At 68.4% G+C, this 57,671-nt stretch carries 44 protein-coding genes and 1 tRNA gene (1 of these 45 running past the window's edge); 22 read left to right on the plus strand and 23 right to left on the minus strand.

The genetic code is table 11. The annotated features are described in order from the left end of the window. Positions 1-575 precede the first annotated feature (575 nt). The 4 genes from erpA to ACIQCS_RS17660 all read left to right on the plus strand — a co-directional run bounded on the left by erpA (position 576) and on the right by ACIQCS_RS17660 (position 2,649). Positions 576-917: an iron-sulfur cluster insertion protein ErpA gene (erpA, locus tag ACIQCS_RS17645; RefSeq protein ID WP_280279640.1), complete on the plus strand. Its 342-nt coding sequence runs from the start codon at positions 576-578 to the stop codon at positions 915-917. Between the two features lie 13 nt (positions 918-930). Continuing rightward, a complete protein-coding gene (gene xth, locus ACIQCS_RS17650; protein ID WP_345847423.1) occupies positions 931-1,704 on the plus strand; it encodes an exodeoxyribonuclease III in 774 nt (257 codons plus the stop codon). A gap of 300 nt (positions 1,705-2,004) precedes the next feature. Further along, a complete protein-coding gene (locus ACIQCS_RS17655) occupies positions 2,005-2,277 on the plus strand; it encodes a hypothetical protein (protein WP_345847422.1) in 273 nt (90 codons plus the stop codon). A gap of 93 nt (positions 2,278-2,370) precedes the next feature. Next, positions 2,371-2,649, plus strand: a complete 279-nt coding sequence (locus tag ACIQCS_RS17660) for a hypothetical protein (RefSeq protein ID WP_345847421.1) — start codon at positions 2,371-2,373, stop codon at positions 2,647-2,649. A 135-nt stretch (positions 2,650-2,784) separates the two neighbouring features. Here ACIQCS_RS17660 and ACIQCS_RS17665 read toward each other — a convergent pair whose 3' ends face one another. Beyond that, positions 2,785-3,942 (minus strand): GNAT family N-acetyltransferase, encoded by a 1,158-nt coding sequence (locus tag ACIQCS_RS17665; RefSeq protein WP_345847420.1) that lies wholly within the window; start codon positions 3,940-3,942, stop codon positions 2,785-2,787. 149 nt (positions 3,943-4,091) lie between these two features. On the opposite strand from ACIQCS_RS17665, the gene ACIQCS_RS17670 reads away from it, so the two are divergent. After that, positions 4,092-5,195 (plus strand): fatty acid desaturase, encoded by a 1,104-nt coding sequence (locus ACIQCS_RS17670; protein WP_345847418.1) that lies wholly within the window; start codon positions 4,092-4,094, stop codon positions 5,193-5,195. Between the two features lie 129 nt (positions 5,196-5,324). On the opposite strand, the gene obgE is transcribed toward ACIQCS_RS17670, so the two are convergent. Beyond that, on the minus strand, positions 5,325-6,374 hold the full coding sequence (obgE, locus tag ACIQCS_RS17675) for a GTPase ObgE (protein ID WP_345847416.1): 1,050 nt from the start codon (positions 6,372-6,374) through the stop codon (positions 5,325-5,327). A 101-nt stretch (positions 6,375-6,475) separates the two neighbouring features. On the opposite strand from obgE, the gene ACIQCS_RS17680 reads away from it, so the two are divergent. The 5 genes from ACIQCS_RS17680 (at position 6,476) to ACIQCS_RS17700 (ending at position 11,635) form a co-directional block, all read left to right on the plus strand. Then, on the plus strand, positions 6,476-7,123 hold the full coding sequence (locus tag ACIQCS_RS17680) for a hypothetical protein (RefSeq protein ID WP_345847414.1): 648 nt from the start codon (positions 6,476-6,478) through the stop codon (positions 7,121-7,123). A 127-nt stretch (positions 7,124-7,250) separates the two neighbouring features. Then, on the plus strand, positions 7,251-8,465 hold the full coding sequence (gene lptF / locus ACIQCS_RS17685) for an LPS export ABC transporter permease LptF (protein WP_345847413.1): 1,215 nt from the start codon (positions 7,251-7,253) through the stop codon (positions 8,463-8,465). Then, complete coding sequence (gene lptG, locus ACIQCS_RS17690; protein ID WP_345847412.1) at positions 8,462-9,559, plus strand: LPS export ABC transporter permease LptG; 1,098 nt, start codon at positions 8,462-8,464, stop codon at positions 9,557-9,559. The genes lptF and lptG overlap by 4 nt, the downstream gene beginning before the upstream one ends. 67 nt (positions 9,560-9,626) lie before the next feature. Continuing rightward, positions 9,627-10,733, plus strand: a complete 1,107-nt coding sequence (proB, locus tag ACIQCS_RS17695; RefSeq protein ID WP_345847410.1) for a glutamate 5-kinase — start codon at positions 9,627-9,629, stop codon at positions 10,731-10,733. Next, positions 10,730-11,635: an NAD(P)H-binding protein gene (locus ACIQCS_RS17700; RefSeq protein WP_345847408.1), complete on the plus strand. Its 906-nt coding sequence runs from the start codon at positions 10,730-10,732 to the stop codon at positions 11,633-11,635. Before proB ends, ACIQCS_RS17700 begins: the two co-directional genes overlap by 4 nt. Before the next feature lie 120 nt (positions 11,636-11,755). Here ACIQCS_RS17700 and ACIQCS_RS17705 read toward each other — a convergent pair whose 3' ends face one another. Further along, entirely contained in the window at positions 11,756-12,244 is a 489-nt protein-coding gene (locus ACIQCS_RS17705) for an Lrp/AsnC family transcriptional regulator (protein ID WP_345847405.1), read from the minus strand. Positions 12,245-12,333: 89 nt separating this feature from the next. Here ACIQCS_RS17705 and ACIQCS_RS17710 point away from each other — a divergent pair, with 89 nt between their 5' ends. Continuing rightward, positions 12,334-13,284: a DMT family transporter gene (locus ACIQCS_RS17710; RefSeq protein WP_345847403.1), complete on the plus strand. Its 951-nt coding sequence runs from the start codon at positions 12,334-12,336 to the stop codon at positions 13,282-13,284. Between the two features lie 164 nt (positions 13,285-13,448). Here ACIQCS_RS17710 and ACIQCS_RS17715 read toward each other — a convergent pair whose 3' ends face one another. Then, complete coding sequence (locus ACIQCS_RS17715; RefSeq protein ID WP_345847401.1) at positions 13,449-15,077, minus strand: NAD(P)/FAD-dependent oxidoreductase; 1,629 nt, start codon at positions 15,075-15,077, stop codon at positions 13,449-13,451. 68 nt (positions 15,078-15,145) lie between these two features. Further along, positions 15,146-16,240, minus strand: a complete 1,095-nt coding sequence (locus tag ACIQCS_RS17720; RefSeq protein WP_345847399.1) for a prolyl oligopeptidase family serine peptidase — start codon at positions 16,238-16,240, stop codon at positions 15,146-15,148. 319 nt (positions 16,241-16,559) lie between these two features. On the opposite strand from ACIQCS_RS17720, the gene ACIQCS_RS17725 reads away from it, so the two are divergent. The 3 genes from ACIQCS_RS17725 (at position 16,560) to ACIQCS_RS17735 (ending at position 20,079) form a co-directional block, all read left to right on the plus strand. Continuing rightward, positions 16,560-16,802, plus strand: coding sequence for an acyl carrier protein (locus ACIQCS_RS17725; RefSeq protein WP_086130408.1), 243 nt, complete (start codon positions 16,560-16,562; stop codon positions 16,800-16,802). A gap of 79 nt (positions 16,803-16,881) precedes the next feature. Next, complete coding sequence (spt, locus tag ACIQCS_RS17730; RefSeq protein WP_401531441.1) at positions 16,882-18,072, plus strand: serine palmitoyltransferase; 1,191 nt, start codon at positions 16,882-16,884, stop codon at positions 18,070-18,072. Between the two features lie 45 nt (positions 18,073-18,117). Next, positions 18,118-20,079 carry an ATP-binding protein gene (locus ACIQCS_RS17735; RefSeq protein WP_345847395.1) on the plus strand — a complete coding sequence of 654 codons (1,962 nt, stop codon included), beginning with the start codon at positions 18,118-18,120 and terminating at the stop codon, positions 20,077-20,079. A 129-nt stretch (positions 20,080-20,208) separates the two neighbouring features. Here the strand turns inward: ACIQCS_RS17735 and ACIQCS_RS17740 are convergent, their stop codons facing one another. From ACIQCS_RS17740 to hspQ, 6 genes are all read right to left on the minus strand, one after another. Next, positions 20,209-20,580, minus strand: a complete 372-nt coding sequence (locus ACIQCS_RS17740) for a hypothetical protein (protein ID WP_345847393.1) — start codon at positions 20,578-20,580, stop codon at positions 20,209-20,211. Next, positions 20,577-21,185 (minus strand): TetR family transcriptional regulator, encoded by a 609-nt coding sequence (locus ACIQCS_RS17745; RefSeq protein ID WP_345847392.1) that lies wholly within the window; start codon positions 21,183-21,185, stop codon positions 20,577-20,579. The genes ACIQCS_RS17740 and ACIQCS_RS17745 overlap by 4 nt, the downstream gene beginning before the upstream one ends. Positions 21,186-21,291: 106 nt before the next feature. Further along, positions 21,292-21,846: a GNAT family N-acetyltransferase gene (locus tag ACIQCS_RS17750; protein WP_345847391.1), complete on the minus strand. Its 555-nt coding sequence runs from the start codon at positions 21,844-21,846 to the stop codon at positions 21,292-21,294. Between the two features lie 174 nt (positions 21,847-22,020). Further along, positions 22,021-22,290 carry a 50S ribosomal protein L27 gene (rpmA, locus tag ACIQCS_RS17755; protein WP_086130412.1) on the minus strand — a complete coding sequence of 90 codons (270 nt, stop codon included), beginning with the start codon at positions 22,288-22,290 and terminating at the stop codon, positions 22,021-22,023. A gap of 23 nt (positions 22,291-22,313) precedes the next feature. Next, on the minus strand, positions 22,314-22,691 hold the full coding sequence (rplU, locus tag ACIQCS_RS17760; protein ID WP_125621985.1) for a 50S ribosomal protein L21: 378 nt from the start codon (positions 22,689-22,691) through the stop codon (positions 22,314-22,316). A gap of 117 nt (positions 22,692-22,808) precedes the next feature. Continuing rightward, positions 22,809-23,189, minus strand: a complete 381-nt coding sequence (gene hspQ / locus ACIQCS_RS17765) for a heat shock protein HspQ (RefSeq protein ID WP_280279619.1) — start codon at positions 23,187-23,189, stop codon at positions 22,809-22,811. A gap of 122 nt (positions 23,190-23,311) precedes the next feature. Between hspQ and ACIQCS_RS17770 the strand changes: the two genes are divergently transcribed. After that, a tRNA-Ser gene (locus ACIQCS_RS17770) sits at positions 23,312-23,401 on the plus strand. A gap of 160 nt (positions 23,402-23,561) precedes the next feature. Here the strand turns inward: ACIQCS_RS17770 and ACIQCS_RS17775 are convergent. Then, positions 23,562-25,148, minus strand: a complete 1,587-nt coding sequence (locus ACIQCS_RS17775; protein ID WP_345847380.1) for an EAL domain-containing protein — start codon at positions 25,146-25,148, stop codon at positions 23,562-23,564. Positions 25,149-25,262: 114 nt separating this feature from the next. On the opposite strand from ACIQCS_RS17775, the gene ACIQCS_RS17780 reads away from it, so the two are divergent. The 5 genes from ACIQCS_RS17780 (at position 25,263) to ACIQCS_RS17800 (ending at position 30,309) form a co-directional block, all read left to right on the plus strand. Next, entirely contained in the window at positions 25,263-25,820 is a 558-nt protein-coding gene (locus ACIQCS_RS17780; protein WP_345847378.1) for a hypothetical protein, read from the plus strand. Continuing rightward, positions 25,733-26,326 (plus strand): sensor histidine kinase, encoded by a 594-nt coding sequence (locus ACIQCS_RS17785; RefSeq protein ID WP_401531415.1) that lies wholly within the window; start codon positions 25,733-25,735, stop codon positions 26,324-26,326. Before ACIQCS_RS17780 ends, ACIQCS_RS17785 begins: the two co-directional genes overlap by 88 nt. Next, positions 26,323-26,970, plus strand: a complete 648-nt coding sequence (locus ACIQCS_RS17790) for a response regulator transcription factor (protein WP_345847374.1) — start codon at positions 26,323-26,325, stop codon at positions 26,968-26,970. The genes ACIQCS_RS17785 and ACIQCS_RS17790 overlap by 4 nt, the downstream gene beginning before the upstream one ends. Before the next feature lie 271 nt (positions 26,971-27,241). Further along, positions 27,242-28,996, plus strand: coding sequence for an ABC transporter permease subunit (locus ACIQCS_RS17795; RefSeq protein ID WP_345847372.1), 1,755 nt, complete (start codon positions 27,242-27,244; stop codon positions 28,994-28,996). Positions 28,997-29,013: 17 nt separating this feature from the next. Beyond that, positions 29,014-30,309 (plus strand): nitrate/sulfonate/bicarbonate ABC transporter ATP-binding protein, encoded by a 1,296-nt coding sequence (locus ACIQCS_RS17800; RefSeq protein ID WP_345847370.1) that lies wholly within the window; start codon positions 29,014-29,016, stop codon positions 30,307-30,309. A gap of 36 nt (positions 30,310-30,345) precedes the next feature. Here ACIQCS_RS17800 and ACIQCS_RS17805 read toward each other — a convergent pair whose 3' ends face one another. The 8 genes from ACIQCS_RS17805 to ACIQCS_RS17840 form a co-directional block, all read right to left on the minus strand. Continuing rightward, positions 30,346-30,732: a winged helix DNA-binding protein gene (locus ACIQCS_RS17805; RefSeq protein ID WP_345847368.1), complete on the minus strand. Its 387-nt coding sequence runs from the start codon at positions 30,730-30,732 to the stop codon at positions 30,346-30,348. A gap of 200 nt (positions 30,733-30,932) precedes the next feature. Beyond that, complete coding sequence (locus tag ACIQCS_RS17810) at positions 30,933-32,120, minus strand: HlyD family efflux transporter periplasmic adaptor subunit (protein WP_345847367.1); 1,188 nt, start codon at positions 32,118-32,120, stop codon at positions 30,933-30,935. Next, positions 32,117-34,240: a type I secretion system permease/ATPase gene (locus ACIQCS_RS17815; RefSeq protein WP_345851988.1), complete on the minus strand. Its 2,124-nt coding sequence runs from the start codon at positions 34,238-34,240 to the stop codon at positions 32,117-32,119. The genes ACIQCS_RS17810 and ACIQCS_RS17815 overlap by 4 nt, the downstream gene beginning before the upstream one ends. Before the next feature lie 2 nt (positions 34,241-34,242). After that, the gene (locus ACIQCS_RS17820; RefSeq protein ID WP_345847366.1) at positions 34,243-35,517 is read right to left on the minus strand and encodes a TolC family protein; all 1,275 of its coding nucleotides are present in this window, start codon (positions 35,515-35,517) and stop codon (positions 34,243-34,245) included. A gap of 156 nt (positions 35,518-35,673) precedes the next feature. Further along, complete coding sequence (locus ACIQCS_RS17825; RefSeq protein ID WP_345847364.1) at positions 35,674-44,589, minus strand: BapA/Bap/LapF family large adhesin; 8,916 nt, start codon at positions 44,587-44,589, stop codon at positions 35,674-35,676. A gap of 374 nt (positions 44,590-44,963) precedes the next feature. After that, a complete protein-coding gene (locus ACIQCS_RS17830; protein WP_345847363.1) occupies positions 44,964-46,595 on the minus strand; it encodes a Na+/H+ antiporter in 1,632 nt (543 codons plus the stop codon). 81 nt (positions 46,596-46,676) lie between these two features. After that, complete coding sequence (locus tag ACIQCS_RS17835) at positions 46,677-47,357, minus strand: response regulator transcription factor (protein WP_345847361.1); 681 nt, start codon at positions 47,355-47,357, stop codon at positions 46,677-46,679. Then, the gene (locus ACIQCS_RS17840) at positions 47,354-48,856 is read right to left on the minus strand and encodes an ATP-binding protein (RefSeq protein ID WP_345847360.1); all 1,503 of its coding nucleotides are present in this window, start codon (positions 48,854-48,856) and stop codon (positions 47,354-47,356) included. The genes ACIQCS_RS17835 and ACIQCS_RS17840 overlap by 4 nt, the downstream gene beginning before the upstream one ends. A 247-nt stretch (positions 48,857-49,103) precedes the next feature. Between ACIQCS_RS17840 and pal the strand changes: the two genes are divergently transcribed. Beyond that, positions 49,104-49,622, plus strand: coding sequence for a peptidoglycan-associated lipoprotein Pal (gene pal, locus ACIQCS_RS17845; protein ID WP_345847358.1), 519 nt, complete (start codon positions 49,104-49,106; stop codon positions 49,620-49,622). Positions 49,623-49,827: 205 nt separating this feature from the next. Beyond that, on the plus strand, positions 49,828-50,991 hold the full coding sequence (locus ACIQCS_RS17850; RefSeq protein ID WP_401531443.1) for a glycosyltransferase family 4 protein: 1,164 nt from the start codon (positions 49,828-49,830) through the stop codon (positions 50,989-50,991). A 252-nt stretch (positions 50,992-51,243) separates the two neighbouring features. Here ACIQCS_RS17850 and ACIQCS_RS17855 read toward each other — a convergent pair whose 3' ends face one another. The 3 genes in view from ACIQCS_RS17855 to ACIQCS_RS17865 are tightly spaced (at most 20 nt apart) and all read right to left on the minus strand, a layout consistent with a single transcriptional unit that may run on beyond the window. Further along, positions 51,244-52,722: an amidohydrolase gene (locus ACIQCS_RS17855; RefSeq protein ID WP_345847354.1), complete on the minus strand. Its 1,479-nt coding sequence runs from the start codon at positions 52,720-52,722 to the stop codon at positions 51,244-51,246. A 20-nt stretch (positions 52,723-52,742) separates the two neighbouring features. After that, entirely contained in the window at positions 52,743-54,476 is a 1,734-nt protein-coding gene (gene ggt, locus ACIQCS_RS17860; RefSeq protein WP_345847351.1) for a gamma-glutamyltransferase, read from the minus strand. Then, on the minus strand, positions 54,476-57,671 hold the 3' portion of the coding sequence (locus tag ACIQCS_RS17865) for a TonB-dependent receptor (RefSeq protein WP_345847349.1). The gene runs 218 nt beyond the window's last position; the window shows 3,196 of its 3,414 coding nt (coding positions 219-3,414); its start codon lies beyond the right edge, outside the window; the stop codon is at positions 54,476-54,478. The genes ggt and ACIQCS_RS17865 overlap by 1 nt, the downstream gene beginning before the upstream one ends.

Genomic DNA, 57,671 nt, shown 5'->3' on the forward strand with positions numbered 1-57,671 from the left:
CGACAGCCAAAACAGATGACGTGACATCCATCCCCTCCGCCAAACTCATCTACCACACATATTACGACAATAACTCAAACAGATATATAGGTTCTAAACCTAGGGTGAGGACTCATATTCCTGCACCCGCCATCCCCGCGCAGGCGGGGATCCAGGGCCAAGGGCAAGGACGGCGAGGCTCGCCTTGCCGTTTCCGGCAAGCCTGCGCGTGATCGCTTCGATCGTCCCTTACTACCCTGGATCCCCGCCTGCGCGGGGATGACGGGTGGAGTTTCAACGGCTTGTTTGGGTTCTCAACCTAGGGGCCAAACCCGATCAAGGCTTTGATTTATTTCGTCATCCCGCGCAGGCGGGGATCCAGGGCCACGGGCGGGGCGCGGGCAGTCGAGCCCTGCGCGCTCCGGAAGGGAGCTCGCCTGCTAGCATCGTTGTCCTGCGCTACCCTGGGTCCCCGCCTGCGCGAGGATGACGGGAGAGGGAATGCATATTCATCCGGGCCCGGCAGTGACGCCCGCCTGTCCGCCGGCGGGGCCTGGCGCATTGCCTCGGGGCGTCCGGGCCACTATCTCCACGCCATGGCTACGCTGACCCAGCCCGAAATCGGCCTGACTCCCGCCGCTGCCGCGCGTGTCGCGGCGATCGCGGCCAAGCAGGGCAAGCCCGCGATCCTGCGCCTCTCGGTGGAGGGCGGGGGTTGCTCGGGCTTCCAGTATAAATTCGGTTTCGCGGATGCCGTGGCGGGCGACGACGAGGTCGCCGAACTGGACGGGGTCCGGCTGGTCGTCGATTCGATCAGCCTGGATCTCGTGCGGGGCGCGCATGTCGATTTCGTCGACAATCTCGGCGGCGCGCACTTCACCGTGCAGAATCCCAACGCGGCGTCGGGCTGCGGCTGCGGCACCAGCTTCTCGGTCTGAGCGGAAGGCCCCCTTGCCCAAGATCGTCACCTATAATGTCAATGGCATCAAGGCGCGCATGGAGCGCCTGCTGGAGTATCTCGCCGAGCAGCAGCCGGACGTGGTCTGCCTCCAGGAGCTGAAGGGCGCCGACGAGACGTTGCCGGTCAGGGAGATCGAAGCGGCGGGCTATGGCGCCGTGTGGCATGGGCAGAAGGGGTTCAACGGCGTTGCGGTGCTGGCCAGGGGCCAGCAGCCCGTGGAGCGCCAGCGCGGGCTGGCCGGCGATCCCGAGGATGCGCATAGCCGCTATATCGAAGCCGAGATCGGCGATCTGATCGTCGCGTCCATCTATCTGCCCAATGGCAATCCGCAGCCCGGCCCCAAGTTCGACTACAAGCTGAAATGGATGGAGCGCCTTGCCGATCGCGCGCGGGCGTTGCTTGCCGAGGAGCGGCCGGTGGTGCTGGCCGGCGACTATAACGTCATCCCCAATGATGACGACACCTTCTCGGTTCGCGCCATGGCGAGCGATGCGCTGATGCAGCCCGAGAGCCGCGAACGCTATCGTGCGCTGCTGGCCCAGGGCTGGACCGATTCATTGCGCACCCGCTTTCCCGGCGGCGGCATCTGGACCTTCTGGGACTATCAGGCAGGCGCCTGGCAGCGCGATGCGGGCTTTCGCATCGATCATCTGCTGTTGAGCCCGATCGCGGCCGATCGATTCCTGGGTGCCGGCGTCGACAAGGAATATCGCGGCCGCGAAAAGGCCAGCGATCACGCGCCCTGCTGGGTCAGCCTCCGTTAGGGCCAGAACCCGATCAAGGCTTTGATTTCCTTCGTCAGCTGGATTTTCTTCGTTCGCTGATTGAGGCGTGACTCCGGACTGGCCGTTTCCGAACAAGGCCGGTGTCCGCTTCCGGACGGGCATCTCCGGTAAATCCCAAAATCTGGTGTGTATTGCTGTGTTATGGCACGTCATCACGCTGTCATAATATGCTAAGTCATTGAACTTGCGTAACTCTCAAACTTGGCACGCGGATTGCGAAGCATGGGGCACAGGCGGGAAGGAGCGCCTGTCATGTCTGCGAGTAGAGGAGTTGAGGATATGAACAGCAAGCCCATCCAGTCCGCCTTCCTGGCGATTGCCGCCACCGTTACTCTGGTCGCCGGTGCCGTATCGCCGGCGCTCGCCCGCGCCAATGATCCGGCCAAGGAGGCCAAGAAGGCCGACGACCAGTCGGACCAGGCGATGCAGAAGCGTTACTGCGTCCAGGGGCCGTCGACCGGCACGCTGATGCCCAAGCGCGAATGCCACACCCGTGCCGAGTGGATCGCCCGCACCGGCATCGATCCGATCAAGGAAGTCCAGAAGAACTGAGCAGACCGCTCCACCGCTTTCCGGCGGACGGGCGGCGCTCCGACTGCGCAGCGCCGTTTGCCGGCAAGCTCCCAAGCATCGAGGAATTCAGCAATGACTCGCAAGTCCATCTTCTCCGCCGCTGCCGTCATGCTGGCGGGCGCCGCCTTTGCGGCCGGCGCCGTCTCCCCCGCTGCCGCCGCCGGCAATGATCCGGCAAAGGCGAAGCAGGAACAGGAGCAGTCGCCGACCCGGGCGGCGAAGGCCGACACCCGCAAATATTGCATCGACACCGAGACGACCGGCTCGCGCATTCTCAAGCGCGATTGCCGCACCCGCAGCGAGTGGCTCGATTTCGGCGTCGATCCCCTTGAGGTGATGAAGCAACGTTGAGGCCCCGGGAGGGCGCCTGCGACGGATTAGTGCAACCGTGCCGTCGCGGCGCGACCTCCTCTGGCCGGTTACGACCGGCACCGGCCCGCTCCCCCGTACCCTCGGGAGCGGGCCGGCTTGCCGCCCGGGCCGTCCTCAGAGCGGCTTCTGGTAGATCGCGTATTCGCGGTTCACCCAGGAATCGATCGCATCGGCGATCGCGTTCATCCCCTGGTTGTCGTCCAGGATCCAGCCGATCTCGCCGCGGCTCGCCCCGTAATTGGCCACGGCCGCGCGGCGGATATATTCGATCATCATGAAGGCGAGCTGGCTCGCCATGCGGGAAGCCTGCAGCCGCTTCACCACGCCCATCAGCGGCACGCGCATCGTGCGCGCCTTGGGGCGCCGGAGCCATAGCAGCAGCTTGGCCCAGCCAAAGGGCAGGAGCGAGCCCTTGAGCGGCTTCAGCGCCTCGTTGAAGTCGGGCAGGGTGACCATGAACGCCACCGGCTCGCCGTCCAGTTCGGCGATCATGATGAGGTCCTCGAACACCAGCGGCTTCAGCTTCTTGCCGACATCGTCGATCTCGGGCTGGGTCAGCGGGATGAAGCCCCAATTGTCCGACCATGCATCGTTCAGGATCGCAAGGATGATCGCGGCTTCCTCGGCGAACTTCGCCTTGTTGACCTTGCGGATGCGGATCCGCGGGTTCTTCTCGCCATTCTCGACGATGCGGTTGACCAGCGGCGGGAAGCGCTTGCTCACGTCGAGCTCATAGGTGAGCAGCTTCTTGGCTTCGGTGTAGCCGGCCGCCTCGATCCAGCCCTGATATTTCGCCGGATGATGGCCCATCAGTACGGTGGGGGAGTGGTCGTGCCCCTTCACCAGCAGGCCGGGCTCCTCCCAGATCGACAGGCTGACCGGGCCGAGCGCCCGCGTCATGCCCTTGCCGCGCAGCCAGTCCTCGGCTGCGTTGATCAGCGCCTTGGCGGCATTCTGGTCCGCGGCCTCGAACATGCCCCAGAAGCCGGTGCCGGGGCCGAAGCCCTGCTCGGGCGGCATTTCGAGCGCCAGGAAATCGATATGGGCGGAGATGCGGCCGACCGGCTCGCCGTCGCGCTCGGCGAGGAAGAGCTGCGCCTCGGCATGGCTGAACCAGCCATTCTTCTTCGGGCTGATCGTCCCGGCCACCTCGTCGCGCAGCGGGGCGACCCAGTTCGGATCGTCGCCGTTCAGGCGATAGGCGATCTCGATGAACTGCTTGATGTCGCGCTTGGACGAGACGGGACGGATGCTGAGGGGGCCGCTGGGCAAGGGAAAAGCCCTTCTGTTGGTTTGATTCAGCGCAATGCAGTCCTTCGCCACGGGGCCAGTGTCAAGCGCGGCAATTGCGGCGGGCGGGGCGCGCCCTAACCGCTGGAATGCCACCATAAAGCCACTATCTGAGGCCAATGGCGGACATGATGACGAAATCGCTTGCCCTCAAGGTTCACGACGACGCGCCGGCGGCGGCGCCGGCCAGTGCGCGTATCAAGCTTTCCGGCGTGCCCGACGATCGCGCGATGCTGCGCGCCGCGGCCGAGCTCACGCGCGACCTCCATGCGCCCAATCCGCGCGTCTACTGGACCGACATGCTGCTCTCCGCGGGCATCGGCTATGCCGCGCTTGCCGCGACCATCCTTGCCCCCTCGGTGCTGCTGGCGGTGTTCGCCGGCGCGGTGGCGGTGCTCGCCCTTTATCGCGCCAGCCTGTTCATCCATGAGCTGACGCATGTGAAGCACGCGCTGCTCCCCAATTTCCGGCTCGGCTGGAACCTGCTGGTCGGCATCCCGATCCTGGTGCCGAGCTTCACCTATGAAGGCGTGCACAACCTTCACCACGCGCGCACCCGCTACGGCACGGTCGAGGATCCCGAATATCTGCCGCTTGCGCTGATGAAGCCCTGGACGCTGCCGGTGTTCCTGCTCGCCGCGGTGCTGATGCCGATCGCGATGCTGATCCGCTTCGCCGTGCTCGCGCCGCTTTCGGCGGTGTTCCCGAAGCTGCGCCGCGTCGTCGTCGCCAAATATTCGGGCCTCAAGATCAACCCGGCCTTCGAGCGCCGCGAGCCCGAGGGCGAGCTCAGGACCCAGTGGTTCTGGCAGGAGCTGGGCGCCAGCGTCTTCTCGATCGCGCTGCTGTCCCTGGTCGCGACGGGCGTGATCCCGCTGCGCGACTTCGGCATCTATCTCGCGGTGATCGCGGGCGTGGCGGTGATCAACCAGGTCCGCACGCTGGTGGCGCACCTCTGGGAGAATGACGGCGAGCCGCTCACCGTGACTGCCCAGTATCTGGACAGCGTCAACGTGCCGACGCCGGGCTTCTTCGCCTATCTCTGGGCGCCGATCGGCCTGCGCTATCACGCGCTGCACCATCTGCTGCCGAGCCTGCCCTATCACGCACTGAACGAGGCGCACCGCCGCCTGTCGGACGCGCTCGAGGAAGCCTCGGCCTATCACAAGGCCAATTACCCCACGCTGCGCGGACTGATGCACCGCCTTGCCGCCAGCACCATGGGCGCCCGCTGAACCGGCGGACGCGCTGAAACAAAAAGGCCGGGCAGCGATGCCCGGCCTTTTTGTTTGGATCGGTTGCCTCCAAGCCAATCCGTCATCCCGGCTCTAGCCGGGATGACGAGGGGTTGCCCGGTTAGCCCCTCAGATCGGCGACCATTCGATCGCTTCCTCGCCTTCGTCGTCGTCGCCCACCTTGCCATGGTCGGTGCCGATCTCCTCGAGCAGCTTGTCGAGCACCCAGTCGACGCCGACGCCACTTGCGCCAGAGATCGGGATCACCGCGCCGCCGCTCGCCTCTTCCAGCTCGGCGGAGAGCGCGGCGATCAACTCGTCGTCCAGCGTGTCGATCTTGTTGAGCGCCACCACCGCCGGCTTGTCGGCCAGGCCGGCGCCATAGGCTTCCAGCTCGCCACGCACCACGCGATAGCTCTCGGCCACATCTGGATCATTGGCGTCGATCAGGTGGAGCAGCACGCGGCAGCGCTCGATATGCCCCAGGAAGCGGTCGCCGATGCCGGCGCCTTCCGCCGCGCCTTCGATCAGGCCGGGAATGTCGGCGACGACGAACTCGCGCTCCTTGTGCCGCACCACGCCCAGCTGCGGGCGCGTGGTGGTGAAGGCATAGGCGCCCACCTTGGCCTGGGCGTTGGTCACCTGGTTGATGAAGGTCGACTTGCCGGCATTGGGCAGGCCGACCAGCCCTGCATCGGCGAGGAGCTTGAGGCGCAGCCACACCCAGGCTTCCTCGTTCGGCCAGCCGGTGCCGTGCTGGCGCGGCGCGCGGTTGGTCGAGGTCTTGTAGCTGGCATTGCCGCGCCCGCCATCGCCGCCGCGCAGGAAGATGACGCGCTGGCCTTCCTCCGTCAGGTCGAGCAGCAGCGTGCGCTCCTCGTCGTCGGCGAGCACCTGGGTGCCGATCGGTACCTTGACCACCAGATCGTCGCCGCCCGCGCCCGTGCGGTTCGAGCCCGAGCCGCCCTGGCCGCGCGGCGCCCGGAAATGCTGGGTGTAGCGGAAGTCGATGAGCGTGTTGAGCCCGGCGACGGCTTCGAAGACGATATCGCCGCCCTTGCCGCCATTGCCGCCATCGGGGCCGCCATATTCGATGAACTTCTCGCGCCGGAAGCTCACGGCGCCCGGGCCGCCCGAACCGGAGCGGACGAAGATCTTTGCCTGATCGAGGAAATGCATCGCTGCGCCATAGGCGAGTGTCGCAAATCCGTCACCCCATGGTGAGGGACTATTTACGGAAAGGCGGGACAATCCCCCGGGAGCATTTGGGGCACGGGGCAATGATTCGCACGGCGTTGATCGGATGCGCGCTGCTGGGCGGCGGCGGCTATTATGTGGTGTCGACCCACAATGATGAGATCGTGCGGACGGTGAACGCGACTCCGCACGACACCTGGCGCAGCTTCGACCTGACGCTCAACGGCGCGAAGGACAGCTGGGTCGGCTATGGTCCGGACAGTGCGACGCCCGGCAGGGGGATGAGCTGGCCCAAGGTGACCAGCATCGACTCGAAGGAGATCGACTATCGCGTGAGCCAGGATGGCGCCGAGGTCATTCACCTGACGCTGCGCTTCGCGCCGCTCGAGGGCGGCCGCAAGACTCGGCTGTCGTTCGATGCCGACTTCAAGGGAAAGGCCGCGCTGGCCCAGTATAACCCGGGGGTCCGCAAGGGACTCGAGCGCCTGATCGATGAATTCATCGTCCGGATCGAGAAGGGCAAGGTGATCGGTTCGGCCGAGCGGCTCCTTGATTTCGAGCGCGAGATGCGTGCCGGCCCGGGCTATGCCGAGGCGCAGCGCCACAACGAACAGGCGCGCCAGCACCGGGCACAGGCGGCCGCCGCGATGCCGATGGTCGATCCCGACCGGGAGCGCCTGGACCCCAAGGGTGCCGATGTCACGCCGCGGAATTCCGGCCTGCAGTATTGACGCGCAACTTTATTGACGCGCAACTTTCCTGCTGGCGCTGCCCGGAACCCGGAGTATAGGCTCTTGGTTCATTGAGGCGGCGCCGGACGCGCCGGCGAGAAGAAACCAAGGCAACCGTCGCGCGCAGATGAACTCGATCGATCGGTACATGGCGCGGCTGATCGCGGTGCCCCTGATCTCGACATTGCTCATATCGGCGATGCTGCTGGTGCTCGACCGCATGCTCCGCCTGTTCGAGTTCGTCGCGACCGAGGGCGGGCCGGTCAGCGTCGTCTGGCGGATGCTCGCCAATCTGCTTCCCGAATATCTGGGGCTCGGCATTCCGATCGGGCTGATGCTGGGCTGCCTGCTCGCCTTTCGCCGCCTCGCCACTTCGTCCGAGCTCGACGTGCTGCGCGCGGTGGGGATGAGCTATACGCGCCTGCTCAAGGTGCCTTTCATGTACGCGATCGCGCTGGCGGCGCTGAACCTGGCCATTGTCGGCTTCATCCAGCCCTGGTCGCGCTACAATTACGAGCAGCTGCGCTTCGAACTGCGCTCGGGCGCGCTGGGCGCTTCGATCAAGGTGGGCGAGTTCACCAGCTTCGGCGCGAAGATGACGATGCGCATCGAGGAGAGCAAGGACGAGGGCCGCCGGCTCTCGGGCATCTTCGTCCAGATGATGACCAAGGACGGCACGCCGGTGGCGGTCACCGCGCAGAGCGGCCAGTTCCTGCGCTCGGACGATCCGGACGTGATCATCTTCCGCCTGCAGAACGGCACGCTCGTCCATCACGACCGGAACTCGCCCGAGCCGCGGGTGCTGACCTTCACCACGCATAACCTGCCGATCCCGCTGCCCAAATACGAGCAGTTCCGGACCCGTGGCGGCAAGAATATCGAGCGGACCCTGCCCGAGCTCGCCGTGATCGGCCGCAATCCGCAGGCGAGTGACGAGGATCGCGAGGGCAGCCGCTCGGCCTTCCACTTCCGCCTGGCGGAAGTCGCTTCGATGTTCCTGCTGCCGTTCCTCGCCGTGGCGCTGGGCGTGCCGCCCAAGCGATCCACCTCGGCGCTGGGCGTGTTCCTCTCGATCGTGATGATCGTGACCTATCACAAGATCAACGAATATGGGCAGTCGATCGGCGAGCTCGGCCGGGTCGATCCGCTGATCGCGCTCTGGGGGCCGTTCATGCTGTTCGCGGGGCTGGTGATCTGGATGTACTATCAGATCGCCTATGTGCCGGGCGGCCAGCCGATCGGCGGACTCGAAAAGGCTTTCTCCAAGATGGTCAAGGCGATCACGCGCCGCTTGCCGGGCCGCCGCCGCCGGCTCCGCCGAGAGGAAGAAGCCGCGGCATGACCTGGGCCAATTTCTTCCCGTCGCGGACCATGTCGCTCTACATGGCGCGCATGTTCCTGACGCGCACCTTCGCCATTCTCGGCGCGCTGGTGCTCATCCTCCAGTCGCTCGACCTGCTGACGGAAAGCGGCGCGATCCTGGCATATGCCGGCAATGGCGATGCGGAGATCTGGCGGTACGTCAGCCTGCGCGTGCCGCAGATCGCCTCGACCTTCCTGCCTTATTCGGTGCTGCTGGGCTCGATCCTGACGCTGTCCCAGCTCAATCAGAACAGCGAAGTGATCGCGATGAAGGCCTCGGGCCTGTCGGCGCACCAGGTGCTCGCGCCGCTGCTGCTCACCGGGATCGCCGTGGCGGCCATTTCCTTCACCTTCAACGATCGCATCGTATCGCGCGCCACCGCGACGCTCGAACAGTGGAAGAAGGTGTCCTATGCGCCGCTGCCCATCGATCGCGGCGATCGCGCCAATGTGTGGGTTAAGGGCGACAACAACCTGATCCAGGTGCAGCAGGTCCGCGGGCGCGGCGATGCGGCGCAGCTCTACGGCGTCACTGTATATGAGCGGCAGAACCGCTCGCTGATCAGCATCCTCACCGCGCCGCACGCGGTGCGCGCCGGCGATGCCTGGCGGGTCGACAATGCCGAGCGCTTCATCGTCGCCACCGGCCAGAAGACCAAGGTCGGCAGCCTGGTGATCGGCCACAACATCCGGCCGGATCAGTTCACCCTCGCGCATGTCGATGCCGATTCCCTGGCGTTCGGCGCGCTCTACCAGGCGATCGGCGACCTCAAGGTGGCCGGCCGCCAGACCGAGGCACTCGAAGGCGCGCTGTGGCACAAGCTGGCGGGGCCGCTCTCGGCGATCCTGATGCCGTTGCTGGGCGCCGTCTCGGCTTTCGGCATCGCGCGCTCGGGCAAGCTGTTCGTCCGGGCAGTGATCGGCATGGCGCTCGGCTTCCTTTATTTCGTCGCCGACAATTTCGCGCTCGCGATGGGCAATCTCGGTGCCTATCCGCCCTTCCTGGCGGCGTGGGCGCCGTTCCTGCTGTTCCTGATGATCGGCGAGGCGGTGCTGCTCCGGACCGAGGAATAGCCGCGCGACGGCGCGCCCAAGCGTTCCTGTCTGGCTAGGCGGGGCGGGGAGCCATATAGCGGCGGCCATGTCGCTGTTCCCGCCCGCTTCCTGCCCGCGCATCGTCGTCAAGATCGGCTCGGCCCTGCTCGTCGACCCGGACGGCGGCGTGCGCCGTGCCTGGCTGGAGGGCATCGCCACCGACATCGCGGCGCGTGCCGGCGCGGGGCAGCAGGTCGCGGTGGTTTCTTCCGGCGCGATCGCGCTGGGGGCGCGGCGCCTCAAGCTCGCCAGGGGCGGCCGGGCCAGCCTCGAGGATGCGCAGGCCGCCGCCGCCACCGGCCAGATCGAGCTGAGCCGCGTCTGGGCCGATGTGCTCGCCGTCAATGGGCTTGTCGCGGCGCAGATGCTGGTCACGCTGGGCGATCTCGAGGACCGTCGCCGCTATCTCAATGCGGCCGCCACGCTCGATCGCCTGCTCGGCCTGGGCGTCGTCCCCGTGCTCAACGAGAATGACAGCGTCGCCACCGAAGAGATTCGCTTTGGCGACAATGATCGGCTCGCCGCGCGCGTGGCGCAGGCCGCGGGGGCGGGCGGGGTGGTGCTGCTTTCCGACGTCGACGGGCTCTACGACCGCAACCCGGCGCTGCCCGGCGCGGTGCACATCCCCCGGGTCGAGCGGATCGACGGCGCGGTCGAGGGCATGGCCGACAGCGGTTCCGCGTCCGGCATGGGCTCGGGCGGCATGGTCTCGAAGATCGCGGCGGCGCGCATCGCCAATGCCGCCGGTGCCCATCTCGCGATCGCCTCGGGCCGGATCGAGCGGCCGCTGGGGTCGGAGGCGAAGCACACGCTGTTCGTGGCGGAGAAGACGGCCCCGGCGCGCAAGGCCTGGCTGGCCGGCGGCATTACCGCGCGCGGCACCATCCATGTCGATGCCGGCGCGGCCAGGGCATTGGGGCAGGGCCGCAGCCTGCTCGCCGCGGGTGCCACCCGGATCGACGGCGATTTCACGCGCGGCGACCTGGTCGTGATCGCCGGGCCGGACGGCAGGCCGCTCGCGCGCGGCCTGGCCGAATATCCCAGCGAGGACGCCGCCCGCATCCTCGGCCGCCGCAACGAGGAGCAGGCCGAGCTGCTCGGTTACGCCCCGCGCTCGACACTGGTGCACCGGAGCCATATGGCGCTGCTGTGACCACCATTGCCCTCACCGGCGGCACCGGCTTTGTCGGCACCCGCCTGATCGCCCTCGCGCTCGAAGCCGGCCACCAGGTCCGCGCCCTCACGCGCCGTCCACAGGCCGAGCATGCGCACATCGCCTGGATCCAGGGCGACCTGGGCAATGCGCCGGCGCTCGCCGAACTGTGCGAAGGCGCCGATGTCGTCATCCATGTCGCCGGCGTGGTCAATGCGCCCGACCGCGCGGGCTTCGCCGCGGGCAACATCGACGGCGTGCGCAACATGCTGGCGGCCGCCGAGGCGAAGGGCGTGCGCCGCTTCGTCCATGTCTCCTCGCTCGCCGCGCGCGAGCCGGAGCTTTCCACCTATGGCTGGTCCAAGGCCGAGGGGGATCGGCTGGTCATGGCCTCGGGCCTCGACTGGACCATTGTCCGCCCGCCCGCCATCTACGGCCCCGGCGACCTCGAGATGCTCGAGCTGTTCAAGCTGGCCAGCAAGGGGCTGGCGCTGATGCCGCGCGGCGGGCGCATCTCGCTGCTCGAAGTGAGCGACCTCGGCCGCCTCCTCCTCGCGCTTGCCGCCACCGATGGCTGCAACCAGATCCTCGATGCGGACGACGGCACCGAGCTTGGCTGGAGCCACAAGCAATTTGCCCAGGCGATCGGCGCGGCGCTCGGCAAGCGCGTCGCTTCCTTCGCGCTCCCGCGCCCGCTGCTCCTGGTCGGCGCGCATCTCGATCGGCTGGTGCGCGGCGGGAATGCCAAGCTCACGCCGGACCGCGTCGCCTATTTCTGCCACCAGGATTGGGTGATCGATCCCGCGCGGCGCCCGCCGGCCAATCTGTGGACGCCGCAGGTGGAGACCGCCGCCGGCCTCGCCGCGACCGCCGCCTGGTATCGCGGGCAGGGGCTGCTCTAGGCGAGGCGCCGCCTGGGGTTACGCTCAATCCGCAAACCGCGTCCTCCCCGCGCAGGCGGGAATGACGAAGAGGGTCGCGGAGATAGTGAAAGAAATCAGATACTTGCCTGGGTTCTCAAGCTAGGGAATGACGATGCTCGTATCGGTCTTTACCCGGTCGAGCGCGATCAGCGAGCGATAGCTGGCGATGCAGTCGTTCTCGGAGAACAGCCGTCGGGTCAGCGCCGAATAGGCGCGCATGTCCGACGTGACGATCACCAGCATGAAGCTCACCCCGCCGGTGACGTAATAGCATTGCTGCACCTCGGGCGTGGCGAGGAACAGCTGCCGGGCCCGCTCGACGGTGGGCATGCGCTCGTCGACCAGCTGCACCTCGACGATGGAGGTGATGGTGAGCGGCACGGCATCGGGATCGACGATCGCCACGTTGCGCGCGATCACGCCGGCCGCCTCCATCGCGGCGATCCGCCGCTGCACTGCCGCCGCGGAGAGGTTCACCGCCTCGGCGATCCGCCGCTGCGGCAGCTTGTTGTCCGCCTGCACGATTCGCAGGATCGCCCGATCGAAGCTGTCGAGTATCCGCGCGGATTTGCCCTGTTCGCTGGCCATGGTGCGAGTTTTTGTTGCATTCCGCCGGCCAATCAAGAGCGCACTGCCCGCCGGTGCGATGATATTCCTCGCCACGAAGGGAAACGAACATGTCGGGCGAACGCGGATCGATGGTGCTGGGCGTGCTGTGCGGCGCGGCCGCCGGCGCGTTCTGGGGACTGGTGTTCCTCGCGCCCGAGCTTGCGCGCGCCTTCGGGCCGCTCGAGCTGACCATTGGGCGCTATCTTGCCTATGGCCTGATCTCCGCCGCGCTGATCGCCCCGCGCTGGCCGGGGCTTGCCGGGCAGCTTGGGGCAGGGGAGTGGCGCGCGCTGGCCCTGCTCGCGCTGGCCGGCAACACTTTCTACTATCTGCTGCTCGCCAGCGCCGTGCAGCTTGGCGGCGCCGCGATCACTGCCCTGGTGATCGGCTTCCTCCCCGTCGTCGTCACCATTATGGGGAGTCGTGCCCGGGACGCCGTGCCGCTCGCCCGGCTCGCGCCGTCGCTGCTGCTCTGCGCGGGCGGCGCGGTCTGCATCGGCTGGCAGGCGGTGTTCCTGCCTTCCGCCCTTCCCGTCGCCGCGCAGCTCGCCGGACTGGCCTGCGCGATCGGCGCGCTGGCGTCCTGGAGTGCCTATGCCGTGGGCAACAACCATATGCTCGCCCGGGTGCAGGCGATCTCGTCGCACGACTGGAGCCTGTTGATCGGCATCGTTACCGGCGCCCAGAGCCTGGCGCTGGTCCCGCTGGCGCTGCTGCTCGGCGTGCGGAGCCATGGGGCGGGGGATTGGGCGCTGTTCGCCGCAGTCTCGGCCGGAGTGGCGATCTTCGCCTCGATCGTGGGCAATGCGCTGTGGAACAAGATGAGCCGCCTGCTGCCGCTCACCCTGGCCGGGCAGATGATCACCTTCGAGACGCTGTTCGCTCTGCTCTATGCCTTTGCCTGGGAGCATCGCGGCCCGACGCTGCCCGAGATGCTGGCCTTTGTGCTGGTGGTGGCGAGCGTGATCTCCTGCCTGGCCGCGCATCGGCGGCCCCCGGCGCAGCCGGTGCCTGCTTAGGGTCATGATTCAGCCGGCAAACCCCGTCATCCCGGCGCAAGGCCGGGATGACGAAAGAGGAATATGAGTCCTCAACCTGGGGTCAAAACCCGATCAGGGCTTTGATTTATCTCGCCATTCCCACGCAGGCGGGGATGACGGGGTTTGCTGATCGAGTCGTGACCCTAAGCGGGCATCCCTGTCATGCTGCGCGCCACGGCCTCGGCGGTCTTGATCCCGTCGATCGCCGCCGAGAGGATGCCGCCCGCATAGCCCGCGCCTTCGCCCGCGGGGAACAGCTGCGCCACGTTCAGGCTCTGGTGATCCTTGCCGCGCGTGATCCGCACCGGCGAGGAGGTGCGCGTTTCCACTCCGGTCATCACCGCGTCGGGATGATCGTAATGGGCGATCTGGCGGCCGAACACCGGCAGCGCCTCGCGGAACGCCTCGATCGCGAAGCCGGGCAGGCATTCGGACAGATCGGTCATCTTCACGCCCGGCTTGTAGGAGGGGATGACCTCGCCCAGCGCGGTGGAAGCCCGGCCGGCGAGCAGGTCGCCCACGCGCTGCCCCGGCGCGTGATAGTTGGAGCCCCCGGCGATATAGGCCAGGTCTTCCCAATGCCGCTGCAGCGCGATCCCCGCCAGCGGCCCGTCCGGATAGTCGCGCGCGGGATCGATCGCCACGACCAGCCCGGAGTTCGCGTTGAACTCCGCGCGCGAATATTGGCTCATCCCGTTGGTGACGACGCGGCCTTCCTCGCTGGTCGCCGCGACCACGCGCCCGCCCGGGCACATGCAGAAGCTGTAGACACTGCGCCCGTTCGCGCAGTGATGGACCAGGCTGTACGCCGCCGCGCCCAGGTCCGGATGCCCGGCGCACTTGCCGAAGCGCGCGCGGTCGATCCAGCTCTGCGGATGCTCGATCCGCACGCCGATCGCGAAGGGCTTGGCCTCGACATGCACGCCGCGCCGGTGGAGCATCTCGAAGGTCGACCGGGCGCTGTGCCCCACCGCGAGCACGACATGATCGGCCTCGAGAAAGCTGCCGTCATGCAGGTGCAGCCCGCGCATCCGCTGGTTCCCGTCCGGCATGCGCTCGAGCTCGAGATCGTCGACTCGCGTCTCCCAGCGATATTCGCCGCCCAGCGCCTCGATCGCCGCCCGCATGCTCTCGACCATGGTGACGAGGCGGAAGGTGCCGATATGCGGATGCGCTTCCCACAATATGTCGTCGGGCGCGCCGGCCTTGACGAACTCCTCCAGCACCTTGCGGCCCAGGAAGCGCGGGTCCTTCACCCGGCAATAGAGCTTGCCGTCGGAAAAGGTGCCGGCGCCGCCTTCGCCGAACTGCACATTGCTGTCCGGGTTCAGTTCGGCGCGGCGCCACAGGCCCCAGGTATCCTTGGTGCGCTGGCGCACCACCTTGCCGCGATCGAGGATGATGGGCCGGAAGCCCATCTGCGCCAGGATCAGCCCGGCGAACAGGCCGCACGGTCCCGCGCCGATCACCACGGGGCGCAGGCCGCGCCAGCCGCTCGGCGCCGTCACCGGGAAGCGGTATGCCATGTCCGGGGTGGGGCGCAGGTCCTTGTCGTCCGGGAAGCGCGCGAGCACCGCCGCTTCGTCGGCCAGCTCGACATCGACGGTATAGACCAGCTGGATCGCATTGCGTCGGCGGGCGTCGTTGCCGCGGCGATAGAGGCTGTGGCGCTTGAGCTCGGCGGGCTCGATGCCCAGCCGCCTGGCGATCGCCTCGGGCAGGGCCTCGGGTGCATGGTCGAGCGGCAGATACAGTCCGGACAGGCGAAGCATCCCGGGCCTCTAGCGGGGAATGCGGCGCGCCTCAAATCCCCGCCGTCGATCGCTGCCGGGCAGACCGGTCAGAGCCGCGTCTTCAGCCAGGCATAGGCCTGCTCGCGCACGCCGGGCGGGAAATCGTGATGGCCGCCGGCCTCGTCGAAATATATCGCCTCGAGCGACTTGCCCGATCCCCGGGCGCGGGCATGGGCGACCATGTCCTCGGTCTCCGCGACATGGCGCAGGCTGGCCTCGCGCCACGCATCCTTGGTGCCCCATTCCCAGCGCCCGCGGGTGAGCAGCACATTGCGCGGCGCGACCATGGCCAGATAGTCGGCTGTCCGGCCCAGTGTCGCCAGGCCGGGCAGCGCGATCGAGGCGGAGCGCCGCTTGATCGCGTCCTCGCGGTAGAAGTTGAGCATCTCGAACAGCCCGCAGGACGAGATGCCGGCCTTGGCGCGCTTGTCGCGGGCCATCCAATGAACCATCGCCAAGCCGCCCGCCGAATGGCCGATCCCGCCGATCCGTGCCGGATCGACATAGGGCAGGCTGGCGAGCAGGTCGGTCGCCACCATGGCGTCGAAGACTTCCTTGCCGATCGAATTGCGGCCGCGCAGCAGCAGCTGGCCGACGCGGTGATCGTACAGCTTGCCGTCCCGTGCATTGTCGGCCGGCGCGGCGGGATCGACGCCGCGGCGGCGCTCGGCATGGTAGAAGCGGTCCGGGCAGAGCACGACATGGCCGCGACGGAACAGGTCGAGCCCGTAGAACAGGTTCGCATCCCCGGCGAGACCCACCGGCTCCGCCTTGCCGATAGTATATTGCGGTCCGTCCTGGTGGAAGGCGAGGATCGCCGGCAGCCGCGCCCCGGCGCGATGCGCGGGCACCAGCAGATAGGCGCGCACCCGGTCCTCGGGCTCGCCGAGCGGTGGATAGGCGGCTTCGGCGAGATACTCGATCTTCAGCCGCTGCCCGCCTTCGATCCCGGCGGTCTCGAGCACGGTGAATTGGGGCTTGGGGCGTGGCGGCATCGGGCCGAACAGTCCGATCAGCGCGGTATCGCGGGGTTTCGACGCCCGGGCCTCGGCCCGGGCGGGCCGGGTCAGCACGGCGGGCGCGAGTGCGGCGGCGACGCCGGCGGACAGCGCGGAACGGCGCGACAGCGTGTGATCCCTCATGATCCCCTCTTCAGGCTACATTTGTAGCGTGATCGCCTGTGTTGGTGGTTTAGTCAAGTGGCACGCCTCGCCAGCTCCGGCGGAGTACGGCCGCCCCGGCGATGCCGTCTTGCAATGTCGGATATCGTCTGTTTCCCTGCGCCGATGGATGCCGCCCGCCTCTCCCCGCCATCGCCGAGGCCCGGGCGGCTTCACGGGGCGGGGAATCGGGGCTCCGTAGCGTATGTTTCGTAAACTTCCGCGTCGCCCGCGCCCTGCCAGCGGCCCGTTTCCGCCGCAATCGCTTGGCACTGCCTGTCGATACCACTAGAGGGACCCCATGACCGACCGCGCCACCGTCTTCGAGACCGTCACAGCCCAGATCGAGCCCTTCAACAAGAAGGGCGTCGCCCTCACCGATGCCACCACCTTCGCCGGTGATCTCGAATGGGACAGCCTCACCGTGATGGATTTCGTCGCCGCGATCGAGGACGAGTTCGACATCATCATCACGATGAACATGCAGGCCGAGATCGAGAATGTCGGCCAGCTGGTCGACGCGGTGCAGAAGCTCAAGGGCTGACCGACACGTGACCGACAGCCTGAACACCGCCGACGCGCTCTCCGCCAGCCCGGCCGAAGTCGCGCCAGAACGCGATCTGATGTCGAAGTTCGACGGCCTGATCGCCGAGCGCCAGGCGCTGCTCGACAGCGGCGTCACCGATCCCTTCGCGATCGTGATGGAGCAGGTGAAGTCGCCCACCGAGGCGGTGATCAAGGGCAAGGACACGATCCTGCTCGGCACTTATAATTACATGGGCATGACCTTCGACCCGGACGTGATCCAGGCCGGCAAGGACGCGCTCGACAAGTTCGGCTCCGGCACCAACGGCAGCCGCATGCTCAACGGCACCTTCCGCGATCACATGGAAGTCGAGCAGGCGCTGCGCGAATTCTACGGCGTCTCGGGCGCGATCGTCTTCTCGACCGGCTATATGGCCAATCTCGGCATGATCTCCACGCTGGTGGGGAAGGGCGAGTATGTCATCCTCGACGCCGACAGCCACGCGTCGATCTATGACGGCTGCAAGCAGGGCAATGCCGAGATCGTCCGCTTCCGCCACAATGATGTGGAGGATCTCGACAAGCGCCTGGGCCGCCTGCCCAGGGAGGCCGGCAAGCTGGTGGTGCTCGAGGGCGTCTATTCGATGCTCGGCGACATCGCGCCGCTGAAGGAAATGGTCGCCGTCGCCAAGAAGCATGGCTGCATGGTCCTGTCGGACGAGGCGCATTCGATGGGCTTTTTCGGCCCCAACGGGCGCGGCGTCTATGAGGACCAGGGGCTCGAGGGCCAGGTCGATTTCGTCGTCGGCACCTTCTCCAAGTCGGTCGGCACCGTCGGCGGCTTCTGCATCTCGGACCATCCCAAGTTCGAGGCGATCCGCCTGGCCTGCCGCCCCTATATCTTCACTGCTTCGCTGCCGCCCTCGGTGGTGGCGACCGCGGCAATGTCGATCCGCAAGCTGATGCACGCCCACAACAAGCGCGCGCATCTGTGGGAAAATGCCCGCGCGCTGCATGGCGGCCTGAAGGCGATGGGCTTCCGGCTCGGCACCGAGGCGCCGGACAGCGCGATCATCGCAGTGATCCTGGAGGATCAGGAACAGGCGGTGATGATGTGGCAGGCGCTGCTCGACGGCGGCGTCTACGTCAACATGGCCCGTCCGCCCGCGACTCCGGCCGGCACCTATCTGCTGCGCTGCTCGCTGTGCGCCGAGCATTCGGCCGAGCAGATCGAGCGCGTGCTGGGCCTGTTCCGGGCTGCGGGCCAGGCAGTGGGCGTCATCGGCTGAGGGCGCTTTTCAGCGCCTGTCGGCTCGACTAAAATCGAGCCCGTAATGAGTGAGATCAACAACGCCCTGGAGCGTGCTGTCCGGGCGACGAACTGGCGGTTCATGCTGCTCGGCGCGCTCGCGCTGCTCGGTATCGCCGTGCTTGCGGCGGTGGCGGTCATCCAGCAGCGCACCGATGCGGAGCGCGATCGGGCGATCGCGCGCCAGCAGCACACGTTCGACGTGATTATGCGCGCGAACCAGCTTTCCGGCGCGATCGCCGGGGCAGAGGCTGCGCTCGGCCGCTATGTCGTCAGCGCGGATCGCAAGCTCGGCCAGCAATATGGCGCGCAATGGGACCGGGCGACCGAGCAGCTCACTCGGCTCCAGCAGCTCACCGCCGACAGCGGCGATCAGCGCGCGCGGATGATTCGCCTGAAGCGGGCATTCGACGCGCGCGGGAAGGAACTGGCCACCACTGCCCTCTATTCGGCCTATAAGCGGCACAGCGATGCCTGGGGCAGCTATTATCAGGTCCGCTCGAGCCCCGCGCGCAGCGAACTGGAGCAAGTGCTCAACGAAGTGGTCGATTCGGAGCGAGTCACGCTCCACGGCCGCAGCAAGGCGGCCGCGGACCTGCTCGCCAATTCGGGCTTCGCCTCGCGGCTGCTCACCGGCTTCGGCATCCTGATCGTGCTTGGCGCGGTGTTGCTGGGCTGGATGGCGATCGAGGCACAGGGCGAGCGCGCGGTCGCCGACGCCATGGCCGATGCCGAGCGCGAGCGCGCTGCCGAGCTGCAGGAGGCGGTGGCCGAGGCCACCGAGCAGCTGCGCACCGAGGCGAGCGAGCGCGAGGCCGCGCAGGAGCAGCTTCGCCAGGCGCAGAAGATGGAGGCGGTCGGCCAGCTCACCGGTGGGATCGCGCACGACTTCAACAACATGCTCGCCGTGGTGCTCGGCGGGCTGGAGCTTGCCAAGCGCCATCTCCACACCGGCGGGCCCGATGCGCAGAAACATATCGAGAATGCGATGGAAGGCGCGAATCGCGCCGCCGCGCTTACCCGCCGGCTGCTCGCCTTCTCGCGGGCGGAGCCGCTGCTGCCCGAAGCGGTGGAGGCGGGGGCGCTGATCGACGGCATGACGGAGCTGCTCGATCGCACCCTGGGCGACGGCATCGCGGTGGAGACGGACGATGCGGGCATGGGCTGGCGGATCTGGGTGGATCGCCACCAGCTCGAGAATGCGCTGCTCAATCTCGCCGTCAATGCGCGCGATGCGATGGAGGGGCAGGGGACGCTGAGCTTCATCACCGGCGGCATCACCCTCACCGAGAACGAAGTCGGCGAGTGCGCCGCGGGCGATTATGTCACGATCGAAGTGGGCGACACCGGCATGGGGATGACGCCCGAGGTGCTGGAGCGCGTGTTCGAGCCCTTCTTCACCACCAAGCCGGTGGGCAAGGGCACGGGACTGGGGCTCAGCCAGATCTTCGGCTTCGTTCGCCAGTCGGGGGGCGAGATCGGCATCGACACGGCGCCGGGCAAGGGCACCCAGGTGATGCTGTACCTGCCGCGCCATGTCGGGGAAGGAGCGGCTCCCGCAGCGGCCCCCATCGCCGAGGATGCTTCGGATAGTGGCGGGCGGGCGCTCGACATCCTGGTGGTGGAGGATGATCCGCGCGTGCTCGCCGCGACGCTGGGCGCGCTGGGAGAGCTTGGCCATCGTGCGACCGGCTGCGACGATCCGCTGGCGGTGCCCGCGGCGATCGCGGCCTTGCCGTCGCTCGATCTGATCGTGTCCGACGTGCTGATGCCCGGCCGGACCGGCCCCGAGATGATCGCCGCGCTGGGCGATCGGATCGAAGGAGTCGCGGTGCTGTTCGTCACCGGCTTTGCCGGCGAGGCGGATGCGGCGATCTTCAAGGGGCGCACCGTGCTGCGCAAGCCGTTCACCATCGCCGGCCTTGCCGCTGCGGTGATCGAGGCGATGGGGCAGGAAGCGCGCCGCGGCGGAGCAAGGACCGGCTAGGTCGGGGCCTCTGGTTCTTCCTTCGTCACCCCGGCCTTGCGCCGGGGTCCCGCTATTTCGCCGGTGCAAGAAGAAGCGGGATCCCGGCGCAAGGCCGGGATGACGGGCTTTGCTGATTGAGTCGTGACCCTAGTTGGACGGAATGGCCCTGGGCGGGCTCGCCAGTGGCGGGGCGGGGCGATAGCTCACCACGCACCAGTCCGGCGCGCAATTTGCGGCGGCCTCGATGATCGCGGCATAGCGCTCGACCGCCGCGCAATCGGTGTCGGCCGCATAGAGGATGATCGGCCGGTGCGGCGTCTCGCGGCCGGCGCCGCTGGCGAAATCCTCGAGCGCGGTGTCGCTGGCGCGGATGAAGCCCCATAGCGCCTCGCCGCCATTGTCGCGCACGCCATAGGCATCGGCGCTCTTCCTGGGCAGTTTCGTGCCCCATTGCGCCGAGAGATTGCAGGTCTTGTCCGGTAGGGCGAGCACGGTCAATGCCAGCGAGAACAGGATCATTGCGGCTTCTCCATGTCGCCATGATGCTCGGCCATGGTACGCGAGAGCTGGGCGACCGCCATCTGGCGGGCCTTGTCGCGCGGCAGGCCCAGCGCGCGCGCCATCGGGGCGCCGAGCAGCGCATCGCCAACCGCCATGAGGACCAGCTGGAGCGTCTCCTCGCGCAGCGAATGGGCCTTGTCGTCATGCCCTTCGGCAAGCTCGTCCATCAGTCCGTGGATGGCTTCCAGGATCGGGTCCAGCGCGTCCTGATTGCCGGTCAGGATCATCCAGCTGGCGAGCGCGCCGGCGCCGCCCTTGTCGAATGCGTCGAAGGTGAGGTTCACCACTTCGTGATCGTCATGGTCGCCGGCGCGCGCGCGCATCACGGCGGCGCTGATCTTGCTGGTGACGCCACCGGCGATATTGGCGGCGAGCGCCTTTTGCAGCCCGGCGGCCGAGCCGAAATGGTGCAGCAGATTGGCATGGGTGCGCCCGATCCGTGCGGCGACCGCCTTCAGCGTCACGGCCTGCGGTCCCGCCTCCAGCAGCAGCGCGCGCGCCGCCTCCAGCGCGGCGTCGCGGGATTCTTCGGGAGAAAGGCGTTTGCGTGGTGCGGCGGTCATCTTGTGCTGTGTCGTCCCCAGAAACCCCCGGCTTAGGCCATGATTTCCAAGGGGGAAAGCACAGACATCAAGCGATCCTCCCCGGGGCGGGCCCGGGGAGGATCGATCATGCCGCCATTCGATCGTCCGCGTCGCCGCCGCAATCGCCCTCGGAAAGGTCGATTTCGTACCGGGCACTTGCCACGTCGCAGCCGCGGCCGCGCGAATACATGGTGACGAGCTGGCTCGTCGGACGGAAACCCAGCTTGCGCAGCACCCGGCCCGAGGCGGGATTGTCGATGAAATGGCCCGCGGTGATGCGGCGGACGCCGCGCGCCCGCGCCGCCTGCAGCACGGCGCGCCCGGCCTCGGTCGCGAAACCATGGCCCCAGGCGTCCGGGGTCAGCCAATAGCCGAGCTCGTTGGGCTCGTCCTTCCACGCGCCCACCGCCATGCCGCCGATCAGGCGCGTCGCGCCGCCCCGATGCTCGAACACCAGGAACTTGGGTTCGGCCGGGTTGCCGAAACCGGCGAGAAACGTTTCGGCCGCCTCGATCGGATAGGGCCAGGGCGGCAAGGCGAGGTTGCGCACCACGCTCTCATGCCCGATCGCCTGGGCCAGGGCGGTGGCATCCTCGGGCCAGCCCGGCCGTAATGTCAGTCTTTGCGTTCGCACGAACATGACCATCTCCTTGGTCCTGCGACGCCCCACGCCACGCTAGTGTGACGAGGTTGTTGCGCCGTGGTGTCAGGGAGGAAATAAAAAAGGGAGCCGGGGCGACCCGTCTCCCTTTTCAGCTGGTTCGTTCGTCGAACCCGGGTCGTCCTGGTGGACAACCCGGTCGGTTGCCCGATGTTACTCGGCAGCCTCCGCAATCATGTCTACCGAACAGAACTTGCGGCCAAGCTTGCCTTCCTTGAACGACACGCGGCCGTCCACGAGCGCGAAAAGGGTATGGTCCTTGCCCATGCCCACGTTCACGCCCGGATAGAATTTGGTGCCGCGCTGGCGCACGAGGATGTTGCCCGCAACCGCGAGCTCGCCACCGAACTTCTTCACGCCGAGACGACGGCCGGCCGAATCACGACCGTTACGCGAAGAGCCGCCTGCCTTCTTATGTGCCATGGTCTATACTCCTCGTATTCTGCTTACGCTTCCGCGGCCGGGGTCTCGCCCTCGGCAGCAGCGGCCTTCTTCGCCTTCGGCGCGGCCTTCTTCTTCTCTTCCTGCGCACCGATGGCGGTGATCTTCAGGATGGTGTGGTTCTGGCGATGGCCGTTCTTGCGGCGATAGTTGTGCCGGCGGCGCTTCTTGAAGACGATGACCTTCTCGCCCTTCGCCTGCGCGATGATCTCGGCCGAGACGGTGAGGCCCTCGGTGGACTTCAGCTCGCCACCTTCGCCGGCGAGCAGCACGTCGCCCAGCGTGACCGTCGAACCGGCCTCGCCGTCGAGCTTCTCGACCACGATCTTGTCTCCCGCGGCAACGCGATACTGCTTGCCGCCCGTGCGCACGATAGCGAACATCGGTCTCTTCTCTGGTTCAAATGCTTGTGCCCGCCAAGGTTGCACCCCGGCAGGAGGAAGGGCGCAGCTAAGGTAGGCTCGATCAGAAGTCAACCGGTAACTACCCGAAACGGGCAGTTAATGCCGGTGCGTGCGCTTCAAGGTGTAGCGTCCGGCCGCATAGCCGTCGAAAAGCCCGTTGATCGCCGGATGATCGACCGGCTCCTCGCTATCATCGGCCACCAGATTCTGCTGGCTGACATAGGCGACATAGCTCGATTCGTCGTTCTCGGCGAGCAGATGGTAGAAGGGCTGGTCCTTGCGCGGGCGCACGTCCTCGGGAATCGCCTCATACCATTCGTCGCTGTTGGCGAAGACGGGGTCGACGTCGAAGATCACGCCGCGGAACTCGAACTGCCGGTGCCGCACCACCTCGCCGATGGCGAAGCGGGCGGTGGCGACCGGCGGCATCGGAATTCCGGGTTCATAGGGAATCGGGGCACCGGGTGTCTGAGTCATGCCTTTAATCTAATATCTCTGCGCGCAGGTACAAGGATGCGCTTGCAGTATCCGAAACGCTGCGCTAGGGGCCCCCGCTCACAGCGACCGACGTGGAATGCTTCCACGCACAATCGCCTCGCGGAGAGGTGGCAGAGTGGTCGAATGCGCCGCACTCGAAATGCGGTTTACGGGAGACCGTAACGAGGGTTCGAATCCCTCCCTCTCCGCCAGTTCTTGTTTCAGGGCCTCGCCTCGGCTCGGACGGCCGTTCGGCCTTGCGAACCCCGACGGGTTCGAACTGTCTCCGCTACGCTCCGCCATACTTCGCAACCGTTCCGGTTCCGGGGAAGCCCCCGAAGGCCGAGGCGCGATCCCACCGGATCGAAGCGCTCATCCCTGTGGCGTGCTTCCCGTGGCCCGGTGCTCGTCGAACAATGCCGCCGCGGCCGCCGCGTCCAGGGGCGGGCCGAGCAGGTCGCCCTGACCCTGTTCGCATCCGGTGCCCAGCAGCGCGCCTTCCTGGTCGCTCGCTTCGATGCCTTCCGCCGCAATGGTGAGCCCCAGGCCGTGGCCGAGGCCGACCAGGGCCTGCACGATCCCGGCGCTTTCGCGCTCGCGCGTCATCGCCTGCACGAAGCTGCGGTCGATCTTCACCTTGTCCAGGCGGAAGCTGCGCAGGTGATAGAGGCTCGAATAGCCGGTGCCGAAATTGTCGAGCGCGATGCGAACGCCCGACGCCCTGAGGTTGCCGAGCACCGAGCGCGCATTGTCCAGGTCGGCGACGAACGCGCTTTCGGTCACGTCGACCTCGAGGCGGGCGGGCGCGATGCCCGCCTCGCCCAGGATGCGCATGATTCGGGCGCCAAGGAGATTGTCCCTCAGCTGGCTGGCATGGATGTCGACCGAAAGCGTTATGCCGGCGGGCCAGGAGCGCGCGGCGGCACAGGCCAGGCGGAGCACGCGTTCGCCCAGCGCATGGATGAGGCCGACTTCGTCGGCGATGGCCAGGAACCGCTCGATCGGGATCTCGCCATGCTCGGGGTCGATCCAGCGCGGCGCCGCCTCGAACCCGACGACCCCGCGCGTGCGGAGGTCGAAGGTCGGCCGGTAGACGATATCGATCCGCTCCTCGTCGAGCGCCCGGCGCAGCGCCGCCTCCATCGCGGCGCGCTCGCGGATGCGCACGTCCATCTGCGGCTCGAAGAAGCGGAGCGCTGAACGCCGCTCGGCCTTGGCGCGGTAGAGCGCGACATCGGCCTTGCGGATCGCTTCCTCGATGCTCGTGGCGTCGACCGGGAGCAGCGCGATCCCGATGCCGGCGCCGACGCGGTGCGTGGCGCCCGCCGCGTGGACCGGGGCGTCGAGCGCATCGATCACGCGCAGCGCGATGGTGGTCGCGACCTCGGGATCGGCGAGATGGGTGGCCAGGATCGCGAATTCGTCCCCCCCGAAGCGTGCGACCAGGTCGCCATCGCGAATCGCGCCAAGCAGGCGCTGGGCGACGACGATCAGCAGCTCGTCGCCGGCCGCATGTCCGTGGACGTCGTTGATGGCCTTGAAGCCGTTGAGGTCGAGCAGGAGCACGGCGTGCGAAGCGCCGGCCCGCGGCGGGGCGCCCAGCGCCGCAGCAAGCGCATCGTCGAACCGGCGCCGGTTGGGCAGGCCGGTCAGCACGTCCTGATAGGCGAGCTTGCGGACTTCCCCCTCCGCGGAGAGGCGGCGGGCCATCTCGCGTTTCTGGCGCAGATACTGGCGCGCGCCGAAGAGCAGCAGGCCCAGCGCCAGCACCACGCCCAGCAGCAGCGCCTCGTCGAGTTCGATCTCGGCCTTGTGGACGGTGAGGCCGTCTTCGTTCTCGAACAGATCGAAGGCGAACGCGCAATACGCGAGCGCCGCTACCGCCGCCAGCACCAGCCCCAGGTCGCGAATGGCGAAACGGTGGCGAATGATGAAACTCCGGATCGCGGGCCAATCCATGCGAAACCTCTCGGCGAGGATATATCAGCCATTGCTTGTCAAAGCATTGCCGCGATCCGCCGGGCTTGCCGGGCACCGGTGTCGATGCCCGGGCATATCGGGCATATATGGGGCATGTTCGAAACGGGCGGGTTCCCCATGCAATGGAAATCATGGCTGCAGGCGGCGGCGATCGCGGCGCTGACGGCCGGCATTTTCATCGCCGACACGGTCACCGACCTCGAGATCGCCGCGGCGGTCTTCTACATCGCCATCATCCTGCTGGCGGTCGGCCGCTTTCCCCGCCGCAACGTCATCGCGCTCGCCGGGTTGTGCATCCTGCTCACCCTGGCCAGTTCCGCGCTGACGGCCGGCGGCTCGCACGAGGCCGGCATCGTCAACCTGGCGATCAGCACGTCCGCGATCGGCATCACCGCCTGGCTCGCGCTCCGCGTGGTGGCCGCCGAAGCCGCGGTGCATGCGGCGCGCGCGCAGCTCGTCAGGCTCGCGCGCGTGACCAGTCTCGGCGAGCTCACCGCTTCGATCGCGCACGAAGTCAACCAGCCGCTGACCGGGATCGCGAGCAGCGCCAATGCGTGCCTCCGGTGGCTGGGGCAGGATCCCCCAATCTCGAACGGGCGCGCGCCTCGGCGGAACGGGCCCTGCGCGATGCCAACCGTGCCGGCATGGTGATCCAGCGCGTGCGGAGCCTTGCCCGGCACGAGGCGCCCAGGCGCGAACGGATGGATCTCAACGCGGTCGTCGACGAAGCGCTCCAGCTGGCGCGGGGCGAGCTGGAGCGCAACGGCATCGGCCTGGAGCTGGCGCTGGCCGAGGCGTTGCCGGCCGTGCTGGCCGACCGGGTGCAGCTGCACCAGGTCGTCGGAAACCTTCTGCTCAATGCGATCGAGGCGATGGCGAGCGGGCCGGAAGCCGGGCGGCGGATCGTGATCGCCACCGCGCGCGAGGAACAGTCGGTGATCCTGGCGGTCGCGGACTCCGGCATCGGCTTTGCGGCGGGCGCGCAGGAGCGTCTGTTCGAGGCGTTCTGGACCACCCGGGAAGGGGGCACCGGCATCGGCCTGACGATCAGCCGGGCTATCGTCGAGGCGCATGGCGGGCGTATCTGGGCGATGGCCAATGCGCCTTCCGGCGCCATTTTCCGCGTAAGCCTGCCAATCTCGGGAGCGAGGCGATGACGATCGAAGCGACTGCCCCGGCCGATGACGGCGCGATGCCGGTCGTCTATATCGTCGACGACGATGCCTCGGTCCGTGCGGGCCTCGAGGACCTGCTCGCGTCCGTCGGCATCGCGTGCCGGGCGTTCTCCTCCACCCAGGCGTTTCTCGCGCACAGCTTGTCCGAAGCGCCCGGCTGCCTCGTGCTCGATGTTCGCATGCCTGGGCAGAGCGGCCTCGATTTCCAGCGCCAGATGAAGGATCTCGGCATCGGGCTGCCCGTGATCTTCGTCACTGGCCATGGCGATATCGCGATGACCGCGCGCGCGATGAAGGCCGGCGCGATCGAGTTCCTGGCCAAGCCGTTCGACGAGCAGGCCCTGCTCGACGCCATCAACGAAGGAATCGCCAGGGATCGGGTCCGGCGCCGCGAGGCGGCCGGCCTGGCGCATCTGCGCGCGCTCCATCGCACGCTCACGCCCGGGGAGCGGGAAGTGATGGAGCTGGTCGCGCGCGGGCTGCTCAACAAGCAGATCGCGGCGGAGCTCGGGGTGCGCGAGATCACCGTCAAGGTGCGCCGGGGCCAGGTGATGCGCAAGATGGGCGCGCAATCGGTGCCCGATCTGGTGCGCATCCATGACCGGCTGTTCCCGCCCCTGGAATAGGGCTGGCGGGCGATTTCGATATACCAAGGTATATGCCGACTATCCATTTGCTTCGGTGCGCCGCACAATTCCCTACTGGCGGGCCCGGGCCCGGCTTGGTATCCGCCCGCCACGCCTTTCCCCCGTTTCCGCGGGGCCGGGGCCATTCGAGGAACGCTAGCAAATGCCGAGCGACAGTAGTCGATCTAACGCGCCGTCGAGGGCGCCCGGCCGGGCCTAGTTCGTAGCGCTCGCCCGTGGCGGCCGAGACGGCCGGTCATGAGGTGAGCCTATGGTCTTCATTTTCGAAGATGCCAGGGGCGGACGCCCGTTGGCGCGCTGGGTGCGTGCGGGCGGAGCGCCATCCTGGGCGGATCTGATCGTTTTCATCCTGCTTGCGGCAGGTGCGGTGCTCGTGTTCCACGGCGCCGGCGAGATGGGTGCGCCGCTGGCCGAGTTGCGCGGCACGCCGGTGGTGCTCGACCCGGCGATGCTGCCCGAATATGCGCTGCGCACCACGTTGCGCATGTTCGCCGCGCTTGGCGCGTCCCTGGTGTTCACCTTCGTCGCCGCCACGCTCGCCGCCAAGAGCCGCAAGGCGGGGCTCATCATCGTGCCCGCCCTCGACATCCTCCAGTCGGTGCCGGTGCTGGGTTTCCTGACCTTCACCGTCACCCTGTTCCTGGGGCTGTTTCCCGGCAGCCAGCTGGGCGCGGAATGCGCGGCGATCTTCGCGATCTTCACTGCCCAGGCCTGGAACATGGCGTTCAGCTTCTACCAGTCGCTGCGCACCGTGCCCGGCGACCTGGACGAGGTTTCGCGCCAGTTCGGGTTCTCGGCATGGCGGCGTTTCGTCCGGCTCGAACTGCCCTTCGCGCTGCCGGCGCTCGTCTGGAACATGATGATGTCGATGTCGGGAGCCTGGTTCTTCGTCGTCGCGTCCGAGGCGATCACGGTGGGGAACACCACCATCACGCTGCCCGGCATCGGATCCTGGCTCGCGGTTGCCATCGACCGCGAGGATTTCGGCGCGATCGGCATGGCGGTGGGGGCGATGGCGGTCGTCATCCTGCTCTATGACCAGCTCGTCTTCCGTCCGATCGTCGCCTGGGCCGACAAGTTCCGCTTCGAGCAGACCGCCTCGCAGCAGCAGCCGCGTTCCTGGCTCTACGATCTCCTCCGCCGCACCCGCTGGCTGGGCCGGCTCGGCACGGTGCTCGCCGCGCCGCTGCGCTGGCTGGGCAGCATTCCGCTGCCGCGCACGCCGGCGTTGCAGCCGCCGCGGATCGCGCCCGCCGCGGGCCGGATGCTGGATGGCCTGTGGGTCGCGCTGGTCGCCATCGTCACCCTGGCGGCGGTCTGGATGCTCGCCCGTTTTATCGCGCACAGCCTTACTTGGCAGGACGGCGCGGCCGTATTCGGCCTCGGCCTGCTCACGCTGGCGCGGGTGGCGCTGCTGATCGCGATCGCGAGCCTGATCTGGGTGCCGATCGGGGTGTGGATCGGCCTCAGGCCCGTCTGGGCCGAGCGGCTGCAGCCGGTGGCGCAATTCCTGGCGGCCTTTCCGGCGAACGTGATGTTCCCCTTCGCGGTGATCGCCATTCTCGGCCTCCATCTCGATCCGAATATCTGGCTGTCGCCGCTGATGGTGCTCGGCACCCAATGGTATATCCTGTTCAACGTCATCGCGGGTGCGAGCGCGATCCCCACGGACATGAAGGAAGCCTCGGCGATGTTCGGCATCCGCGGCTGGCAATGGTGGCGCCGGGTCGCGATCCCCGCGATCTTCCCTTATTATGTGACCGGCGCGCTCACCGCCTCGGGCGGCTCGTGGAACGCCAGCATCGTCGCCGAGTCGGTGAGCTGGGGCAACAGGCATCTCGAGGCCGCCGGGCTGGGGGCGTTCATCGCCAACGCCACCCAGGCGGGCGACTATCCGCGCGTCGCCCTCGGCATCGCGGTGATGAGCATCTTCGTCATCGCCTTTAACCGCATGCTGTGGCGGCCGATGTACCGGTATGCCGAGCGCCGTCTCCGCCTCGATTGAGCATCGGGAGTATCGTCATGAACACGCTCACTGAAACCCCGCCGCTGGTCGAGGTCCGCGACGTCCGCCATGTCTATGGCAAATCGGGCGGCGCCGGCCTGCTCGTGCTCGACGATGTCCACCTGACCCTGGGCGAGGGCGAGATCGTCGGCCTGCTCGGCCGCTCCGGTTCGGGCAAGTCGACGCTGCTGCGTTCGATCGCGGGATTGATCCAGCCGACTTCGGGCGAAGTGCGCTTCGCGCATGCCGATACGCGCGTCTCGATGGTCTTCCAGACCTTCGCGCTGTTCCCCTGGCTCACCGTGCTCCAGAATGTCGAGGTCGGGCTCGAGGCCCAGGGCGTCGCCGCCGAGGAGCGGCGCCGGCGCGCCCTCAAGGCGATCGACCTGATCGGCCTGGATGGCTTCGAGAGCGCCTATCCGAAGGAATTGTCGGGCGGAATGCGCCAGCGCGTCGGCCTGGCGCGCGCGCTGGTGGTCGATCCGGACATCCTGCTGATGGACGAGCCCTTCTCGGCGCTCGACGTGCTCACTGCCGAGACGCTGCGCACCGACCTGCTCGACCTGTGGTCGGAGGGGCGGATGCCGATCAAGTCGATCCTGATCGTCACGCACAATATCGAGGAAGCGGTGCTGATGTGCGATCGCATCCTCGTCTTCTCGTCCAATCCCGGACGCGTGGTCACCGAGATCAGCGTGACGCTGCCGCAGCCGCGGAACCGGCAGGACCCGGCGTTTCAGGCGCTGGTCGACGAGATCTATGCCAGGATGACCGTGCGGACCGAGGCGGAGCACGCGCGCGAGGGCGTGTTCCCGGGCACCGGCATCGGCATGGCGCTGCCGCGTGTCTCGACCAACACGCTTGCCGGATTGATGGAGGCGGTGGCGGCCGAGCCCTATCTCGGCAGCGCGCCGCTGTCGGATCTTGCCAGCGAGCTGCAATATGAGGCGGACGAGCTGTTCCCGATCGCGGAAGTGCTGCAGCTGCTGCGCTTCGCCGAGCTGGGTGGCGGCGACCTCAGGCTGTTGCCGGCGGCGCGGCGCTATGTCGATGCCGAGGTGGATGCGCGCAAGCAGCTCTTCGCCCAGCATCTGCTGCGCCACGTGCCGCTTGCCGGGCACATCCGGCGCATCCTCGACGACCGGGCCAGCCACGAGGCGCCGGCGAGCCGCTTTCGCGACGAGATCGAGGATTTCATGTCCGAGGAATATGCCGAGCAGACGCTGAAATCGGTGATCCAATGGGGCCGCTATGCCGAGGTCTTCGCCTATGACGAGGCGGCGGACCGTTTCAGCCTCGACGATCCTTCCTAGGCGGCGATGCCGGGGCGGCCGGCAGCGCGAGGCGCTTCAGAACAGGCCGGTCGACGATTCGAAGGAGGAAGGCATCTCGGCGGGCCGCTCGGGGCCGCGGGGGCGCCTCTCGGGGATGGAGGAGCCGTCATGGGGGAAGAGGCTGTGCAGCATGGCGCGCATGGCTTCGTCGCCCTTGCTGGTCAGCGTGACCGCCATCCGCCGATGATCATCGGGGTCGTGGGAACGGCTGAGCAGCCCGGCCGCCTCGAGGCGATCGATCCGGCGCAGCGCGCTCGTCGACGTCTCGCCGGAGACGAAAATGAGCTCCTTCACGCAGATGACTCGGTTCTCCTGCCCCGCGATGAACAGCTCGAGCACCATGTCCCATGCGGAATCGCGGAAGACGTCGCGCGGGAAAAGTTTCGCCGCCTTCGCGCGCATGTGCTGCAACTGGCGTGCGAGGTCGGGCAGGGATCTGTCCCAGATGTTTACGCTATTCGCCACTATACTACCCGAATTTATGAAGGAATGACACTGTGCATATAATAGATCATATCCTTCCTTATAAATAAATCATAGTAAAATCGAATTGTCAAAATCGCGTAAATCAAAATGATAGCGCAATTTACGTATTATATGATTTAACGCTCTCGCAGGGCTTCTTGGGCGCGGTTCAGTGGCTTTAGGAGGTACTGGAGTATAGTCTTGCTTCCCGTGTGGATGTCGGCGGTGGCGATCATCCCGGGCACGATCGGGAAACGGCGGCCCGCCTTGTTGACCAGGGCGTCCGAGCGGGTGCGGACGAATACGCGGTAATAATAGATGTCGGGGTTCACTTCGTCGCGGATCGTGTCGGGCGAGATGCTGCTGACCTCGCCCTCGAGCCCGCCGAAGATCGAATAGTCATAGGCGGTGATCTTCACGCTGGCGCGCTGGCCGGGCCGGATGAACGCGATGTCCCGCGGCGAGATGCGCGCCTCGATGAGCAGCCGGTCGTCGAGCGGGACGATCTCCATCACCTTGCCGTTGGGCGGCACGACGCCGCCGATCGTCGACACTTCGATATTCTTGACCACGCCGCGCACGGGCGAGCGCAGGGTAAGCCGCTGCAGCGTGTCCGACCGGCCCCGCACCACCGGGGCGAGCGCCTCGACCTCCTCGCTCACCTTTGCGAGGTCCTGCCGGGCCTCGACCAGATATTGCGAGCGCAGATCGGCTTTCTTGAGATCGAGGTCGGCGCGCTGGCGCTTGAGCCGCAGCACTTCGACATTGCTCGCCGCGCCGGTGGCGATCAGCGATTCGCCGATCCCGACCTCGCGGTTGATCAGTGCCAGCGATTCGTCGATCAGGCTGGTCGAGCCGGCCAGGCTGCGGCGGCGCGTGTCGTACAGCCGCTGCTGCTCGGCCTTTAGCGCGGGATAGCCGTCGAGTTCCCTGGAGAAACGTATCGGGGTGTCCTCCACTTCGGCCTGGAGTCGGGCCTGGGCGGCGAGCGCGGCGCGATATTTGGCGGCGCTTTCTTCCACCGTCGAGCCGGCCAGGGTGGGGTCGAGCTGGGCGAGGACCTGGCCGGGCCTGACGATATCGTCCTGGCGCACGTGCAGCTTGGCGAGGATGCCGCCTTCCAGCGACTGGAGTATCTGCTCACGGCTGGTCGGCACCACCTTGCCGGTGCCGGTCGCCACTTCGTCGAGCCTGGCGAGCCAGGCCCAGGCCAGAAAGGCGACGACCATCGCCGCCAGCACCCACAGCATGCGCGTCGCATCGCGCAGCCGGCCGCGACCTTCCTCGTCGAACAGCCGGTCGTCGGCGCTGAACGCCGCGCTCATGCCGCCTGGGTCCTGGTGGCGGCGCCGCGCATCGCGGCAAGCGCGGCTTCCCGGGGCTGGTCGAGGACCACTCTGCCATGGTCGATGACGATCACCCGGTCGACAAGCTCGAGCACGCGCATGCGGTGCGTCGCCACGACGACAGTGCGCTGCCGGCTCCATTCGCGGAAGCTCGTGATGAAGTGGCGCTCGGCCAGCTCGTCCATCGCCGCGGTAGGCTCGTCGAGCAGCGCCACCACCGGGCGCCGGAGCAGCAGGCGGGCGAGGAGCAGCGACTGGACCTGCCCGCCCGAGAGGCCCAGCCCGCCTTCGAGCACGACATGCTCGAGCCCGTCGCGGAGCCGCCGCACGAAATCCTGCGCGCAGACCATTTCGAGAGCCGCCAGTATCTCGGCATTGCCGGCATGTGGGGCGCCCATCGTCAGGTTCTCGCGCAGCGTGCCGTGAAAGAGCCGGCTGTTCTGGGTGAGCAGGCAGACGTCCCGGCGCACATCGGCGGGATCGATCTGGTGCAGCGCCAGATCGTCGAGCAGGACTTCGCCGGAAACCGGCTGGAGCATGCCCGACAGGCCCTGGAGCAAGGTCGACTTGCCGGCGCCGTTGCGCCCGAGCAGCGCCACTTTCTCACCGGCGGCGATCTCGAGGCCGGGCACGGTCAGCGCGGGCGGGTCATTGGGATCGCCATAGGAAAATACCGCCGAGCGCAGCGCGAAGCTGCCGGTGACCGCGGCGAGGGGAATGCGGTGCTCGGCGTCGGGGCTGTCCGTGGGCAGCCCCATTATCTGGTTGAGGCTCTGCGTCGCCAGCTTGGCGTGCTGCCAGCGGCCGAGCAGGCCGGAGACCTGGGCCATCGGCGCGATCATGCGCGAGGCGAGCATCGAGGTGGCGACGAGCGTGCCGGTGGTGATGTCGCCGGCGATCACCATGGGCGCGCCGACGAAGATCACCGCGGCGTAGACGCCATTCTGCACGCTCTGCGACCAGGTGGAGAGGCTGGCGGTGAGTCCGCGCAGCCGAAGCTGGGCCTCGCCCGCGACGCTGTTGTAGTGATTCCACTGGCGCTGGAAACGCTCCTCCGCCTGCAGCGCCTTGATGTCCTCGATACCTTGGACCGCCTCGACCAGCAGCGCATTGCGCAGCGAGCTTTCCCGCATCGATTCGGTGGCGAGGACGCGCAGGCGCCGCTGCGCGAGCAGGCTGGGCACCAGCAGCAAAATCACCGCGGCGAGGGGCACCAGCGCCAGCACCCCGCCGATAAAGGCGAGGATGGCGAGGAAGAGCACGAAGAAGGGCAGGTCGGCCACCGCGGAGACGGTGGTCGAGGTCAGCATGTCGCGGACCTGGTCGAGGTCGCGCAACTGGGAGATGAAGGTGCCGGTGGAAGTCGGCCGTTCCCGGTTGCGGACGCGCAGCGCATGGCCGAAGACCAGATCGGAGAGCCTCAGATCGGCCCGCTTGCCCAGCACGTCGGTGATGGCCACGCGCAGCTTGCGCAGCAGGAAGTCGAAGGCGATCGCCAGCAGCACGCCGAGGAACAGGATGACGAGCGTCGGCATCGACTGGGCCGGAATGACGCGGTCATAGACCTGCATCGAGAACAGGATGCCGGCGAGCCCGAGCAGGTTGGTCACGATGGAGGCGACCGCGACATGGCCATAGGCGCGGGCGTCCTGGAGCAGGATGCGGCGAAGCCAATGCTCCTCATAGGGCCGGATATAGGTGTCGACCCGGGCATCGGCGGCGGAGCGGGCGGGGCGGGGCACGACGACCAGGGTGGCGGCGGCAAGCAGTTCGGCGAGCGGACGGCGCACGGGCATGTCGCTCTCGCCGGCGACAGTGAACATCGCCTCGCCGTCGCCGTCCAGCGCGGTGATCAGGGCTAGCTCGCCATCGGCGAGGCAGGCGATCACCGGCAGGCGCCAACTCGTCAGCCGTATGGCGGCGGGGTCGGCGAAGCGGAGGGCCAGGCCCAGGGGGCGGGCGAGGGCGCGCACGCGATTCTGCTCGGGGGAAGCGATGTCCCAGAGCCCCGCCAGGCGGGCGCGCTGCTCGGAGACGGGCAGGCGATAGTGGCGCGCGGCCTGGCAGAGAATGTCGAGCCAGGTCTCGGCCGATGCCATGCTCACAGCGTCACTCCCCGCAGGCGCGTGCCGGTCAGGCCGAACGCATCGCGCGAGCGGCCCGAATAATAGAGGCAGTCGAGCTGCAGCCGGCGCAGGTCATGCTCGGTATTGACCGCGTCGAACCGCGCCTGGTGCAGTTCCTGTTCCGCATTGAGCAGGTCGACCAGCGTTCGCGTGCCCATTTCGAGATATTGCGCGCGGTACAGCTGCCCGGTCTCCGCCATGTCCGCCTCGCGCAGGTTGAGCGTGTCGAGCAGCCGGGTAAGGCTGCCGATCTGCTGCCGGGCCTCGGCGAGCCGCTGGCTCGCTTCGTTGCGCGCCTGGCGCGAGGCGGCGTCGGCGGCGGCCAGCGAGTAATCCGCGCTGCGGACGCGGGCGCGGGTGGCGTTGCCGCCGAATATGTTGCTCGAGACGCTGAGCCCAAAGCTGTAGGCGCTGCGATCGGAGAAGGGCGACCCGATATCCGCTGCCGCGTCGCCGGCCAGCGACACGGTGGGCAATCGATCGGCGCGGCTGCGGCGAAGCTGGGCCGCGGCTTGCTCGCGCTGGGCGTCGGCGCGCATCACGGCCGGCACTGCGCTCCAGTCCGCCAGGCCGGTGGCGCAGCTGCGCATCAGCCAGTCGGGCATGTCGGCGCTGACCGACGCCTTGGCCCGTTCCTCGCCGAGCAGAAAGGCGAGATTGCTGGTCCAGCGACGCTGCTCGGCATCGATCTGTGCCAGCGTCGCCTTGGCCGCGGCGACGCGCGATTCCGCCTGCAGCCCGTCCGAGCGCGTCGACGCGCCTTTGGCGACCCGGTCGGCGACCAGCCCGCTGATCTCGCGGATCCGTGCCAGCTGCTCCTCGGCGATGTCGTGGAGCGCCGCGTTGCGCTGCAACTCGACCATCGCATAGCCGGTGTCGTGGATGAGCCCGTCGATCGCGAGCAGCAGATCGGCACGGCCGACCCGGGTGCCCGCCTGCGCATAATCCACCGCGCTGCGGACCTTGCCGAAATCATAGAGCATCTGCGAGGCGGAGACCTGGGGGCGCGGGCGCCAGCTCGAGCCGAGGCGGTTGTCGTAGCCGGTGCCGATGCCCGCGCTCACCTGGGGCAGATAGCCGGTCCGCGCGACATCGACATCCGCGTCGCGCGCATCGAGCGTAGCCGCCGCGGCGACGACGTTCGGATGCCATGCCACGGCCTGCCGGACCGCTGCCTCGAGCGAGAGCCCGGCGCTGTCCTGCGCGTATCCGGTGCCGGCCAGGAAGACCGCCAGCGATCCGATCGCCATGACACCGATCGGACCGCCGCGCCGGCCCCGTCGCAACCCGTTTCCCAAGCGACAGCCTCCCTGTCCGCACTGCGTGTCGTCTTATGGTGTAGGTTAATCACCCTTTTGAAATCATGGATGATTTTCGAAAATCGACTCCGAGTTCGGAGTGATGTCTCACACCATATGGGTCAGCTGGTGGCGATCCTGCTCCAGGTCGCTTGGCGTGACGAGATAATGCAGCGGATCGTCCGGCGCGGGAGCGGCCGCGATATCCGGCGCGGCGGGCGCGGGGCTCGCCGCCGCGGGCGGGCCGGAGGCATCGGACGCGGCCTGGCGGTCATGGAGGAATTGGCCGAGCAGATCCTCGACGCTGCCCTGATTGTCGTTCAGGCTGTACGTGATCTGCGGGTGATCCGTGGATGCCACCGTTGGCGCCGCCACGGTCTCGGCCGAGAACATCGCGAGCGGCACGGTATCCGCCAGCGAAGTCGACTCGACCACCATCGCCGCCGAGGGCGTGACGCCGTTGTTGATGTCGACCGTCACGTCGAGATGCGCCGTCGCAACGGTGCCGTTGGGCTGGACCAGCTGATAAGTGAAGCTGTCGACCGGATCGGTGCCCGAATAGGTCAGCGAAGCGCTCGGCTGGTAGGTGTAATGGCCCGTCTCGGTGACGGTCAGCGTGCCATAGGCGCCGGTGATGGTCAGCGGCGTATCGCCCACCTGAACGAAATTGCCGCCCGTCTGGACGCGCACCACCGGGAAGTCCGTGCCCAGCGTGTCGTTGGCGAGCAGCTCGCCGGATATCGCCGTGGTGCCGGTGAGGCTGTACTGGTCGAGATGCGTCACCGTCTCGCCGACATAGACATTGGTGCCATAGCCGGTGCCCAATATGTTCGTGCTCGACACAGTATAGTTGTAGGTGCCGGACGGCAGGTCGTGCAGCACCAGCGCGACGCCGGTGCCGAGCCCCAGATTGGCGACCGAGGTCTGGGTGACCGTGCCGACCACGGTGCCCTGCGAATTGGTGACCGTGATCGTGTAGGTGGGTAGCACGCTGAGCCCGCTCGACTGGATCGCCGAGAGCGTCACGTCGGCGGTGCTGTTCGCGCCAACCGTGAAGCTGTCGTGCACCGAGCCGGTCTGCGCGCCGGTGATGATCAGCGCCGTGGGCGTGGCGAAGCTCGAGTCGATCGCCGCGGGAATGGTGGTGACGACATGCTCGAAGGTCGCGGTGGCGATCGCCGCATCGTCGACGGCCAGCGGCGTGCCGGTGATGTCCGGGCTGCCGATCGTCACGGCCAGCGTCGCGCTCTCCAGCTCGCCGCTGGTCGGATTGACCAACGTATAGGTGAAGGTGTCGACATGGCCGATCGCGGCGGCACTGGCATCGGGCGTGTAGGTGTAGCTGCCATTGGGATTGATGACGAGCGTGCCCCAGTCGCCGTGGATCGAGGTGCCGCCGGCGGCCACCGCGGTGGTGACGCCGTTCACGGTGACGCTCTGCACGACGGTCTGCGGGCTGACGATATCGACCGCGCCACCGGGCCCGGGGTCGGTGATCACATTGCCCGCGGCCGTGCTCGGCTGCACCGCGCCGACATGGGTATAGTCGCTGTTGACGCCCGTGACCGCGAGGCCGCCGAGCAGCCCCACGCCGGCGGCGCCATCGAAAGTGACGAAAGCGCGATATTCGCCCGGACCGAGCGTGTCGGTCGCGACGAGATTGCCGTTGAGCAGCGAGAGCTGGAGCAGCGAGCTGTTGCCGGGTCCGCTCACCGCGACCCAGTTGGTCCCGTCGAAGCGCTGGACCACCACGCTGTAGCCGCTCAGCACGCCGATCGCGAGCGTCGCGTCATAGGTAAAGCTCGCGGCAAGGGAATTGCCGGCGGCGACGGTGAACTGGACATTGGGAGTCGCCAGCACCTGCGCATCGAGATTGAGCAGGCCGAGCGAGACCAGGGCGAGATAGTTGGCCGTGCCCAGATTCTCGTTGGTCGTGACCGGCACGAGATCGATCGAAGCGCTGGCCGTGTTGTTGAACGCCTCGATGTCGAACGGTGCGATAAGGGGAACCGCGCCGGAGAGGTTGCCGGCATGATCGCGCAGCGTGACGCTGAGCGTCTCGCCCGCGGTCTGGGGATCGTTCAGCGAGACGGAGAAGCTGCCGTTCGCGGCGACCGTGCCGGTGCCGAGCAGCGTGCCTCCCGTATCGCGCACCTCGACGGAAGCGCCTGCTTCGCCCGTGCCGGTGACGACGGTGCCCGCGCCATTGATCGCCAGCCCGGCGGGCGGTGCGGGCGGAGTGATGTCGGGTGCGATCGCCACCGTGGCGGGGGAGAGGTTGCCGGCCGGATCGCTCTGAGTGACCGTCACCGTCTCGCCATTGGCCTGGGGCGTAGTGAGCGTGGCGGTGTAGCTGCCATTGCCGGCGACGATGGCGGTGCCGATTTCGGTACCGGCGCCGTTGAATATGTGCACGGTCGCGCCGGGCTCGCCGGTGCCGGTGACGGCGGTGCCATTGGCGTTCACCGTCGCGGCGGGCGCGGCGGGCGGCGTGAAGTCGGGCGCCAACGCCGAGGTGACCGGCGAGACATTGCCCGCGGCATCGGCCTGGGTGACGTGGAGTGTCTGGCCATTGCCCTCCGTGGTGGTCAGCGTGACGGCATAGGCGCCGTTCGCGGCGACCAGCGCGGTGCCGATGACGGTTCCGGATGGATCACGGACCGTGACGGTGGCGCCCGGCTCGCCCGTGCCGGTGACGACCGTGCCGTCGCCGCTGACCGTCGCGACCGGCGCGGCGGGCGGGGTGAGGTCGGGTGCGGTTGCCGTGATGCTCGGCGAGTGATTGCCCGCCGGATCGGTCTGGCTGAGCGTCAATACCTGCGCGTTGAGCTGGGGCGTGGTGAGCGTGGCGGTGTAGCTGCCATTGCCGGCGACGACGGCGGTGCCGATCTCGGTACCGGCGGCGTTGAATATGTGCACGGTCGCGCCGGGCTCGCCAGTGCCGGTGACGGCAGTGCCGTCGGCGGAGACGGTGCCGGTGGGCGCGAGCGGCGGCGTGAAGTCGGGCGCCAGCGCCGAGGTGGCGGGCGAGACGTTACCCGCCGCATCGGCCTGGGTGACCTGAAGCGTCTGGCCATTGCCCTCCGTGGTGGTCAGCGTGACGGCATAGGCGCCGTTCGCGGCGACCAGCGCGGTGCCGATCACGGTTCCGGATGGATCCCGGACGGTGACGGTGGCGCCCGGCTCGCCCGTGCCGGTGACGATCGTGCCGTCGCCGCTGACCGTCGCGACCGGGGCGGCGGGCGGGGTGAGGTCAGGCGCGGTTGCCGTGACGTTCGGCGAGGGATTGCCCGCCGGATCGGTCTGGCCGAGCGTCAGCACCTGTCCGTTGAGCTGGGGCGTGGTGAGCGTGGCGGTGTAGCTGCCATTGCCCGCGACGATGGCGGTGCCGATCTCGGTGCCGGCGGCGTTGAGCACATGCACGGTGGCGCCGGGCTCGCCGGTGCCGGTGACGGCGGTGCCGTCGGCGGAGACGGTGCCGGTGGGCGCGAGCGGCGGCGTGATGTCGGGGGCCGTCGCCGGCGTCGCGGGCGAGACGTTACCCGCCGGATCGGCCTGGGTGACCTGCAGATGCTGGCCGTTGAGCTGCGCGGTGGAAAGCGTGACGACATAGCTGCCATTGGCGGCGACCAGGGCAGTGCCGAGCGGCACGCCGCCCGCATCCCGCACCGTCACCGTTGCGCCAGGCTCGCCGGTGCCGGTCACGAGCGTGCCGGTCGCATCGACCGTGGCAGCCGGAGCGGCCGGCGGCGTGGTGTCGGGCGCGGTCGCCGTGACCGAGGGCGAGGCGTTGCCCGCCGGGTCCCTCTGGATCGCGGTGAGCGTCTCGCCATTGGTCTGCGGCGTCGCGAGCGTGGCGCTATAGGTGCCGCCGGGCGCGACGGTGGCGGTACCGAGGGGCGTGCCCGCGGCGTTGGTGATCGTGACGGTCGCGCCGGGCTCGCCGGTGCCGGTGACGGTGGCGCCGTCCGCCGACACGGTGGCGGTGGGCGCGGCGGGAGGCGTCGTATCCGGTGCCGTGACCGGCACGGCCGGCGAGACGTTCGCGGCAGCATCCGCCTGGGTGACGGACAACGCCTGGCCATTGGTCTGCGGCGTGCCGAGCACGACGGTATAGTTGCCATTGGCGCCGACGGTTGCCGTGCCGAGCACGGTGCCGCTCGCGTCGGCGACGCGCACGGTGGCACCCGGCTCGCCGGTGCCGGTGACGATCGTGCCGGTCGCATCGATCGCCGCGACCGGCGCGGCCGGCGGAGTCAGGTCGGGCGCGATTGCCGTGGCCGGCGGCGATACGTCGCCTTCCGCATCGGCCTGGGTGACGTGCAGCGTCTCGCCGTTCAGCTGGGGCGTGGTGAGTATCACCACATAGGTGCCGCCCGGCGTGACGGTCGCGGTGCCGATCACGGCGCCGTTGGGGCCGGTCACGCTCACCGTGGCGCCGGCCTGGCCGGTGCCGAACACGGTCGCGCCATCGGCCGCCACCGTTGCGGTGGGTGCCCCAGGGGAATCGTTCGGGACGAGGTCGGGGGCGACCGCACTCCCCTGGGGCGAGGCATTGCCGGCGGCGTCCGTCTGGACGAGGCCGAGCAATTGCCCGTTAGTCTGTGGCGGGACGAGCGTGGTGGTGAAGGTGCCATCCGAAGCAACGACGACGGTCCCGATGTGCAGGCCAGTCGGATCGGTGACGACCAGGGTCGCCCCCGCTTCGCCCGTGCCGGTTATCGAGGCGCCATCCGCCGCGACCGTCCCGACAGGTGCGGGCGGCGCGGTGAGATCGGGTGCGGTAAGCGACAAGGCCGGGGAGGCATTCCCCGCCGCATCCGTCTGCGTCACGCTCAGCACCTGGCTGTCGATCTGCGGCGTGGAGAGGACGACCGAGAAGGTTCCCGCCGCGCTCACCGTCGCTGTCCCGATCACCGCCGAGAAAGGGTCGCGTACCACGACCGTGGCTCCCGGCTCCCCCGTGCCCGAGACGACCGCGCCGGTGGCATCGAGAGTGGCGACCGGGGCCGCGGGAGGCGTGATGTCCGGCGCATTGGCGGTGCCGGGAGGCGAGACATTGCCCGCCGCATCGGCCTGGGTGGCGCTGACCGTGCCGCCATTGGCCTGGGGCGTGGTGAGGGTGATCGAGAAATGACCGTCGGCGGCGACCGGGCCGGTGCCGAGGACGGCGCCGGAGGCGCTGGTGACCGTGACCGTCGCGCCCGGCTCGCCCGTTCCTGTCGCGGTGGTGCCGTCGGCGCTGATCGCGAGAGCGGGGGCGGCGGGCGGCGTGATGTCCGGAGCCAGCGCCGGGGTTGGCGCCGAAAGGTTGCCGGCGGTGTCGGTCTGGGTGACCTCGAGCAGCTGGCCATTGGCCTGGGGCGTGGTCAGGATCACCGCATAGGCGCCATTGGCGGCGACCACGGCGGTGCCGATCGCCGTGCCGGAGGGATCGTGGACGATCACCGTCGCGCCGGCCTCGCCGGTGCCGGTGACGATCGTGCCATTGCCATTGACCGTGGCGGTGAGCCCGGTCGGCGCGGTGAGGTCCGGCGCCGTCGCATGCAGGTCGGGCGAGGGATTGCCCGCCGGATCGGTCTGGCGGACGGTCAGCACTTCGCCATTGGTCTGGGGAACGGACAGTGTGACCGAATAGCTGCCGTCGGCGGCCACGGTCGTGGTGCCGAGCACCGTGCCGGACGGGCTCCGCACGGTCAGGGTCGCGCCGGCCTCGCCGGTGCCGGTAACCGTCGTGCCGTCGGGCGAGATCGTGGCGGTGGGCAAGGCGGGCGGGGTCAGGTCGGGCGCGGTAGCCGGGACCGGCGTGGAGGCATTGCCTGCCGGATCGGCCTGGGTGACCTGGAGCAGCTGGCCATTGGTCTGCGGGGTGGTGAGAGTGACGCTGTAGCTGCCGTTCGCGGCGACTACCGCCGTGCCGATCGCCGTGCCCAAGGGATCGCGGACGGTGACGGTGGCGCCGGCCTCGCCGCTGCCGCTCACCACCGTGCCGAGGCCGTTCACTGCCGCGGTAAGGCCGATCGGCGCGGTGATGTCGGGCGCGTGCACGGCGACTTCGGGCGAGGCATTGCCCGCCGGATCGGCCTGGGAGACCTCGAGCAGCTGGCCATTGGCCTGGGGCGTGGTGAGGGTGACGCTGAAGCTGCCATTGGCGGCGACCAGGGCGGTGCCGAGCGGATTGCCGGCGGCGTCATGGACGCTCACCGTCGCGCCCGGCTCGCCGGTGCCGGTCACTGCCGTGCCGTCCGCCGACACGCTCGCCACGGGCGCGGCGGGAGCGGTGAGGTCGGGCGCGGTGACAGTCACCGGCGTGGAGACATTATGGGCGGCGTCCGCCTGGGTGACCTGGAGCAGCTGGCCGTTGGTCTGCGGGGTGGTGAGCGTTGCGCTATAGCTGCCATTGGCGGCCACGGTCGCGGTGCCGATCACCGTGCCGCCGGGATCGCGTACCGTTACGGTCGCGCCGGGCTCGCCGCTGCCGGTGACGACGGTGCCGCCGCCGCCGATTGCTGCCGTCAGGCCAAGCGGCGCGGTGATGTCGGGCGCGTGCACGGCTGTTTCGGGCGAGACATTGCCTGCCGGATCGGCCTGGGAGACCTCGAGCAGCTGGCCATTGGCCTGCGGCGTGGTGAGGGTGACGCTGAAGCTGCCATCGGCAGCGACCAGGGCGGTGCCGAGCGGATTGCCGGCGGCGTCATGGACGCTCACCGTCGCGCCCGGCTCGCCGGTGCCGGTCACCACCGTGCCGTCCGCCGACACGCTCGCCACGGGCGCGGCGGGAGCGGTGAGGTCGGGCGCGGTGACGGTCACCGGCGTGGAGACATTATGGGCGGCGTCCGCCTGGGTGACCTGGAGCAGCTGGCCATTGGTCTGCGGGGTGGTGAGGGTGACGCTGTAGCTGCCATCGGCGGCGACCACCGCCGTGCCGATCGCCATGCCCGAGGGATCACGGACGGTGACGGTGGCGCCGGGCTCGCCGCTGCCGGTGACAACGGTGCCGCCGCCGCCTATCGCCGCGGTGAGGCCAAGCGGCGCGGTGATGTCGGGCGCGTGCACGGCTGTTTCGGGCGAGACATTGCCCGCCGGATCGGCCTGGGAGACCTCGAGCAGCTGGCCATTGGCCTGCGGCGTGGTGAGGGTGACGCTGAAGCTGCCACCGGCAGCGACCAGGGCGGTGCCGAGCGGATTGCCGGCGGCGTCATGGACGCTCACCGTCGCGCCCGGCTCGCCGGTGCCGGTCACCACCGTGCCGTCCGCCGACACGCTCGCCACGGGCGCGGCGGGCGGGGTGATGTCCGGCGCGGTCAGGCTGACGGTCGGCGAATGGTTGCCGGCGCCATCGGTCTGCCCCACCGTCAGCGTTCCGCCATTGGCCTGGGGCGGGGCGAGCGGGACGAAATAGCTGCCATTGCCCGTGACCACGGCGGTGCCGATGGTCGCGCCGCCCGCGCCGGTGATGGTGACGGTGGCGCCAGGCTCGCCGGTGCCGGTGACCGAGGTGCCGTCCGCCGCGATCGTCGCGGTCGGCGCTGCGGGGGCGACGACGTCCGGCGTCGTCACGCTTGTGGCGGGCGAGACATTGCCGCTGGGATCCGTCTGGGTGACCGTCAGCGTGCCGCCGTCCGATACGCCCGGGGCCAGCGGCACCGTGTAGGTGCCGTTCGCGCCGACGACCGCGGTGCCCACCGCGGTGCCGGTATCGGGATCGCGCACGGTGACGGTAGCGCCGGGCTCGCCGGTGCCGGTCACTGCCGTGCCGTCCGGCGTGACGCTGGCCGTCGGTGCGGCGGGGGGCGAGAGATCGGGCGCGGTGACGATGGTGGGCGGCGAATGGTTGCCGGCCGGATCGGTCTGCACCACGGTCACCGGCTCGCCGTCGAACACGGCGGGCGGCAGCGATATCGAATAGCCGCCATCCGCATTGGCGACGGTGCCGCCCAGCGGCCTGCCATCGGCATCGGTCACCGTCACCGCCGCGCCGGGCTCGGCGCTTCCCGAGACGGTGAAGGTGTGCGGATCCATTATGGCGGTGGGCGCGCTGGGCGGAGTGATGTCGGGCGCCGCGAGATTGATGGGGTTCGATCCATTGCCCGCCGCATCGGTCTGCGCGATCGTGAGCGTCCCGCCATTGTTCTGCGGCGTGGTGAGCGTCACGGTGTAGCTGCCCTGCGCATTGACGACGGCGGTACCGATCACCGCGTCGCTGCCGTTGCGTACCGTCACGGTCGCCCCGGGCTCGCCGGTGCCGGTGACGATCGTCCCGTTGGGGTTTATCGCGCCGGTGGGCGCCGCCGGCGGGGTGGTGTCGGGCGCATGCGCCGTGGTGGAGGGCGAGACATTGCCGGCCGGATCGGTCTGGGTGACGGTGACCGTCTGGCCATTGTTCTGGGGCTGGGTGAGCGTCACGGTGTAGCTGCCGTTGCTGCCCACCGTGCCGCTGCCGAGCAGCGTGCCCGAGGGGTCGCGCACCTGCACGGTGGCGCCCGCCTCGCCCGTGCCGGTCACGCTGGCGCCATTGCCGCTCACCGTCGCGGTGGGGGCGCTGGGCGGAGTGGTGTCCACCGTGGCGGTGGAACCGCCGCCACGGCTCGATCCGCCACCGCCGCCCGCCAGCGCCGCCGCGCCCCCGGCCACGGCGACGCCCCCGAGCAGGACCGGAAGCAGCGCACCGCCTCCGCCGCCGGCGGCAGCCTCGGCCCCGGCCCCGATGAGGAGATCGTCGATCCCGTGCAGCGCCGCGAAGCGCGCCGGTCCCGACGCCGCCGTATTCGCCAGCCAGAGATGATCGCCTTCGCGAACGACGAGATCGCTCGCCGCCCCATTTGTCTGGACATAGAAATTGGAGACACGGATCGTCTCGCCATTGGCGAGATGCACGATCAGGTCGTTGCCTTGCCGCTCCAGGGCGGTGATCTGCGACCGGTCGATGTCGAGCCGAACCACGCTGGGGCTGGATAGATCGATGGAGTCCCCGGGAACATGGACAATATTACCCGTCGATTTATCGATCACATCGGCACGCATGACAGTCTCCTCCCAGAGAAATCCACGCAACTTCGCCGGAGCCGACTGGTTAACATTTGCGCAAGTATTTAGTTTAAATTTAGTAACCTGCGAAACATTGTTAGAAGGTCCGGTAAATCGCTGAAACCTTAAGGAGGCGATTTCGATGCAATGCTTCCGAAATCGGAATCAATCGATCTACTTGCTGGCAAAACTATCGCGTGGTCCCGATTGTTTGCGGGCGGTCGCCGGAACCTGATTGCTGATGGAATCCCGGCCAGGGACTCGGTGCTTTTCACTAGCCTTTCGGCCGCCGGAACGCGGGCGCGCCCGATGGGCACGGCGGTTCTGCGCCGGGGCCGGGGATAATTCTTGGCTAGCGGAAGATCTCGTCTTCAGCCGCGATGCCGTGTCTCGGCGAGATCGAGTTCGCGCGTCAGCTTGCGCGCAGTCTCGCTGCCGATCGCGCGCGCCCGGCCGAGTTCCAGCAGTCGCGCGCGCTCGGCCTGGATGCCGACGAGCCTGAGCTCGCTTGCCAGCCTTTCCTGCGCGCGTGCTTCGCCCGCCATGCCCTCGCCCAGGCCTTCGATGCGTTCGCGATAGAAGCCCATCACGCGCGCGCCGGCCGCAGCGTAGAGATCGGGATCGCCATGCGTCTCGCCAAGCGCGTGCTGGTGCCGCTCGACCGCGCGGATGGCGGCCTCGGCGGTGGCGACGCGTGCGGAATCCTCTTCCGCCTGCCGGGACGGCTCGGGGGGCAGGGTCAGCCCCTTGAGCAGGATCGGCAGCGCGATGCTGGCGATGACCAGCGACACGATGATCACGCCGGCCGCAAGGAAGATCGCCAGGTCGCGGGCGGGGAAGGGCGTGCCGTCCCGCAGCATCAGCGGCAGGGTGAGCACGCCGGCCAGGGTTATCGCGCCGCGCACGCCCGCGAACGACGTCGCCGCGACCAGTCGCCAATTGGGGCTCCGCATCGTCTCGGTACCTTCGCGCTTGCGCAGGATGGTCAGCCGCAACGAAGTCCACACCCAGGCGAAACGCAGCGCCGCCAGCCCGGCGACGATCGCCACGACATAGACCGCCAGCCACCAGGGCGAGGCATGGCCGGTCAGCAGCACGGTCTGCTTGGCGCCCGCGACGATGCCGGGCAACTGCTCGCCCAGCAGCACGAAGATCACGCCGTTGAGCGTGAACTGGAGCGTGTCCCATACCGAGTTCCGGCGCATGCGGGTGACTGCCATCGCCTGGCGCGAGATTTCGGCGAAAGTCATGGTCACGCCCGCCGCCACGGCAGCCAGGATGCCCGATGCGTGGAGATGCTCGGCGAGCAGATAGGAGCCGAACGGGATCAGCAGGCTGACGAGGATCTGCGAGCCGGTGTCCTCGCCCCAGCGGCGGGTCACCCAGGCCTTGGCGCGCGAGGCGGCGAGCGTGACCAGCACGCCGATCGCGAGCCCTGCGCCCGCCACCCAGAGGAAGGTCAGCGCCGCCTGGCCCGCGGAGAAGCTGCCCGTCAGCGCGGCGGCGACGGCGAAGCGCAGGCAGACCAGGCCCGAGGCATCGTTGAGCAGCGATTCGCCTTCCAGGATGTGCATCATGCGCTTCGGGATGGGCACGCGCGCGGCGATCGCCGACACGGCGATCGGATCAGTGGGCGAGATCACTGCCGCGAGCGCGAACGCCACCGCCAGGGGCATGGCGGGGATCATCCAGTTGATCAGCAGCCCCATGCCGATCACGGTCAGCAGCACCAGCCCGAGCGCCAGCTCGACCACGGTGGAGAGATCCTTGAACAACTCGTCCTTGGGGATGCGCCAGCCGTCGAAGAACAGCAGCGGCGGCAGGAACAGGAACATGAACAGCTCGGGATCGAGCTCGACGCGGTGCGAGGTGGACAGGCCGATCGCGGCGCCCAGCACGATCTGCACCAGCGGGGTCGGCACGCCGAACGGCAGCATGCGCGCGACCGCGCCGCTGACGACGACGGCGAGCAGGAGGAACAGGATGATCGAAACGGTTTCCACGGCTCTGCCTCGTTCTGCGCGGCCCGGCGGCCCCGCGGCTAGGTTGCATGTCCCGGCGCGGGCCGGAGATGGGGCGGGAATTCAGCTCGCGCTGGCGAGCCGATAGCCGACTCCGGGCTCGGTCGCGAGCAGCCGTGGATCGCTCGGGTCCTCCTCGATCTTCTGGCGGAGCAGGCCGATATAGACGCGCAGATACTGGCTGTCTGCGGTATCGCTGCCCCAGCCCACGGCGAGCAGCCGCTTGTGCGTCACCACCTGGCCGGCGCTGAGCGCCAGCGTCCGCAGCAGGTCATATTCCTTCGGCGACAGCTTCACCACATCTCCTCCCAGCGACACGCGGCGCGCCTGGAAATCGATCTCCAGCGGGCCGCTGCGATAGGTGGCGGGCGTGTTCTTCAGGCTGGAGCTGCGCCGGATCGCCGCGCGGATGCGGGCCATCAGCTCGCCGATTTCGAACGGCTTGTTCACATAGTCGTCGGCACCGTGATCGAGTGCGGCGATCTTCTCGGCTTCCTGATGGCGAGCGGAGATGACGATGATCGGCACCTGGCTCGTCGCGCGCAGGGCGCGGATGACGTCCTTGCCGTCGATATCGGGCAGGCCGAGGTCGAGCAGCACCACTTCGGGCTTGATGTCCTCGGCCATGCGCAGCGCCGGGACGCCGGCCGAGGCGACGGCGACGCTATAGCCTTCGGCACCGAGCACCGGTTCGAGCACCGCGATCAGCGCAGGCTCGTCGTCGACGAGGAGGATGTTGGTCATGCTTGCATAGCCTCGGCGAGCGGAAGTCGGATGGTGATGCGGGTGCCGCGGTCGTCCAGCCCGGGGATGGTCGCGTGGATGGTGCCGCCCAGCGCCTCCACGAACCCCTTGGCGATCGCCAGCCCCAGGCCGCTGCCGCGCCCGGTCGCGTCGGGCCTGCCGGCGCGGTAGAAACGTTCGAACACCCGCTGGAGCGCATGCTCCGGTATGCCCTGGCCGCTGTCCGCTATGTCGATCCGGCAGGCGCCGTCCTCGGCGGATATGGCGATTTCCACTCGGGCGCCCTCGTCACTGTAGAGGATCGCATTGTCGAGGATGTTGAGCAGCACCAGTTCGAAAAGAGCGGGATTGGCGGCGACCGGCAGGTCGGGGTCCGGCGCGTGCAGCGTCACTTGCCGCCCGCCCGCACGGGGCCGGATCCGGTGCAGGGCCGCGCCGGCCATTTCGGCGGCGCCCAGGATCTGGAGCGGCTGGGCGAGGCCGCCCGCTTCCATCCGGCTCATCTCGAGCAGATTGGCCGTGTAGCGATTGAGGCGCTCGCACTCGTCGACCACGCCGCGCAGCAGGCGTGCGGAGGTTTCCGCGTCGAGCTTCTCGCCATAGGCGATCAGGCTCGACGCCGACGCGCTGATCGCGGTGAGCGGCGTGCGGAAATCATGGCTGACCGAAGCGAGCAGCGCGCTCTTCAGCTTCTCGGCCCGGGCAACGGCGCTGCGCTCGGTGATCTGCTCGGACAAGGCGGCGCGCTCAAGCGCCAGGGCGACCATGTTGGCGACCGCATCGATAAAGGCCGGCTCGACCTTTCCCGGCCGCAGCGGCTCGAGCACGAGCACGGTGAGCGGCGCATTGGCGAGTTCGAGGCGCCTGCCGATCAGCAGGCTGTCCGCGGGAGGCCCGGGCTGGTGCGCGATCTCGGCCGCGAAGGCGTGCCAGCTCGCCGCGCAGGGCATTGCCGAGAGGCAGTGCAGCGCTTCGTCATCGGCCCGGAACAGCGTCGCCCGCGCGCCCAGGATCCGGTGCACCGCCCGCTCGACGGTGACGACGACATCGGCAGGGCGCGCCGCGGACTGGAGTTCCTGGCTCAGCGCCAGCAGGCTGTTGAGCTGGAGATTGCTCGATCGGGCAGCCTGGGCATGGTCCTTCAGCTGCCCGGCGAGTACGCCGGAAACCAGGGCGCACAGGTTGAACACGACGAGCGGCGCAAGATCGCCGCCCGTGACGATCCGGAAGGTGAGGGCCGGCTCGGTCAGGTAGAAATTGTAGATCAGAAAGGCGGCGAGCGCGGCGATCAGCGCCGCGGCGAGGCCGCTCAGCGCGCCGGCAACCGTGATGCCGAGCACGAACACCAGCGCCGCGGCGACTTCGCCGAGCGGATGGACGGCGAACGCCGCTATCACGGACAGGGTGAGGACGATCGCGGTGCGGAACAGGCCGGCGCGATCGAGATGCAGCCGCGCCGTCAGGAAGCCGATGAGGGGATTTGGACGTCCGGTCGTCATCGAGCTCCTGATACCCGCGAAGGGTTGGTCCGGGCGGCGGGCCGGGGCCGGGAGCCCATTGTGCCCGCCGCCACGGTGGGAACGCGCGCCTCTCTTGGGGGGAGGCTTGCATGAGGGGGTGCAATAGCGCGCTCTCGCCGAATGCCTATGGCGGCGGCCGATCCCGGTCCATGCATAAAAAACCTATAGTAACGCCCGCGGGTCAAGCTTCTCTAGGGATGTTTCCGAAACATTTCTTGGAGAAGTTATGCGTAGGGAATTCGTGCTGGCGGTGATGATGGGTGCGGTGGCCCTTGGCGGCTGCGCCAAGCGAGCGCACCCCGGCAACGCGTCGGACGGATCCAGCGCGGTTGGCGGTGGCGAGCCCCATGTCGAGAATGGCGAGGATCCGGCGCTGGCGCGGCTGCAGGCGGATCTGGTGGCCAGCGCGGGCAGCGATCGCGTCTTCTTCACCTTCGATGCCTTCAGCCTCTCCCCCGAAGCGCGCGCTACGCTGACGCGCCAGGCGCAGTGGCTGCGCCAGCATCCGCGCGTGGGCTTCCTGGTCGAGGGCCATGCCGACGAGCGCGGCACCCGCGAGTACAATCTGGCGCTGGGCGATCGCCGCGCGCGGGCGGCGGCCGACTTCCTGGCGCTGCAGGGAATCGCGCCGAACCGGATCACGACCATTTCCTATGGCAAGGAACGGCCCGAGGCGCTGGGCTCCGACGAAGCCTCGCACGCCCAGAATCGGCGTGCCGTGTCAGTCGTCATTCATCTGCCGTAAGGAATATGGGGCCGCCCGGGGGAACGTCATCGTTCCGCGGGCGATCCATGTTATCTGACTGTCCAAGATGAAGATGTCACTGGTCAACCCTAGCAGCGCCGGCACGTCCGCCTCCCGGGCCGGGCGCCACGCCCTGGTCCGCTCGATGGGGCCGTCCGATTCGTCCGCGTGCGAGCCGGGCGCGACGCGTCCTGCCAATGACGCCATGCCCGCCGCCGGCATGCGGATCGCGCTCTTCTCGGGCAACTATAATTGCGTGCGCGACGGCGCCAATCGCGCGCTCAACCGGCTCGTCGATCACCTGCTCGCGCGCGGCGCCGCCGTGCGGGTCTATTCGCCGACGATCGCCGATCCGGCCTTCGCGCCGGCGGGGGATCTCGTGTCGGTCCCGTCGGTGCCGATTCCCGGGCGCAGCGAGTTCCGGGTGGCGCTCGGCCTGCCGGCGTCGGTGCGCGCGGATGTCGAGCGCTTCGCGCCGAACATCGTGCACGTGTCCGCGCCCGACCTGCTCGGCACCGGCGCGCAGAAGCTGGCGCGCCGGCTCGGCGTGCCGGTGGTGGCCAGCCTGCACACCCGGTTCGAGACCTATTTCGACTATTATGGCCTGGGCGTCCTGCGGCGCTGGGGCGAGCGCCGGCTGCAGCGCTTCTATCGCGCGAGCGACCGCGTCCTGGCGCCGAACGCCGCCTCGGCCGATAGCCTGGTGGCAATGGGCGTGGCGGACGAGGACATCGCCATCTGGGGTCGCGGCGTCGATCCCGCGGCCTTCTCGCCGGCATTGCGCGACCTGAACTGGCGGCGCGGCCTGGGATATCGCGACGACGAGATCGTGCCGATCTTCTTCGGCCGGCTGGTCATCGAGAAGGGGATCGCCACCTTCGCCGATACCATCCAGGCGCTGCGCGATCGCGGCTATCCGCTCCGCCCGCTGATCGTCGGCGCGGGGCCGGCCGAGGCGCGATTCCGGGCCATGCTGCCCGAAGCGGTTTTTGCCGGCCATCTCGACGGCCCCGCGCTGGGCCGCGCGGTGGCGAGCGCCGACATCCTGATCAACCCGAGCATGACCGAGGCCTTTGGCAATGTGAACCTGGAGGCGATGGCTTCCGGCCTCGCGGTCGTCAGTGCCGATGCCGGCAGCGCCCGCGCGCTCATCGCTTCCGGCAAGTCCGGCCTGCTGACGGCGCCCGAGGCGGGCCGCCTTGCCGATGCCGTGGCGCAGCTCGTCGAGCGCCCGGACCTCCGCTTCGCGATGGCTGCCGCCGCCCATGCCGAGGCGCGGGGCTATCGCTGGTCCGAGATCCTGGACAATGTGGTCGCCAGCTATGCCGATCTGCTCGGCACCCGTCGCCGGGCAAGCGCCGCCGCTTAGGGTCACGACTCAATCAGCAAGCCGCGTCACCCCCGCTTTCGCGGGGATGACGGTTGAAGGAACATAAGTTCCCAACTGGGTTAAGAACCCAGGCAAGTATTTGATTTTCCGCCGTCGCCCCGGCCTTGAGCCGGGGTCCCGCTGCCTTACGGACGGAAGTAGAAGCGGGATCCCGGCTCAAGACCGGGATGACGAAAGAAGAAGATGAGTCCCCAATCCAGGCGATGCCTTCGCCGCCCGCCGGTCATCGGGTCAGTTCGATTTCGCCGTGCCTTCCCAGGCGGGGGTGGGCTTGCGATAGTCGAGCGCCGGTGCCCGCTTGCCCAGCAACGCGTCATAGCGGAACGCCGGGCCGCGCGCCTTGTCGAGCTCGGCCTTCGCCGCCGCCAGCGTCTCGGGGCTCAGGAACAGGTCCGCCGCCGTCAGCGCGATCGTCTTGGCTGCGACCGCCGCGCCCTTGATTCCGATCGACGAGCCCGATGCCGCCACGGCCTGCCAGCTGTGCGCGGGCGTGCCGGGAACCCAGGTGGCGGCGTTGAGGCCGATCGTCGGCACCGTCCAGCTGATGTCGGACACGTCGGTCGAGCCGCCGCCGTCCGGACCGCGCTCGCGCGAGCTGGTCTGCTGCACCGAATCCAGCGGCTTCTGCGTCGGCAGCGTCTTCTGCAGCTCAGTCGCCCAGGCGATCTCCTGCGGCGTCCACTGCTCGCCGCCCACCGCGTCGAGGTTGCGGGTCATCACCTTGGCAAGGGTCTCGCTCGCGAGCATCGAATAGACGCCGCCGGTGATCTCGTTATCGACCGTGGTGCCCGTCGCCATTGCCGAGCCCTCGGCCGCCTTCACCACGCGGGCCCACACGTCGCGCACGATCGCGGGATCGACGTTGCGGACATAATAATAGCTCTCGGCGAAATCGGGCACGACGTTCGGTGCCTCGCCGCCTGCGGTGATGATGTTGTGGATGCGCGTCGAGGACGGGATGTGCTCGCGCATGAAGTTCACGGCGACGTCCATCACCTCGACGCCGTCGAGCGCCGAACGCCCCTTGTCGGGCGATGCCGCCGCATGGGCGCTGATGCCGTGGAAGCGGAACTTGCCGGAGATATTGGCCATGCTCTTGCCGGTCGAGACGCCATTGGCGTCGCCCGGATGCCAGTGGAGCACCGCCGAGACGTCGTCGAACAGGCCGGCGCGGACGAGATAGACCTTGCCCGAGCCGCCTTCCTCGGCGGGCGAGCCATAGACGCGCAGCTCGCCCTGCACCTTGTTGGCGATCATCCATTCCCTGATCGCGACGGCCGCCTCGACGCTCGCCGCGCCGAACAGGTTATGGCCGCAGCCATGGCCGGCCGCTTTGCCGGGGATCGCCGTCTTGGTCGGCGCGGTGGTCTGGGCGAGGCCGGGCAGGGCGTCATATTCGGCGAGGATGCCGATGACCGGGCCCGAGCCCTGCTTGAAGCTGGCGACGAAGGCGGTCGGCATGCCGGCGACGCCGGGGGTCACGGTGAAACCTGCCTTCTTCAGCCGCGCCTGGAGGAGCGCGGAGGACTTGTTCTCCTGATAGCCGACTTCGGACCAGCCCCAGATCGTCCTGGCGGTGCTCTCCAGGTCGGGCGCATGTTTGTCGATCGCGGCGAGCATGGCGCTGCGCTGCGCTTCGGGGACGCCCTGCGCATGGGCCGAAAGCGGCGCGAGCGCGGCGGCGAGCAGCAGCGCGGTCTTGATCGTCATCTCGTGCACTCTCCTATATTCTACTTGGCGCCGACGGCCGCGGCATCGGGGCGGCGCGTGTCCGCCGATCCCAGGAACCTGTCACCCTCGACCATGATCGACTGGACCGAGCCCATGGTGTTCGACGCCCGCACCTTGTGCCCCTTCGCCTCGAGCAGGGGAATGATGTCCGGCGAGAAACCCTCTTCCAGCTCGAGCGGACCGTCGCCGCCCGACTGGTTGATCCGCGGGCGCTCGGCGGCCTCGGCGACGTTCAGGCGGTGATCGATCACGTTGGAGAGCATCTGCACCATCGTCGCGATGATATAGCCGCCGCCGGGCGTGCCCGTGACCAGCCAGGGCCTGTCGTTCTTGAACACGATCATCGGCGTGATCGTCGAGCCGACGCGCTTGCCGGGGACCGGCTGGGTGGCCTTCCACTCCTCGCCGCGGCGGCCCCAGGCGAGGTTGCCGAGCGAGTTGTTGAGCAGGATGCCCGTGCCCGGCGCCACGACGTGCGCGCCGTAGGAGGCGGAGAGGGTGTAGGTGTTGCTCACCGCATTGCCCGCCGCGTCCACGACCGAGAAGTGCGTCGTGTCCTTGCTTTCGAACGGATAGGGATTGCCGTCGGGCAGGGTCCTGGCGTCGAGCGAACCATCGGCGCGGATCAGCTTCGCGCGCTCGGCCGCATATTCCTTGCTGGCAAGGCCCTTTGCCGGGCTCCGCCAGTCCGGCCCGCCGCCGACCAGCCGGCGGTCCGACCAGACGATCTTCAGCGTCTCGGCCAGCAGGTGGAGATTGGCGACGCTGCCCCAGCGCTGCTCGCGCACCGGGAAGCGCTCGAGGATGTTCATCGCCTCGGCGACGCTCACGCCCGAGGCGGTGGGCGGCATATAGGCGATCGGCATGCCCCGGTAGCTCGACCAGATCGGCTCGGAGATCACCGGCTGGTAATCGGCCAAGTCCTTCGCGTCGATCACGCCGCCGCCGGCCTTCATGCCCGCGGCGATCTTCTGGGCGATGGCGCCGGCGTAGAAGCCGTCACGGCCCCTGGCGGCGATGACCTGCAGCGTCGCCGCCAGGTCGGGCTGCTTCCAGCGCTCGCCGGGGGCATAGGCGCTGCCGTCCGGCTTGAAGAAGACAGCGAGCGCGGCGGGGTCGTCGTGCATCGCCTTCTTCTGCTCGGCATTGGCCTGGGCTTCGTCGTCCGACAGGATCACGCCGTCCCGCGCCATGGCGATGGCGGGGGCGATCAGCGTGCCCCAGGGCAGCGCGCCGAAGCGCTTGTGCGCTTCCCACAGGCCGGCGACCGTGCCGGGGATGGCGACGCCCTTCATCGAATAGCTCTTGGCGGGATCCATCCGGCCGTTGGCGCCGAGCAGCAGGTCCGGCGTCGTGTTGCGCGACGCCTGGCCATAATAGTCGATCGCGATCGTCCGGGCGGGCTTGCCGTCCTTCGCCGCCATGTGGATCAGCATATAGCCGCCGCCGCCGACATTGCCGGCACGCGGCAGCGTCACCGCCAGCGCGAAGGCAGTGGCGATCGCGGCGTCGACCGCGTTGCCGCCCTTGCGCAGGATCGCCGCGCCCACTTCCGCCGCGATCCTGTTCTGGCTCACGACCATGCCGCCGCGCCCGATCGCGGGCTTGTGGATCTGGTCATAGGCGACGATGTCGCCACCGGAGACGCGCTGCGTGGCGGGCGCCTCCGGTGCTTCCTGGGCGAAGGCCGGTGCCGCGAGCGACGCCAGCGCCAGGGCGAGCGCGATCCGCATCAGAAGCTCGCCCGCATATTGGCATACCAGTAGCGGCCATAGGGGGTGTAGAGCGAGCCCAGGAAGCCGTTCGAGCTGAGCGGCGGCGACTCGTTGGTGAGGTTGCGCACGCCGATGCGCAGGCGATAGCGGCCGCCATTGTCGCGCTTGCCGACAGTGATCTGGCCATAGAGGTTGAAGGTCATCCGGTCCTCGATCAGCCAGGCGGCGCCGGCCGAATCGAGCAGGTTCGTATCGAGGACGTCGCTGGTATATTGGGTGAAGCCGCCGATCTGGAACGGCCCCTTCTCCCAGGTGATCGATCCCGTGACCTTCCAGCGCGGCTTGCCGTTCTGGCGGACCAGGTCGCCCGCATCGGCGATGTTGGTGCCCGCGTTGATCGTTCCCGCGGCGCGCGCGGCGATCAGGTTCTGGATCGGCGGTGAGGGCTCGAGGAAGAACTTGTCGAGATAGGCGGCGTTCGCGTTCAGGCTGATCCTGCCGGCACCGAAATCGGGCAGGCGCCAGTTGAAGCCGAGATCGACGCCTGCGGCTTCCTGCGGCAGCAGGTTGACGTACTTGTCGTTGACGTAGAGCACGCGGCCGACCGGCGCCAGGCCCGTGCCGGCGAACAGCGCGGTGTCCTCCGCCGTCGGCGCGGCGCGGATGACATTGGGGTCGCTCGAGCCCTGCACGCGCAGCAGATAGTCGTTGATCAGCGCATTGCCCTCGCCGAACAGGCCGACAATGCCCTTCTGGCTGACATGCCAGTAATCGGCGGTGAAGGTCATCCGGCCGACCGTGGCATCGAGGAAGTGCGGCTCGAGCACCACGCCGACGGTCCAGGTCTTGGACTGTTCCGGCTTCAGGTCGGGATTGCCCGAGCGCCGCGCGGTGGTGGCGAAGCCCTGCGAGCAATTTGCGAAGCTGCTGATGCGGAGCGGATTGGGCGTGACGCCGTCCGGCAGGAACGCCGGCTGGCGCAGCTGCGCCTCGCAGCGAACCCAGTCGGTGCGGGTGTTCGAGCGGGTGACCATCGTCGCGTTGATCTGCTCGAGGTTCGGCGCCTTGAAGCCCTCGGCATAGGAACCGCGCAGGCGCAGGCCGCGCACGATGTCCCAGGCGGCGGCGATCTTCGGCTTGGCGACCGAGCCGACGTCCGAATAATGTTCGAAGCGGCCGGCGAGCTGGAGCTCGATGTTGCGGACCAGCGGGATGTGCATGTCCGGCGAGACCACCGGCACCGCCAGCTCGAGATAGGCCGCGGCGACGGTGCGCCGGCCGCTGGTGTCGGGCGAGGGGCTGGTGCCGACCAGGTCCGAACCGTTGACCGCGCCGGTGATCGAATCGGTGAACTGGATCGTCCCGTCGACGCGCGGGTCGCGGTCGTCGCGCTGGGTCTCGCGGCGTACCTCGCCACCGATCGCGAGGCCGACATTGCCGCCGGGCAGGCGGATCAGGTCGGTCGTCGAGCCCTTGATGTCCCACATCGCCAGCGTCGACGTGCTGACGCGCGTGGTCTTGATCCGGATCGCGTTGATCGCGGCGAGGCTGCTCGGCGTGTTGTCGGCGCCGCTCGGCGGGGTGAGGCCGCTGCCGTTGAACGGGTTATAGGCGTCCGGCGTGGTCAGGTTGATCTGGCGCTGGAGCAGCGTCTGGCTGATGCCGTCGGAGGTGTCGCGCACCCGCGCTTCCGAATAGAGCGCGGCGCTCTCCCATTCCAAGCCGAGCGCCTTGAACCGCAGGCCGCCGAGCAGGCGATACTGGGTGTTGAGCACGTTGACATGATTGGGGCCGACATCGGCGAAATTGTAGCTCGACAGCGTGATTGCCTGGCCGGTCGCCGCGGCGTTGATGCCGGGCAGGCGGTTCGGGCTGCCGACCGGGCCGAACGGGTTGTAATAGGCGTTGGCCGCGATCGTCAGCGGGCCCGAGGATAGGGTGCCGCTCGATGCCTGGATGCTGTTGCTCTGGCCGTTGTAATAGCCGGCCTCGCCGAACAGCTCCACGCCGCCGCCCAGCTCGTAATGGCCGTTCAGGAACAGGTTGATGCGGCGGATATTGGGCGTGACGTTGGTGTTGAAGGCGAGCGGCGCGTCGAAGCGCAGCTCGCGGATGCCCGCCGCCGAGCTGGTGCCGGTGGCGACGCAGTTGGTGCCGCCGATGAGGCCGGCGCCGCCGGCCGGGCAGCCGGTGAAGCTGGTCGGCTGGATGTGGAACTGGCCCGAGGTGTTGGTCAGCGCGGTCGTGCCCTGGCGGACCACCACATTGCCCACCGTCTGGAACGAGCCCCAGGGCGTGATCGTCGAGCGGCCGTCGAGCGAGGTCGCCCCTTCGAAGCGCGTGCCGACGAAGAGCGGACGGTTGTCGTTCGAGCGGGTATAGTCGAAGTCGCTCGCGAGCACGCCGTCGCGCTTGTCATAGCTGGCGAACAGCGTGATGTTGCCGCGATCGCCGAGATTGCGGCCGGCGAGCAGATGGGTGTTGGTCTCGAACAGGTGCGAACCTTCGCCCCAGCCGACCTGGCCCTCCAGCTCCACGCCGTGATAATCGGTCTTGAGCACGGTGTTGACCACGCCGGCCACGGCGTCCGAGCCATAGATCGCGGCGGCGCCGTCGCGCAGCACTTCCATGCGCTCCAGCCCGAAGACGGGGATGGCGTTGGTGTTGACGGTCAGCACCGGCACCAGATTGTCGTCGGCGCGGCTGGTCGGGTGATTGACCACGCGGCGGCCGTTCAGCAGCACCAGCGTGTTGCCGACGCCGAGGTTGCGCAGGTTGATCGAGCCGACATCGCCGCGCGCCGAGTTGGAGCTGTTCGGCAGATAGGAGCTGTTGAAGCTCACATCGCCGAGCTGCGGGATCGAGCGGAACAGCTCGTCGCCCGACGTCGCGCCGGTGGCGCCGATCTGGGCTTCGTCGACCACGGTGACGGGAAGCGCGGCAGTCACCTTGCTGCCGCGGATCTGCGAGCCAACCACGACGATCTCGGGCGGCGGCGCCTCGTCGCCGTTCACGGCCTGCTCGACGCTGGCGGTCTCGGCCGCGGCCTGCTGGTCGCCGGTCGGCGCGGGAGCGGGGCTGTCCTGGTAGAGCGCGACCGGGCGGGTCGTCGGCTGGGCCTCGCCGCGCGGCATCACGCGCACGCTGTTCGGGCCGGTGAAGCGATAGGTGTAGCGGCTGTTGGCGAGCAGCAGCTCGAGCGCGTCGCGGATG

The organism is Sphingomonas sp. NPDC092440 (genome assembly GCF_044754985.1).
Taxonomy (GTDB): Bacteria; Pseudomonadota; Alphaproteobacteria; order Sphingomonadales; family Sphingomonadaceae; genus Sphingomonas.

Excerpts from the sequence above, each read along its gene's own strand:
- hspQ (WP_280279619.1), bottom strand. The coding sequence starts at position 23,189 with ATGACTCAGACACCCGGTGCCCCGATTCCCTATGAACCCGGAATTCCG.
- lptF (WP_345847413.1), top strand. The coding sequence starts at position 7,251 with ATGAACTCGATCGATCGGTACATGGCGCGGCTGATCGCGGTGCCCCTG.
- ACIQCS_RS17780 (WP_345847378.1), top strand. The coding sequence starts at position 25,263 with ATGTTCGAAACGGGCGGGTTCCCCATGCAATGGAAATCATGGCTGCAG.
- ACIQCS_RS17715 (WP_345847401.1), bottom strand. The coding sequence starts at position 15,077 with ATGCTTCGCCTGTCCGGACTGTATCTGCCGCTCGACCATGCACCCGAG.
- proB (WP_345847410.1), top strand. The coding sequence starts at position 9,627 with ATGTCGCTGTTCCCGCCCGCTTCCTGCCCGCGCATCGTCGTCAAGATC.
- erpA (WP_280279640.1), top strand. The coding sequence starts at position 576 with ATGGCTACGCTGACCCAGCCCGAAATCGGCCTGACTCCCGCCGCTGCC.
- ACIQCS_RS17790 (WP_345847374.1), top strand. The coding sequence starts at position 26,323 with ATGACGATCGAAGCGACTGCCCCGGCCGATGACGGCGCGATGCCGGTC.
- ACIQCS_RS17720 (WP_345847399.1), bottom strand. The coding sequence starts at position 16,240 with ATGAGGGATCACACGCTGTCGCGCCGTTCCGCGCTGTCCGCCGGCGTC.
- ACIQCS_RS17705 (WP_345847405.1), bottom strand. The coding sequence starts at position 12,244 with ATGGCCAGCGAACAGGGCAAATCCGCGCGGATACTCGACAGCTTCGAT.
- obgE (WP_345847416.1), bottom strand. The coding sequence starts at position 6,374 with ATGCATTTCCTCGATCAGGCAAAGATCTTCGTCCGCTCCGGTTCGGGC.
- ACIQCS_RS17795 (WP_345847372.1), top strand. The coding sequence starts at position 27,242 with ATGGTCTTCATTTTCGAAGATGCCAGGGGCGGACGCCCGTTGGCGCGC.
- ACIQCS_RS17745 (WP_345847392.1), bottom strand. The coding sequence starts at position 21,185 with ATGACCGCCGCACCACGCAAACGCCTTTCTCCCGAAGAATCCCGCGAC.
- ACIQCS_RS17655 (WP_345847422.1), top strand. The coding sequence starts at position 2,005 with ATGAACAGCAAGCCCATCCAGTCCGCCTTCCTGGCGATTGCCGCCACC.
- ACIQCS_RS17850 (WP_401531443.1), top strand. The coding sequence starts at position 49,828 with ATGCCCGCCGCCGGCATGCGGATCGCGCTCTTCTCGGGCAACTATAAT.
- ACIQCS_RS17725 (WP_086130408.1), top strand. The coding sequence starts at position 16,560 with ATGACCGACCGCGCCACCGTCTTCGAGACCGTCACAGCCCAGATCGAG.
- ACIQCS_RS17840 (WP_345847360.1), bottom strand. The coding sequence starts at position 48,856 with ATGACGACCGGACGTCCAAATCCCCTCATCGGCTTCCTGACGGCGCGG.
- ACIQCS_RS17815 (WP_345851988.1), bottom strand. The coding sequence starts at position 34,240 with ATGGCATCGGCCGAGACCTGGCTCGACATTCTCTGCCAGGCCGCGCGC.
- ACIQCS_RS17680 (WP_345847414.1), top strand. The coding sequence starts at position 6,476 with ATGATTCGCACGGCGTTGATCGGATGCGCGCTGCTGGGCGGCGGCGGC.
- ACIQCS_RS17740 (WP_345847393.1), bottom strand. The coding sequence starts at position 20,580 with ATGATCCTGTTCTCGCTGGCATTGACCGTGCTCGCCCTACCGGACAAG.
- ACIQCS_RS17820 (WP_345847366.1), bottom strand. The coding sequence starts at position 35,517 with ATGGCGATCGGATCGCTGGCGGTCTTCCTGGCCGGCACCGGATACGCG.
- rpmA (WP_086130412.1), bottom strand. The coding sequence starts at position 22,290 with ATGGCACATAAGAAGGCAGGCGGCTCTTCGCGTAACGGTCGTGATTCG.
- ACIQCS_RS17660 (WP_345847421.1), top strand. The coding sequence starts at position 2,371 with ATGACTCGCAAGTCCATCTTCTCCGCCGCTGCCGTCATGCTGGCGGGC.
- ACIQCS_RS17670 (WP_345847418.1), top strand. The coding sequence starts at position 4,092 with ATGACGAAATCGCTTGCCCTCAAGGTTCACGACGACGCGCCGGCGGCG.
- ACIQCS_RS17735 (WP_345847395.1), top strand. The coding sequence starts at position 18,118 with ATGAGTGAGATCAACAACGCCCTGGAGCGTGCTGTCCGGGCGACGAAC.
- lptG (WP_345847412.1), top strand. The coding sequence starts at position 8,462 with ATGACCTGGGCCAATTTCTTCCCGTCGCGGACCATGTCGCTCTACATG.
- ACIQCS_RS17805 (WP_345847368.1), bottom strand. The coding sequence starts at position 30,732 with ATGCGCGCGAAGGCGGCGAAACTTTTCCCGCGCGACGTCTTCCGCGAT.
- pal (WP_345847358.1), top strand. The coding sequence starts at position 49,104 with ATGCGTAGGGAATTCGTGCTGGCGGTGATGATGGGTGCGGTGGCCCTT.
- ACIQCS_RS17800 (WP_345847370.1), top strand. The coding sequence starts at position 29,014 with ATGAACACGCTCACTGAAACCCCGCCGCTGGTCGAGGTCCGCGACGTC.
- ACIQCS_RS17835 (WP_345847361.1), bottom strand. The coding sequence starts at position 47,357 with ATGACCAACATCCTCCTCGTCGACGACGAGCCTGCGCTGATCGCGGTG.
- spt (WP_401531441.1), top strand. The coding sequence starts at position 16,882 with ATGTCGAAGTTCGACGGCCTGATCGCCGAGCGCCAGGCGCTGCTCGAC.
- ggt (WP_345847351.1), bottom strand. The coding sequence starts at position 54,476 with ATGCGGATCGCGCTCGCCCTGGCGCTGGCGTCGCTCGCGGCACCGGCC.
- rplU (WP_125621985.1), bottom strand. The coding sequence starts at position 22,691 with ATGTTCGCTATCGTGCGCACGGGCGGCAAGCAGTATCGCGTTGCCGCG.
- ACIQCS_RS17775 (WP_345847380.1), bottom strand. The coding sequence starts at position 25,148 with ATGGATTGGCCCGCGATCCGGAGTTTCATCATTCGCCACCGTTTCGCC.
- ACIQCS_RS17710 (WP_345847403.1), top strand. The coding sequence starts at position 12,334 with ATGTCGGGCGAACGCGGATCGATGGTGCTGGGCGTGCTGTGCGGCGCG.
- ACIQCS_RS17855 (WP_345847354.1), bottom strand. The coding sequence starts at position 52,722 with ATGACGATCAAGACCGCGCTGCTGCTCGCCGCCGCGCTCGCGCCGCTT.
- ACIQCS_RS17810 (WP_345847367.1), bottom strand. The coding sequence starts at position 32,120 with ATGAGCGCGGCGTTCAGCGCCGACGACCGGCTGTTCGACGAGGAAGGT.
- ACIQCS_RS17825 (WP_345847364.1), bottom strand. The coding sequence starts at position 44,589 with ATGCGTGCCGATGTGATCGATAAATCGACGGGTAATATTGTCCATGTT.
- ACIQCS_RS17750 (WP_345847391.1), bottom strand. The coding sequence starts at position 21,846 with ATGTTCGTGCGAACGCAAAGACTGACATTACGGCCGGGCTGGCCCGAG.